This is a genomic window from Prevotella sp. AM23-5 (assembly GCF_003473645.1).
Classification (GTDB): Bacteria; Bacteroidota; Bacteroidia; order Bacteroidales; family Bacteroidaceae; genus Prevotella; species Prevotella copri_A.
On the sequence record NZ_QUCG01000027.1, the window covers coordinates 1 to 44933 of the forward strand.

A 44933-nucleotide genomic window follows, 5' to 3' on the forward strand; every position below is an offset into this window, starting at 1 on the left:
ATTGGATGATAGTTGCGGATTTTAGGAAACTAAGAAATGAATATAACAGAGCTTAAAGAAAAACTGCTTGAATCGGTTGACGTATGGGCAGACGCAAGGATTGATGATATGGTTAAGGGTAATCCGATGCTCGCCATACCATCAGCGTATATGAAACGTGCGGCGCACAACATCATATCCAAGAATAAGGATAAGTGGGATAAATCGATAGACAATGCTACCCTATTCCTTGCCGATGAGAACGGCAATATTGACGCAGATACCATCTTTACCGATGCGATGCAGATGCTTAAAGCGGTCGAAAACTACCACTTTGACTTTGGTATTATTCACGGGCATATTGACAATGGTACAATATCCATCGACCTGCCAGACAATCCGTTTATCGCTATCCTCTTTGGGAGCAAGCGAAGCATCAACTTCACAGAGGAGGACTTTGTAGAGTTGAAAGATTTGATAATAGGTTAAAATATATAAGATATGGAAACAAAAGACATTATGAGCAAGTTTGATGAGCTGTATGGGATGATGGCATCATCAGCCAACGTGAAGTATATGCGCACATTTGGAGACACAATGCGCTGCATGATGAAGGATATGGCATCAAAGCACCCAGAGTTGGCGCAAGAGTATCTTGATAAGCTCTGCGCCATCAAGTGGAAGAACTATCTCACAAAGAATGAGGCGTTGGATATTATCGGTAAGATGAATCCCGAAGCAACCTGGAATATGCAAGGATGGTTGGACGAAATGGAAAAATTGGGCTTATGTATGGAGGATAAGCCATATTACAATGATTATGCGCTGTATATAGCAATGAATCAGGTAATAAGCGACCACGGGGAAACCATAGTTGCAATAAAGGGCGAGAAATCTCTTTCTGATATAAATGAGGATGAACTTGTAAAATACGCTTACAAGTTGGCTCTTGACCTACTGAAAGATAAGGATGGCGTATATAATATAAGAGAATACTTTTTGAAGTAGATATACAGTTTGAATCACCCATAAAGAGGAGCTTTTGATAAGTTCCTCTTTATTTGTTTACACCCGATTATCTATTTTCTTCTGTCTTTCGATTTTAAAAGTTATCTTTGCATCAAAAACAAAATATGGTAGGACAAGTAGGAAATACGGGTACAAGAGCGGCAGGGATGATGCTATTCGGGGATGAGTTAAGTTGTATGTTACTCGATACCCGATGGATGCTTATTGCCATCGTTCTACTTATCATTGCTGACTATCGCTTTGGTTGTGAAGAAAGTAGCCTTCGACATAAAAATGCTTTAGAAAGCAAGAGCCCTCTCCTTGCTGATAGATATGAGTTCAGAGCATCACGGGCAAGGCGCAGAACTGCAAATAAATTTGTGGACTACCTTATCTATATAATGGTAGGTGTATCTCTTGGTAGAGCTTTATTGCCGCAGCTTGATATTGATTACATTTGGGGTGGATGGGTTGTTACTGCATTTATTGCGATAAGAATAGAAATCCCAAGCATACTAGGACATTTCTTATTTGTTCGTGGCGTATCAGTAGAGAAGAAGACAATAATGGGCTTCATCAAAGCCTTTGTCGTAGCTCTTGCAAAATCTAAGAGTGAAGGCGTTGGTGATGCCTTAGAAGAAGGATTTAAAGCAACGGAGGATAAAGGATGAAAGTAACAAGAAAACAGATGGAAATCATCATGCCGAATGCTGGAGATAGGATTGATATATATCTTCCTTATATCAACGATTACGCAGATGTTTTCAATATCAATACTCCACTTCGCATGGCACATTTCCTTGCACAAGTGGCTCACGAAACCGCAGAGTTGGTACATATACGAGAAATCGGTAATGCTGACTATTGCCATAAGTATGAGGTTGGTAAGCTCGCAAAGATGTTGGGTAACATTCAGAAGGGTGACGGCTACAGATATAAAGGTCGTGGCTTCTTGCATTTAACAGGAAGGGCGAATTATCAAGCCTACACGAACTCAAAGTACTGCAAAGGTGATGTTGTGGCAGAGCCAAAACTCTTGGAACAACCGAGAGGAGCAGTAAAAAGCGGTATGTGGTATTGGCTAACAAGAGGATTGAATGCCGTAGCTGATAAGAATGATATTAAAGCGGTTACAAAAAAAATCAATGGTGGAACAAACGGCTTGCCGAGCAGAACCAAATATTTGAAGAGAGCTCTGAAAGCCTTTAATATATTATAAGCTTATGAAATGTGTTAAAGATTTGTTTTATTGTTTATCAATTTCAATGCTTCTGTTTCTTATGACGCAGATAGTTATCGGGTGTACGGCTACCCCGAAGGTGGTTACCAGACAGACTTATATCAGCGATAAGCAGTCACATTGGGATTCGATATTTAATGCTAGACTTTCGGCGACCTTTGAACTCTATCAGAGAACTCAAAGTGAGCTAAAAGAAAATAGCAAGTCTGAAACAAACCATATTAGAGATAGCACTTCTACAATGGTTGATAAAGATGGTAATATTCTCAGACAAGCCAAATATCACTACGAGAGCCATAACTATACAGAGGTATTCGTACAGAAGCTCAGAGATAGCATTTCTTACTATAAATCATATAGGGATAGTATAAATAAGTATCGACTCAAAATCGATTCCTTAGATAAAGCTAAACAAGATTCTGTTCCATATCCCGTATATATAGAGAAGCCGATGAATAAAATAGATGCTACATACTGTCGATTAGGTAAGGTTACGGCGGTATTCGTGCTTCTCTTCATGGTAGGTATGATATTCTTGGCAATATATAAAAATAGAAAAAAGATAAGACATTTTCAATAGTTACAGATACTTATAGGTTTTAGTTTTTTTTGGTTATAAGATTGTTAGGATAACAAAGGCGGTTACTCGTGAAGAGCAGCCGCCTTATTTTTTTTAGTATTTCTTTCCTCCGTGATGATACTCACGGGTCTCATTATAGCGCATCTTTAGATTAATGTGCTGTACAAGGTCGATACCTAGTGATTCTGCCCATTCAAAGGTAGCAACGATTATATCATTAAAATAAGCTTCGATTATTTCATTAAAATAAGCTTTACTGAGCAAAGAGTTATTCGGGGTGGCAAAATTTAATATACCTCTTGAAATGAAGAATGCATTAACTGTAAAATCTCTTGTTTTACAGAGTTCTACATTTTCTTCATCGGTTGTATATTTTGTTCTACATTTTACGTTTTTTAACCCCATAAGGTCAAATAAACGAATGCAGATGTCTGCCAATTCACTCTCAACAGTTCCCTCAATATGTTCGCCGTAGAATTTTTCAACCAAACCTCCGTGGTGGTCGTTAGCGATAACGCAATCAAGCCCACTCTTATCAAGGTCATTCATCCAACGCCCCTTGCGGTCAGCTTGAACGGCTTCCGTAACCTCTGTGCTAATCATCATAACCCAGTGTGCCGTAGGCTTCTTCTCTTCGTGCCATCCGTGTTTCACGGCATTATTATAGGCACGTTCTACCCATTCTTTAACTTGTTTTCCTTTTATTACCATAATTATCTGTATTTATGTTTATTACACCATTTCCAACAGTTTATACTTTCTTCTTTATCGCAGCAAAAGCCATCACCATAAATACCTTCATTGGTAAATGAAATGCAATTACCGCAATATGGCTCTTCATTTTCTTTTTTCATGCAAATAACGTTTTATTGATTCACACAACAACTTATTTTCATCTGTAAGCTTTCTAACCTCCTCTTGTAGTTGCTCTATGATATGCAAATACGATATTTCTTCAAGAGTTTTCATTTCATCAACTCCAATGAGAATCCTTTCTTCGCAACGTAAACCGCCTTACCCGTGGCTTTTGCTACCTCAGAAGAGAATAATACGGCATCGCCATTATTTGCACTCATGTGAATAAGAATAATCGCTTTCGTTCTTTCTAGTTTATTCTCTTTCAAGCAGTTCAGACATCTTTCCAAGCTCATGTGGGTAGCTTTCGCTCTAATGCCAATCTTCTTGGGAATAATGCCCTCTCTCACACTCTTATCAACCAACGAATCCATGTGATTGCATTCGATAAGGATATAGTCAAGTGGAAAAGACAGCTTATACTTTATATGATGGCTATCCGTAAGGAAAAGCATATCTCCCATATCGTGATGATAAATAATAAAGCCGCAAGGCTCTTTGGTGTCGTGAACTGTATCGAAAGCCTTTATAACGAAGTTACCAATACGAAACTCTTCAAGCATCGGTATGGCATTATAATGAAATTCACCTTCCTTAATCTTCTTTTCTTCCAAAGTACCTTTGGTTGCAAAGATATTGAAAGGTCGTGCATACTGACGAATAAACCCTGCGTGGTCGCCGTGGCTATGAGTAATCAAGCAACCGACAACCTTTTTGAGATTTCCTCCAAGTGCTTCTACGGCATCTTTTAAGGGCATTCCACATTCTATGATAAGTGCTTCATCATCATTCTGTAGAATATACCCATTACCAGAGCTTCCACTACCTAATGTAACTAATTGCATATTCTATACCTTATTATATATAGGAGAGAGATTCCTCTCTCTCCTATCCGTTATTTTACTGCTGCTTAAATATATCAGGCATTTCCTGTTTACCCATCGGCTGAGCCTTAGGCTTGGTTTGAGCCGCATTTTCTGCGGTCTGAGCGGTTTTCTGCTCATTACTTGGGGTATTATCAGCAGCCTTATTTTCCTCCTTATTCTCGCCATTATTCATACCGAGCGACTGAGAATTGGCTTGCTGTTCCTCTTGCTGCTGAGCTTCTGCGAGTTTCTCTTCGGCTGAAAGCTGCTCAACGTTATCGGTTGTAATCTCGGTATAATCGCCATCCTCCAAATCCTCTTTAACAGCAAGCCCGCAAGTAATTTCAGGACAATAGGCGTTCTGAAATCTTGTAGCAGCACGATAACGAAGCATCTGCTCTGGGTCAGCTTGCCAGTTGCTACCTTTTTTATCATACCATCCTTTTATTTTTGCTTGGTGAATGGTGACAGTAGAGCCTTTAAGCACTTCGCCTTGCTTATCTATTGCATAAGCATAGCAGCCCCAATCGTCTTTTCCTTGCTCACCGACAAATTCATAGCGAAGAGGTGTTGCAAACAATCCACTTGCATTGATACAAGCAATAAGAAATCTAGCGGAGAAAGAAGGCATACCATATATTACCGCCATATTTTGCATAATCATAAGTGGATTTGTATGAATGCGCTGTGCTAAATCAATAGCAATCATAACATTACCTACGTTCCCTTTAAATGTATCGGGAATAATTGTGGACGCTGATAAAATCTGCGCCATTCTATAACCAGTATTAAAACTGTCTTGATTTGCGAACATATTAAGTCCGCTAACTTGTGGCTGTGAAACCACGATTCCATTTTCTTCCATAATTTCTATATTTATATTTTAAAGTGATTTTATCTCCAATGGCTGTCCGTAGATGCATTGCAAGTAGATAATCTGCTGCTCAACGGGCACGATGTGCTCTGCCGATTCTTTGCGGTCAACGAACAGAGGTACGAAGATATTTGAAGCCTTAGATATACCGCTGATAATATCAACGCCCATATCAATAACAGTTCCATCATTCGTATTATCGTAGTCAATACCATCCTTATCAATAGCGGTGCAGATTTCCTTCTCATCATCATTGGTCTTATTCTGCTCATAGAACTTCCAACGAATGAGTAAGAAGTATGAATTTACCTTCTGCTCAACAAGATTAATCTTTGCCTTCTTATAAGCTTTGATTTGGCTAATAACTTCACCACAATCAGCAATAATCTGAGATAACTCAACAGAGCGATTATTGAGCTTTTCCTTCTCAGCGTTAATACGCTTATTAGTCTCCTCGCCTGCGATTTTGTTAACTAACTCGTCACGTTGAGAAACAAGGGACTTCTTTTTCTCCTTATTCTCTTCGATTGTAGAATCAACCTTCACAACATGCTTAATTGCTTCAATATCGGCGAGGTCTTTATCAAAGCCCATCTCTTCCGCAGCAGCTTCCCAAGTTTGGTTCTGCTTCTCTGTACGCTCGTTAATTAACTTCTGATACTCAGATTGAGCATTCTTTACCTTATCCTCATCTTGTGCCTTGGTAATCTGCTCATAGGTATTGATATTACCTTTAAGGACAGTTATCTGTTGCTTAATCTGAGCAGCCTCATTCTGTATTTTCGTGAGTTCTTCAGACTTATTCTTATTGAACTCAGCAACAGCGTTATCATACTCCTTTGCCTTCATTTCGTCCGTATAAGGACGACCACAAACTGGACAAACATCTGTTTGCTTATGGTTAAATTTCTTTTCGTTAGCATTATTCCACTCTTTAATCTTGTCTTTGAAATTAATAGTGACCTCTGCCAAGGAAACCTTATTCTTCTTATTGGTCTCCATATTTGTAGTATATACAGATTTAGCGTCATTGAGTTTCGTTGAAGCCGTAGAAATCTTCTTCGTAAGCTCATCAATCGCCTTAATCTTAGCATCTTGCCAAACCTTCTGTACATTCGCAACCTTAACGTTATGCGCTTGCAATTTATTGAGGTAATCTTCCATAGCAGGGTCTTTCTCAGTCGTGCCCTCCAATGCCGCATCTATAGCAGCAATATCAGCATCAATCTTTGCTTTCTGTGCTTTGAGAGCAGTAAAATCGGCATCAACTCTTAGAGCCTCTTGTGCCTGAACCTTTGCAGGTATCAAATCCAACTCCTCTTCCGCTTTCTTCTTTGTTGCCTTCTGCTGTGTAAGCATATCGGAGAGTTTTTTCTTCTCTTTAATTAAGCCCTTATACACCATAGGATAAGGCTTCATCAATTCTTCCTCATTGATTTTGCCTGCCAGCGACATAAGCATTTTACGGCGGTCATCAACCTTATAAGACATAAAGATGTTGATATTAGACAGAACGAGCCATTTATTGAGTGGACAAAGTTCTTCGAGTTTGGCGTTGAAATCTTTCTGTGAAAGAGGAACGTCATCGATAAGTCTATCCTGTGTAGTACTTTGCAACTTCTCATCTGCTGTACCCTTATTCTTCCAATTCTCAGAAAGAATACGCTGTACCTTAATCTCTCGCTCATCATTATAGTTAAGTACTACAGTGACAGAGGTTTCAAGATGATGAATAACATCATTATTAATATCAAGAGGTTGTACGGTGGCATTCTTCTTGCTTATAACGCCGAAGATTGCCCAAAGATAGGCATCATAGATAGTTGTCTTACCTACCTTATTTGCGCCACTAATAACCATATTGTGGCTAAAGTTAATTTCTTGACCCCGAACCTTCTTGAAGTTCTGTAAGGTCATTGACTTGATTTCAATTTTCATTGTTGTATTTTTTATTAGCGTTAAACGGTTTATATTCGTGACCAGCCTTAAAACCAATGAGTGCTTTCGCAAGTTCTTTGCTTAATTTGCTACATATAGCATTAACGATACTAAGGTCAGTTCTTACATCTTTCTTTCGCTCCTTGTTGGCATCGGATTCCATCTGTGATAGCATTTGCGCTCTTTCGGTATCGAACTTCTGTAAAGCCTCCATCAGATTCTGCGGATTGATAGTATTACCTACATATATCTTTCCATATCCCCCACCTACAAGTGATTCAAAAAAGTAGGTAAGTTCGCTTGGAGATAGATAATAGTAGATATTTCTAATACGCCTTGCCATAAAGACAACTTGTAGGCTATTTACCGAATTTCCAGCACCAAGAAGTCTAAATGTATCTAATAATTGAGCTTTCACCCATTTTAGAGCGAACCCTTCTCCATAATCATTATCTAAAGATGCTAATGTATTGGTATCTTTAAGAGCAGAAGTTAGTGAAAATACTGGCTTTTTTCGCTCACTGATTAAAGGATAATTGGTTTCTACCCACTCTTCAAAATTAATCAGCGTTAAAGACCGCTGCTGCTGTCCTTGCGAAATTAAGCTCTGTTCGCTGCTGCTGTTGCTGTACTTCGTCATACTCAGAATATACTTCATCCTCCCAGGCACGGGAATTAAGATAAGTTAGAGGGTGCTTCTGATACACCTTCTTAGTGATTGATGCAACATATCGTGGCGTAGCTGCCATACAAGCGGCTCTATCCTTCTTAGTCATGTGCATCCACTTCTTTAAGCATTTCTGCTTGCCGACACACTTACCATACATCTTCCACCAACTCTCGAACTCATCATTAATGATAGAGACAGATTGCGGAGGTATTACCTCGTAACCTTGGGATTCTAATAATGTGATTGCTTCTTGTATCTCCTTTTCCATATTTACACCTTTTATATATTATATATACTCGCCACCCCAAAATCGAGTAATCTCTGACCCTGCGATAGCTACTTGACCATTCGGTCTTACAGTTCTATTAAGGAATCCACCTTTAATATAGCGGTAGATAGTCGTTACACTAACACCTAGCTTTTCAGCAGTCTCCTTGATAGAATATCTGCCTTTCGGCTTCACATCAGGCGGTTCGTTTATCATCGTTACCTCCTTTCTTTTTATTGCGTTTGAGGATTCCATAGATGCTAGCCTCACACGCATATTTGAAGTCACTCATTGTACGCCGCACAGCCTCAGACTTCTTGAAGCCCTGCTTCATGTAGTTCTCTACAGATTGAACTACCAAGCTTTCTTTCTCTTTTTGAGACTTAATAACCATATTTAACTATAAATTTATATAGAAATTAATATAAAATCACTATCTTTGCAACCGAAATATATCGGTGCTTTGTAATTACACCGCAAAATTAATAAAAAAATTCGAGAAACTATTATTTTCTATTAATATTTTAATAATAATTAATATAAAACGTATGAGTACACTATTGGAAAGAGCAAAAAAGGTAGCTGAGCACAAGGGAATGTCAATGGCTCAGTTTCAGGAGAAGATTGGTGTGAGCATCAGTCATTTCTACAATACAGATAAATTATCATTGAAAACAAAAAGAGCCGTCTCAGAGGTATTCCCAGATATTAATGCTGATTGGCTTGAAACGGGCGAAGGTTTTATGACTAACAATGATAAGCTACAAGAGGAAGGTAAATTTTATAAAGTACCCCTTCTTCCTGTTGCAGCGCAAGGTGGTACACCAAACAATTTCGAGTATCAGATAAAGCAACACGATTGCGAAATGATGATTTCTCCTATTGAGAATATTTCAATGGCAATCACAGTTACGGGCGATAGTATGTCGCCAGAGTACCCAAGCGGAAGTAAGGTTCTTGTGCAGAAGATTAACGAGAAGGCTTTCATTGAATGGGGAAACACCTATGTGCTCGATACAGTAAATGGAGCTATCATTAAGAATGTATTCCAAGCTAAGGGTGATGACACAAAGATTATCTGCCGCTCGGTGAACCCTAATTTTGCAGACTTTTCCGTTGATGTCTCTGATATTAGAGGATGGTACAGAGTGCGCTGTTGTATCACCATAAAGTAACGTTAAAAAACGTAAAACGTGCAAATTTCGTGCAAACCGATTATCACGAAAGGCGTAAGTGTTTGAATAATAAGTCGAAAGAAAGCACATACTGCATATTGTTAGAATATGCAAATAATTTCGCACTTATATGCTTTTTTTTTGTACTTTTGCAGTCGCAATGAGAAAAAAATTATATTTATACACATTATATTCGCTGTTTTTGCTTGCCAGTTGCGCTGACAAGAAACCGCAACAGGAACTCACTCCCTGGGGAACTCCCGTGGGAGAAGTGGAATCTATGGACGGTTCTGACGAAGAGGAATCTGACGAAAACGCAGCAGATGGCGATGCTGGCGCTCAGGCTCAGCAACGGGGTCTGTCGCTGTCGGATATCCAGGACAATGGCGAGCTGATCATGCTTACAGTGAATGGTCCTACCACCTATTATGATTACCACAACCACGGAATGGGTCTGCAGTACCTGCTCTGCGAGAAGTTTGCCCAGCAGATTGGTGTGTCGTTGAGAGTGGAGGAATGCAAGGATACTACCGAGATGATTCAGAAGCTCCAGAAGGGAGAAGGCGACATCATCGCCGTTCCCCTGCCCCGTCATATATTAAAAGGTGGAAAATCATCGGCAGGAAAGAATAAAACGGCTGCTAAATCGGTTTCCGGAGATAGCAAGACTATCAATCTACTTTTCTGCGGCGTAACACCTGATAAAGGCAAGACGCAGTGGGCGGTAGTTGGCGGCAACAAGAGTCTCGCCGATACACTGAACGGATGGTTCAAGCCAAAACTGATAGCCGAGGTGAAAAAGGAAGAGTCCTTCCTACTCTCTACGGCAAGCATCCGCCGACATGTCTATTCTCCTTTCCTCAACCGTTCCAAGGGAGTCATCTCCCGCTACGACCATCTCTTTATGAGATACAGCGGAACGGCACGTATGGACTGGCGCCTGATGGCTGCACAGTGTTACCAGGAGAGTTGCTTCGACCCGAATGCCAAATCATGGGCTGGCGCCTGCGGACTGATGCAGATCATGCCATCTACCGCTGCCCACCTGGGATTACCGATGAGTGCCATCCACGATGCAGAGGCGAATGTGGCAGCAGCAGCCAGATACATGGCAGAACTCCAGGGACATTTCTCGGATGTAGGCGATCCGGCACAGCGTGCGCTCTTCGCTCTGGCAGCCTATAATGGTGGTTTCCACCATATCCGTGATGCAATGGCACTGACCAGGAAACACGGTGGCAACCCACAGAACTGGGGACATGTAAGAGAATACGTGCTGCGCCTTACCCAACCCGCCTATTATGGCGACCCAGTGGTGAAATATGGTTATATGCGAGGTACAGAGACGGCAGATTATGTAGATAGAATCCGTGCCCGCTGGAGCGAGTACTGCGGTGGAGCCAGCTTCCACGAGAGCTATCGGGGCGGCAGCCGTGGACCAGGCATCGGAAGAGGCACCGACTCCTTCAATGGCGCACCGGTAAAATCAAAGAGAAACTATCAAAGGAAATACCATATATAAAATATGATATAGATTGGCCCCACACGGGCTGAAAGCCCAGAAGCACCTAGCCCAGGGCAACACCCTGGGTAAACATAGAGTATAACAGAAGCGCCCTGAAAGGGCAAAAGCATTAAATCTACTATGCTTTTGCTCTTTCAGGGCGCTTTGCTAATTGGACTTACTTACCAAGCACTTCATCGAGCAAGGTGTAGAATGCAGGATCCTCCCCCACGATGGTCTTTACGATCTTGCCGTCAGGACCCACAACAATCTTGGTTGGGAAACCCTGGATACCATACTTATCCAGAAGATCGCCGCCTTTTGGATTATATACGTGAATCCATGGCAACTGATGCTTCTCAACGGCAGCCTTCCATTTAGCCTCGGTATCGTTGCAATCAACACCCAGGATCTCGAACTTACCCTTATACTTCTCGTAGTACTCCTTCATCTTAGGCATACCCTTGATGCACCAACCGCACCATGAACCCCAGAAGTCGATGACAACATACTTGCCACGAAGACTGGAAAGAGAGAATGGCTTGCCATTGATGTCGTTCAAGGTGAAGTCAGGAGCATCTATACCGGAAGCCTGCAACTTCTTAGCCTTCTCATCAGCCTCTGCACGCTTCTTAGCCATATCAATAAAATACTGATAATAGGCCTTCATTCTTCCATTCTTCACATTCTCAGAGAGTAAGCCTAGAAGTTCCTTCATCTGGTCGTAATCATCCATCTTCTCGAAAAGTGTGGCACATGCCTCGTTATCAGGGTTCTGCTTGACGAAAGCAAAGATTTTCTCCGTTCTAGTCTTCAGCAAAGCAGGCATTTTTTTCTCATACTCATTCATGATGGTCTCACGGTCTTCACCATTCTTCGTGCGAGCATCCAGAGATTCAGAATACTCCTTCAAGTCCTTCTCGGCAGACTCCATCATCAAATCAACCTCATGATACTGCTGATAGAACTTGCTACCGGCAATATCGAAACGGGTAGCGAAATCACCCTTTATCTCAGCCTTCTCGCCTGGCACGCAAGGGAAGTTGAACATCTTTCGTTCCAAACCACGATAGGTCTTCGGTGTCAGGAAAGCACGGTTTGACACCTTGGTAAGATTATCAGAATAGGTAAACTTACCATTTTTAACCAAGATGGTATCCATCTTCACATCACGGCCTTTGAACACGATTACAGAATCGGCTGCAAAATTCTTCAAGTCTACCTTCACCTGAAAGTTGTTCTTCTGAGCCATAGCAGCAGTTGATGCCAGCACCAAGGCTGCACTCAAAATCATTTTCTTCATTGTATCTTCTTATATCTTTGTTTTTTCCATTTTGAAATTAATCCTCATACTCCGTAGTATCTTCGATACCTGCCTCAGCCAGAGCTTCCTTGCGCTCCACGCAGGTACCGCATTTTCCGCAGTGCTTCTCACCACCCTTGTAGCAGCTCCAGGTCTCGGCATAATCAATGCCCAGCTTCTTGCCGATGGCTGCAATCTCGCCCTTGGTGATGTTGGTATAAGGAGCCACCACGCGAACATCTACGAAGGTGCCAGCCTCGGCAGCCTCATCGATTGCCTTGATAAATTCTGGGCGACAGTCCGGATAGATGGTGTGGTCGCCTCCATGATTAGCTATGAGCACCTTCTTCAGATTGTTGCTCTCAGCGATACCGATGGCGATACTCAGCATGATACCATTACGGAAAGGCACCACGGTAGATTTCATATTGTCATCGGCATAATGTCCCTCAGGGATGGCATCGGCACCTTCCAGGAGAGAGCTCTTGAAATACTGATGCATGAATCCCAGATCAATGGTGATATGCTTGATGCCCAGTCGTTCGCAGTGCATCTTGGCGAAAGGAATCTCCCGCTCGTTGTGATTGCTTCCATAGTTGAAACTGATACCCAGGGCTATCTCGTCCTTCTTGTCATAGAGCAGGGTAATACTATCCATACCGCCGCTCACAATAATTACTGAATCCTTCATTTATTTTGAACTTTTTATTTTAAAGTCAGATTATACAATATTCATAAAGTCAGATTGTACACAAAAATCTGCGGAATCCGAGAAATCTGCGTGAGATCTTCACCCGAACAGGCAGCGAAACGCCTCTTCCACCTTCCTTACGGGATGAATCTCTATCTGATACTTCTTATGGTCGAAACCATGATAATTATACTTCGGAATGATGATATGCTGGAATCCGAGCTTCTCTGCCTCAGCGATGCGCTGCTCGATACGGCTCACCGGACGCACCTCGCCACTCAGTCCTACCTCGCCACACATACACCAGCCCTGCTCTATCGCTGTATCCACATTGCTGCTCAATACCGCAGCCAGTACACTCAGGTCCATCGCAGGGTCCGTCACTCGCAAGCCTCCCGCAATGTTCAGGAACACATCCTTCGCCATCAACTTGAAGCCCACTCGCTTCTCCATCACTGCAAGGAGCATATTCAGTCTTCGCTGGTCGAAACCCGTTGCCGAGCGCTGGGGAGTTCCGTATGCCGCCGTGCTCACCAGAGCCTGCGTTTCCACCAGGAACGGGCGCACACCCTCGATGGCAGCACTGATGGCAACACCCGACAATCCGTCGTGGTCTTCCGTAAGGAGCAGTTCCGACGGATTGCTCACCTGTCTCAATCCTCCCTGCAGCATCTCATAGATGCCGAGTTCCGAAGTGCTTCCGAATCGGTTCTTGATACTTCGCAGGATGCGGTACATATAATGTTGATCACCCTCAAACTGGATGACGGTATCCACAATATGCTCCAGAATCTTCGGACCAGCCAGGGTTCCCTCCTTATTAATATGTCCGATCAGGATAACAGGGATACCGCTGGTCTTGGCAAATCTCAGGAGCGATGCTGCGCATTCACGCACCTGGGATACAGAACCAGGAGAACTATCCACACTCTCTGTAGCAATTGTTTGGATAGAATCGATAACTATCAGTTCTGGAGCCACTTGCTGAATATGGGAAAAGATTTTCTCTAACTGTGTTTCACAGAGAATCGTAATATGATCGAAGGCATTCTCCGGTGGGGTTCCTGCCAACGAAGCAACGTCTTCTGCCGATGTTCCCTTCAGCATAGCCTGTCCCTTCGCCAGTCTGTCAGCTCTCAGCTTAATCTGATGGGCACTCTCCTCACCGCTCACATACAGCACCCTTCTATGTTTCATATTCAGGATGGTCTGCAGCGTAAGGGTACTCTTTCCGATGCCCGGTTCACCGCCCAGCAGGGTAATGCTTCCCGGCACCATACCGCCACCCAGTACGCGGTTCAGCTCCTCGTCCATCATATCGATACGCGGCTCATCCACAGCCGAAATATCCTTCAGATTCATCGGCTTGGCATCCGCGTCGGAGTGTTGCCCACCAAACATGGTAGCAGCCCCGCCATGCCTCATGGTCATGCCAGCGCTTTTAGCCGCCTGCGATCCCGAATCAGCCGCAATGCGTATCTCCTTAAAAGTATTCCATTGTCCGCAGCTAGGGCATTTACCCATCCACTTGGCACTTTCCTGCCCGCAGTTGCTGCAAACGTATGCTATCTTATCTTTTGCCATAACGATTGAATTTGTCGGCAAAGGTACAGTTTTTTTTCTTTAAACACTAAAAAAGTAACCATTTTTACATTTTATAACCATCGTTTTGCAAAGTAGATATGGCAAAAAAGCTTATCTACCACAAAAAATCTTTAAATCGTAGCAGAAAGATTTGGTAGTACCGATTATTTTTGTTACTTTTGCCTACGGAAAGAGTTTGTTACGACCCGACACCACTCCTATTTTTATATAGTATGCACATAGGAGCCTGATAAGCTCACTAGTCGTAGGGCAAAGGTCGTTTCAGCAGTAAACAGGGTTAATAACATAATACTAATATAAAAATTTAGGTAAAATGAAAATTGAGAATTTTAACTTTGCTGGTCACAAGGCAATCGTACGCGTTGATTTCAACGTGCCATTGGATGAGAATGGTAATGTAACAGACGACACTCGTATCCGCGGTGCCCTCCCTACTTTGAAGAAGGTACTCGCAGACGGTGGTGCGCTCATCATGATGAGCCACATGGGTAAGCCAAAGGGCAAGGTTAAGCCAGAGCTTTCACTCTCTCAGATTGTTAAGAACGTATCAGACGCTCTCGGTGTAGAGGTTAAGTTTGCCAAGGACTGCGGTAACGCTGAGGCTGAGGCTGCTGCCTTGAAGCCAGGTGAGGCTCTCTTGCTCGAGAACCTTCGTTTCTATCCTGAAGAGGAAGGCAAGCCAGTAGGTGTAGAGAAGGGTACTCCTGAGTTCGACGCTGCTAAGGCTGAGATGAAGGAGCGTCAGAAGAAGTTCGCTGCTAAGTTGGCTTCTTACGCTGATGTATATGTAATGGACGCATTCGGTACAGCTCACCGCAAGCACGCTTCTACAGCTGTCATCGCAGATTCTTTCGACAAGGATCACAAGATGCTCGGTTTCCTGATGGAGAAAGAGGTAAAGGCTGTTGACGCAGTACTCGGCAACATCAAGCGCCCATTCACAGCTATCATGGGTGGTTCTAAGGTTTCTACCAAGATCGGTATCATCGAGAACTTGTTGACTAAGGTTGACAACCTGATTCTCTGCGGTGGTATGACTTATACATTCTCTAAGGCTCTCGGCGGCAAGATCGGTATGTCTATCTGCGAGGATGACAAGCTCGATGTAGCTCTCGACGTAATCAAGAAGGCTAAGGAGAACGGTGTAAACCTCGTACTCGGCACAGACTCTATCTGCGGTGACGACTTCAAGAACGACTGCAATACCCAGGTTTGCCCATCTAACAACATCCCTGACGGCTGGGAGGGTATGGACGCAGGTCCTGAGACTCGCAAGGCTTTCGCTGCAGCTATCAAGGGTGCTAAGACAATCCTCTGGAACGGTCCTGCAGGTGTATTCGAGTTCGACAACTTCGCTGGTGGTTCTAAGGCTATCGCTGACGCAATCGCTGAGGCTACTAAGGAGGGTGCATTCTCACTCATCGGTGGTGGCGACTCTGTAGCTTGTATCAACAAGTTCGGTTTGGCTGATCAGGTATCTTATATCTCTACAGGTGGTGGTGCTCTCCTTGAGGCTATCGAGGGTAAGGTATTGCCAGGTGTAGCAGCTATTGAGAAGTAATCAATAGGTATCTATATAAATTGAGTTCGGGGGCATCCCATCCGTGGATGTCCTCGAATTTTTCAGTATAAGATACCCCACCTTAATAATCACGATACAGTATTCCCTTTATTCAATATATTTATTAAAACCGAAAATTTAAAAGAAATTAATGGATTGGATTATTAATCTTTTCACCAACACAGAGTCGGTGGCTCACATCGCCCTACTCTACGCAATCGTGATTGCGGTTGGTGTGTATCTGGGAAAGATCAAGATCGGTGGCATCTCGCTGGGTGTTACCTTCGTGCTCTTCGCAGGTATCCTGGCCGGCCACGTGGGCTTCACGGGCCCTAAGGAAATCCTTACCTTCGTGCAAGACTTCGGACTGATACTCTTTGTCTTCATGATTGGTATGCAGGTGGGTCCTGGCTTCTTCGAGAGTTTCAAGAAAGGTGGTGTGACGCTGAACTTGCTTTCTGCCACAGCTATCCTGCTCAACATCCTCGTGATGTTCGGATGCTATTACCTCTTCTTCGACACCAGCAACCCACAGAACCTGCCTATGATGGTGGGTACCCTCTATGGTGCGGTTACCAACACCCCAGGTCTTGGTGCTGCCAACGAGGCATTGCTCAGTGTTTTCCCTAACGGTGCTCCTAGCATCGCCAACGGTTATGCCTGTGCCTATCCTCTGGGTGTGGTTGGTATCATTGGTGCTACCATCCTCATCAAATACATCACCCGCGTGGATATGGCTGCAGAAGAAGAGCAGCTCAACGAGGAGGAGGCTGCCAACCCTCATGCAAAACCTCACAATATGCACCTGCGCGTGGAGAATGCCTACATCGCAGGTAGAACGCTGAGAGAGGTTTCAGAGTTCTTGAACCGTGACATCGTCTGCTCAAGACTCCTCCACAACGGAGAGGTGAGCATCCCTAACAGCAAGACAACCTTCGAGGTAGGCGACGAGCTGCTCGTGGTTTGTGCTGAGGCTGATGCAGAGGCCATCAAGGCTTTCATCGGTCCTGAGATTGATGCAGAGTGGGACCGCGAGAAGGATGAGGTTCAGCATTTCGTATCCAGAAGAATCATCGTTACCCGTCCTGAGATGAACGGCAAGACCCTGGGTAAGATGCACTTCTCCAGTGTATATGGTGTGAACGTGACCCGTATTTCCCGTCAGGGTATGGATCTCTTCGCAAGCCGTAACCACCACTTCCACGTGGGCGACCGCGTGATGGTAGTAGGTCCTGAGGAGAATGTAAACCGTGTGGCTGAAATCATGGGTAACTCTGTAAAGCGCCTCGATGCGCCTAACATTGCTACCATCTTCATCGGTATCATGGTGGGTATCATCTTCGGTTCTCTCCCATTCGCTATCCCAGGCATGCCAGTACCATTGAAGCTGGGTATCGCAGGTGGTCCGCTCATCATCGCCATCCTCATCGGCCGTTTCGGTTATCGCATGAAGCTGGTTACCTATACCACTACCTCCGCCAATATGATGCTGCGAGAGATAGGACTGGTACTCTTCCTGGCGAGTGTAGGAATCAAGGCTGGTGCCGGATTCTGGGACACTGTAGTTCAGGGCGACGGATTGAAGTATGTGGGATGCGGTTTCCTCATCACCATTATTCCTATCCTCATCGTGGGTACCATCGCCAGATTGAAGTTCAAGTTCAATTACTTCACCATCATGGGTATGCTTGCCGGTACTTATACTGATCCTCCAGCATTGGCCTATGCCAACGCATCCTGCTCTAAGGAGGCTCCAGCCGTAGGTTACTCTACCGTATATCCATTGAGTATGTTCCTCCGTATCTTTACAGCCCAGATCGTGGTGCTGTTCTTCTGCGGAGCATAAACGCTTACAAAAGTTAATAAAACAACTAGTAATAGTTATAAATTATAAAAGAGGTGCACAAAGATAAAAATTTGTGCACCTTTTTTGTTGCCTTTTCACAAATTATTCGTAACTTTGACGCATTAAAACAACAGACAAGAAAACCTAATGTGATTTTCTTAAAAATGAAAACTTCTAAAACGTTGATATGCGTATGAAGAAATTGGGATTTTTGATAACCATGCTAGCCATCGCATCCTTGCCCGCTTGGAGCCAGGGAGCCAAGAGCATCCGTATTACGGAGGTGATGACTCACAACCGTACCAACCTCGTAGATGAGTACGGTCAGCACAAACCATGGGTGGAATTGAGCAATTCCTCCTTTACCACGTATAACGTACGTGGTATGTTCCTAACCACCGACCGACGGGTTCTCAACAAGAATCTTTCGCCCGAAGCACGCCGACAACTGATGTGCCCCTTGCCGAACAACGAGCCCCGAACCACACTGGGCGGCAAGAAGAGTATCGTCATCTTCGACAGCAGTTCCTGGAACAAAGACGACTGGAACGGACAGCTTTGGAAGGCAAAGGATTCTTCCAACACTGGTCCTTTCCATCTCAATCTGATCCTACAGGAAAAGAAGCCCAACTGGATAGCCCTCTATGACGGAAATGCCGTGGATCTGATAGACTCCGTAAGCGTACCAGTATTGGCTGCCGACGAGAGCTACGAACTGAGCCAGGATTTCAAGATATGGGAGAAAGCCATAGCTGGAGCCATCACCCCAGGCTATCTGCCACAACACGTAGGTCTGAGCAAGGCACAGCTCCTGAAGAAGCAGGATCCACACGGAATCGGCATTTCCGTGCTTTCAATGGGCATCGTATTCTCATGTCTCGCCCTCCTCTTCGTCGTATTCTGGGCATTCGGAGCCTACATGAAACACAAGCAGCGCATCGCCCGTGCCACCGAAAAGCATGCCACCTTATTATATAAGACCGGCAAGAAGACCATCGAGGTAACGCAAGACCTGAGTCATAAGACCAATATCCTGCTGAAGGATGGTCTGAAGACCAAGGGTATCGACAAGGAAATCTACATGGCGGTCATCTCGCTCGCCCTCAAGGAATACCTGGAGGATGTACATGATGTGGAATCAGGCATCATCACCATCAAGCCTAAACAGACAAGATGGAATGCTCCGAAATTCAATAATATCAATAATTCTAAATAACAGAAACTATGGCTAAGTATCAATATACAGTGAAAGGAGTCGATTACGAAGTCGAGATCCAGGATATAGAAGGCAACATCGCCAACGTAACCGTGAATGGCATCCCATTCGAAGTGGAAATGAAGCAGCCTGTGAAGGCTAGCAAGCAGAAAGTGAAGTTGGGAGGAGAACAAACTGTAAAAAGCGAGAATAACAACAGTTCTTCCACTTCTACAGCAAATGCTACAGCTGCGCCAACCGCCAAACCGACTGCAGCAGCTACCGGCAAGCCAGTGGTAGCCCCTCTGCCTGGCACCATCAACGAAATCAAGGTGAAGGTGGGCGACAAGGTTAATGCAGGCGATACCGTCGTGATTCTCGAAGCCATGAAGATGCAGAACAACATCGAGGCAGAGACTTCCGGAACCATCACCAGCATCAACGTGAATAAAGGCGATGCCGTGATGGAAGGAGACACGTTAGTAACCATTAAATAGATAGCTTATGGATTTCATCATACAAAACTTCAATGAGTTCCTGACCTATACGGGCTTTGCAAACGCCACGGCAGGAAACCTCGCCATGATTGTGATAGGAGTTATCTGCATCTGGCTTGCCATCAAGAAGGATTTCGAACCACTTCTCCTGGTGCCCATCGGACTGGGCATCATCCTGGGCAACATCCCCTTCCGTGCTGATGCCGGACTCGAAATAGGCCTATACGAAGATAATTCCGTTCTGAACATCTTCTATCAGGGAGTAAGACAGGGATGGTATCCCCCACTTGTCTTCCTGGGCATCGGAGCGATGACCGACTTCTCGGCATTGATTTCCAATCCGAAGCTGATTCTGATAGGAGCCGCCGCACAGTTTGGCATCTTCGGTGCCTATATGATAGCCCTGGCTCTGGGATTCGAACCGAACCAGGCAGCCGGTATTGCCATCATAGGTGGTGCCGACGGACCTACCGCCATCTTTCTGAGCAGCAAGTTAAGCCCTAACCTGATGGGAGCCATCGCCGTTTGTGCCTACTCCTATATGGCATTGGTACCAGTAATCCAGCCCCCATTGATGCGTCTGCTCACCACCAAGGAAGAGCGCATCATCAAGATGAAGCCAGCACGTCAGGTATCACAGACAGAGAAGATTCTCTTCCCTATCGTCGGTTTGCTGCTCACCACCTTCATCGTACCATCAGGTCTGCCATTGCTCGGTATGCTTTTCTTCGGAAATCTCCTGAAAGAAAGTGGAAAGACGACTAGACTTGCCAAGACAGCAGGCAGCAGTCTGAATGACATCGTGGTAATGCTGCTCGGCTTGACCGTAGGCTGTTCTACCCAGGCATCTGAGTTCCTCACCGTGAACACCATCAAGATCTTTGCCCTCGGTGCCCTGGCATTCATCATCGCTTCAGCCAGCGGTATCCTCTTTGTGAAACTGATGAACCTCTTCCTGCCAAAGGGCAAGAAGCTGAACCCACTGATTGGAAATGCCGGTGTGAGTGCCGTGCCTATGAGTGCCCGCATCAGTAACAACCTCGGTTTGGAGTACGACCGTCACAACTTCCTGCTCATGCACGCCATGGGACCGAATGTTGCAGGTGTCATCGGTTCCGCCGTAGCCGCCGGCGCCCTGCTGGGATTCTTTAATTAAAATAGAGTTTTAAACGTGGCTTAAGGACGCCCTGAAAGGGCAAAAGCCCCTAGCCCAGGGCAACACCCTGGGTTAGCTATCCAACAAAGAAAACGCCCTGAAAGGGCAAAAGCTTCAAACATCCAAAGCTTTTGCCCTTTCAGGGCGAACTTTTATATTCATCCGAATACCCAGGGCGTTGCCCTGGGCTAGGAGCTTCTGCCCTTTCAGGGCGTGCATCCTAGCTCTTCTTGATTTTCATTTTTCCTTCGAGCGAGATGATGATTTCCACCTGATAACTCATACTGCTGTCCGGCATAGCCAAAACCACTCTATAATGAAGACCATCGGTATCCACCTTTTTCAGTACGATATCACTCAAAATCGCCTGCTTGAGGAACTCATGAGGAACCTGCCCCTCGAAATCCTCCTTGCGGAAGTCACGGCCGAAAATCTTGCCAGCTCCCCGGTAGATATTCACATTCACGATGTTGTCGTAATAGACATTATCTACTTCTACACCATCATCATTGTATGAAGTCTTGAAAACCTTATAGGTAGTAGGGTTCACCTGCACATAGAGATGCAACTTCTCATCACCTGCATACACCACAGAATCCCTCTTGATAAGCGTATTCTGGTTGAGAACCACCGGCTGATTATGCAGGAACTGCTGCAGATAAGAAGTGTCATCAGTCTTGACGAGTTTCATGATATCGCCATTCAGCACCTTGAACTGGAAGATATGAGCAGCCTGCTTGATAATCGGATATTTGGCCGTATTGGCACCCTTCATCACCAGCGTATCGCCAGCAATATAGAAATATACCGGCTGGCTGGTAGAATCAGGATAGTAGATGGTGTCACCCTTCACGCGAAAGACAACATCATCCTCATCATCGCCATCCAACCAGATACCCTGGAGCATTTTCTTGGCTGCAGTATCCTCCTTTACTCCGGCAGGATCCTTACCCGCAGACTTCTGTCCGCAGCTGGCCATCGCCGCCAGGAGGCTTGCACACAACAATATGTTAATAACTTGTTTCATCTTTTCACGATATCTTACTCAAAATACTCAGCCTCCTCAAAAGACAGCGCCTTATTGAGGTCTTTTTCTGAGAGCAATACATTTTCGCCCTCAACAGGCCACTTGATACCAATGGTTTCATCATTCCAGCGGATACTTGCCTCAGCTTGAGGAGCATAAGGGTTATCTACTTTATAGGTAAAGATTGCCTCGTCGCTGAGAACGAGGAAACCATGCGCAAAGCCACGAGGAATGAAGAACTGCAACTTGTTCTCCTCGCTCAGTTCCACCATTACATACTTACCGAAGGTCTTGCTGTCTTTACGCAAATCTACCGCAACATCCAGGACCTTACCCTTGATGACACGCACCAGTTTAGCCTGCGAACTTTCGCCCTTCTGATAATGAAGGCCTCGAAGCACGCCTCTACTCGACATAGACTCATTGTCTTGCACAAACTCAACATGATAACCAATGTGGGCATCGAACTCAGCCTGTTTCCAAGCCTCGAAAAAGTAGCCTCTAGCATCATCAAACACTTTTGGCTGTATGACCCACACTCCTTCTATTTCGGTCTCTGTATATTCCATTGCTATATACTTGTTCTATTTTTTAGTGGCAAAGATAATACTTTTTGGTGATATGACAAAACAAATTAAACTTTTTATCACTCCTTTCGAAAATTTCCCTTAAAATAGTTGTCCATTTCCCAAAAAAGCCGTACCTTTGCAAAAGATATTCAGAAAAAGAAGATAAACATTTAGACGTGATAGAAATTAACCGACATATAGAAATTCTACTCTTGAGCAACGATTGTGTAATCGTACCAGGTTTTGGTGGATTTATGGCTCATCATGTAGATGCACGTTACGATGGCAGAGACAATATGTTTTTGCCACCGCTGAGAACTGTGGGATTCAATCCACAGCTCACGATGAACGATTCCCTCCTCGCACTCTCGTACGTGGAGACTTACGATATCAGCTACCCAGAGGCATTGCGCCGTATTGAGGATGAGGTAGTTGAAATCAGACAATCATTGGAAAACGAAGGTAAATTCGAAATAGAAAATATCGGTATGCTCTTCCTCAACGAGGATGGCAACATCAGTTTCGAGCCATGCGAGGCAGGCATTCTTACTCCAGACTTCTATGGTTTGGGCGGTTTCGACATGCTTCCTATCGCACAGATTGACAACGGTGAACAGCAGAACGAGAATCAAAACGTGGCAATGAAAGTAAATCTTGCCAAAGAGGAACAGCCAGTTAAAAACGAGACAGAAGTTCCTGCAGCTCCAGCCAACAATTCGGTATTCATCGCAGAAGAAGAGGAAGAAGAGGAAAAGGCTGAATTCATCAGCATCAAGAAGAGCTGGCTGCGCAACATGGCAGCTGCCTGCATCGCCCTCATCGCCTTCTTCACCATCTCTACTCCACTCGGAAGTCCTACTATCGAAAAAAGTCAGATTGATACCGGAATGCTCACCCGCATCATGCCTAAGGAGATAGCTCCGGTAAAAAGCAACGAGCTGCTGCTCCCTACTGATGAACCGAAGCTGATGGAGACCACTCCTACCGACAAGGCTGAAAAGGCTCCGGCTATAGCACAGGATAGAGAGATTGCCACTCCATCTACCTCTTATTACAGCATCGTATTGGCAAGCCGCGTGACCAAACGCAATGCAGCCAGTTATGTGGAACACTTGCAGGGCAAGGGCTTCAAAGAGGCAAGAGTTCTGATTACCGACAACAACGTAAAGGTGATTTATGGAAACTACCGCTCTGAGAGCGAGGCATATAACACCCTCAACCGACTCCATACCAACGAGGCTTTCACTGATGGCTGGATTACAAAGGTAAAGGAGTAGTATACATTATTATATATAGAAAGAAATCAAGGAAAGAAAAAATAGATATGAAAAGAGTACGTTGCCCTAAATGCGATAATTTCATCACGTTCGACGAAACCAAATACGAGGCAGGCCAGAGTCTGGTCTTCGTTTGTCCTAATTGCAACAAGCAGTTTGGCATCCGTATGGGTGTTTCCAAACTCCGCGAAACCCGCAAGGAAGAACAGATTGATGAAAATGCCAATGAGAATGGCGTAGGCTCCATCGTAGTCATCGAAAACGTATTCGCCTACAAGCAGGTCATCCCTTTGCAGATGGGCGACAACGTCATCGGAAGATATATGAAGAACAGTGGCATCAACTGCCCTATCGAGACCGTAGATCCGAGTGTAGATATGAACCACTGCGTAATCAATGTAAGCCGCGACAAGAAAGGAAAATTGAAATATGTGCTGCGCGATGGTCCTAGCTACACCGGCACCTTCGTAGATAACGAAATTCTGGGCGACCGTGAGCGCCGTGTCATCGAAGACGGCACCCTCTTCACTATCGGAGCCACCAGCATCATCCTCCGCACAGCAGACAGCGAGGAGGAATAATGGGAAAATAACAAGTTGAAATAAAACCAAGGGTTAGAGTAGGAAAAATCTTACTCTAACCCTTTTTTTACTGATAAACACGTATAAATATACCAATAATTCTTACTTTCTGCAAGAAATCATAGCGATATAGTAATCTTTTTGCTAATATTTTCGTTAGATTGAAAGAAAATGTGTACCTTTGCAACAGAAATTAGCAATACGTGGGACCAATACTCCCGATACGTACAAAAAACAGAAGAATTACGTTAGGTTATGGATGTAGCAATCGTAAAATACAATGCCGGAAATATCTATTCCGTAGTCAACGCCATGAAGCGTTTGGGCATAGAACCAGTACTCACTGATGATGCCGAAATGCTCCAAAAGGCAGACCGTGTGCTGTTTCCAGGTCAGGGGCAGGCAAGGGAAGCCATGGAATATCTCAAGGCTCACCAGCTGGATCAGGTGATCAAGAATCTCAAGCAACCCGTATTGGGCATTTGCGTGGGACAGCAGCTCCTGTGCCGACATTCGGAGGAAGGCGACGTAGATTGCATCGGCATCTTCGATGTGGATGTGAAGCGATTCCAGCCGCAAAAGCACGAAGACAAGGTACCAGCTATGGGATGGAACGAGATATACGATCTGAAGACGGAGCTTTACAAGGGATTCGGAAACAGAGCCGATGCAGCAGATGCAGCTATGGGAGAAGCCCTGCAGCATCCCTACTCTTATTTCGTACACAGCTACTATGTGCCACTCTGCGAGGAGACCATCGCCAAGGCTGATTACATTCTGCCTTACAGCGCATCGCTCCACAAAGACAACTTCTATACCTGCCAGTTCCATCCGGAAAAGAGCGGAAAGGTAGGAGAACAGATTTTAAAGAATTTCCTGGAAATATAACAGGGACATTCTGACTGTCAGATTTCCCAATGATATAGAATAGGATTAAACGCAATAAAAGAAATATGATAGAGTTAATTCCTGCCATCGACTTGATAAATGGCCAGTGCGTTCGCCTGACAAAAGGCGATTACGACCAGAAGAAGGTCTATAACGACAATCCGGCTGAAGTAGCCAAAGACTTCGAGAAGCTGGGATTCAAGCGACTCCACGTAGTGGATCTGGACGGAGCCAAGTCGAAACACATCGTAAATGATGCTGTACTGAAGGCGATTACAACCGAAACGAATCTGACTGTAGATTTCGGAGGCGGTATCAAGACCGGGGAAGACATCGAGAAGGCATTTGCTGCAGGAGCCAGTATGGTAACCATAGGCAGCATCGCCGTTACCAATCCTGATCTCTTCATGGAGTGGATAGATAAATATGGTGCCGACAAACTCATCCTCGGAGCCGATGTAAGAAACGGCAAGATTTCTATCAATGGATGGAAAGAGGATTCATCAGAAGACCTCCTCCCCTTCCTCAAGAAATACATCGACAAGGGTGTACGCTATGTGCTCTGCACGGAAATCAGCAAGGATGGCACTCTGCAGGGTCCTGCCATCGAGCTATATCAAGAGATCATGGCAGCCTATCCTCAGCTTCACCTCATCGCCTCGGGCGGAGTGAGCTGCAATGAAGACATTGAGGCTCTGCAAGCTGCCGGCATCCCAGCTGTAGTCTTCGGCAAGGCATTTTACGAGGGTAAGATTGCTGTAGAAAAGTTAGGAGTTAAGTAATCATAAAGTTCAAAGTTCAATGGTCAAAGTTCAAAGTAACAAAGGTTTGGCAAAGCGAATCGTCCCTTGTCTTGACGTGAAAAACGGAGAGACCGTAAAGGGAACGAACTTCGTGAACCTGAGAAGCGCAGGCGACCCGGTAGAACTGGGCAAGGCCTATAGCGATGCAGGTGCCGATGAACTCGTATTCCTTGACATCACAGCTAGCTTCGAAGAGCGCAAGACCTTTACAGATATGGTAACTCGCGTAGCTGCCGAAATCAATATCCCGTTTACCGTGGGTGGCGGCATCAACGAGCTGAAGGATGTAGATCGACTCCTCAATGCAGGCGCCGACAAGGTTAGTATCAACAGTGCAGCCATCCGACATCCGGAGCTCATCAACGAGATAGCCAACCATTACGGCTCACAGGTCTGCGTCTGCGCCATCGATGCCCGTCTCGATCCCGACGGCTGGCATTGCTACGTCAAGGGCGGAAGAGAGCGAGTAGAACTCGGTCTGTTTGATTGGGCTAGAGAAGTTGCCGACCGTGGAGCCGGTGAGATTCTCTTCACCAGTATGGACCACGACGGTGTGAAGCAAGGCTTTGCCAATGAAGCCCTCGCCCACCTTGCAGAGGAAGTAAGCATTCCTATCATTGCATCGGGAGGAGCCGGCAAGATGGAGCATTTCCGTGATGCCTTCACCCTGGGAAAGGCAGATGCAGCACTGGCAGCCAGTGTCTTCCACTTCGGTGAAATCGCCATACCTGACCTGAAAAATTACCTCCGAAAAGAAGGCATCAACGTCAGGCTGTAAACCGGAGCCTTAAGGCTAGATATTTTTTCCCTTAAGGGAAAATAATAATACCCTTAAGGGAAGATATATTTTTCCTTAAGGATAGATAAATCCCCTATGATAGGGCGGAATTGACAATGGAGTAAGCAAACAATAAAATTGTAAAGATAAAATGGAAATAGATTTTGAAAAAATGGGCGGACTTGTTCCTGCCATCATCCAGGACGCCGTAACCAAGAATGTCCTGATGCTGGGATTCATGAACAAGGAAGCATACGATAAAACCATCGAAACCAAGAAGGTTACTTTCTGGAGCCGTTCTCGCAACTGTCTTTGGACCAAGGGCGAGACCTCAGGAAACTTCCTCAATCTGGTAAGCATTCAGATAGACTGCGACAACGATACCTTCCTGGTAAAGGTTCATCCAGATGGTCCTACCTGCCACAAAGGCACCGATACCTGCTGGGCTGAGGAGAATACGCTGAACCCTATCCTCTTCCTCACTGAGTTGCAGGACTTCATCGACAAGCGCCACGAGGAAATGCCTGAGGGCAGCTACACTACCAGTCTCTTCAAGAAAGGCGTGAACAAGATGGCGCAAAAGGTTGGAGAAGAAGCTATTGAGACGGTTATCGAAGCTACCAACGGCACCGACGACAAGCTCATCTACGAGAGTTCCGACCTGCTCTACCACCTCATCGTACTGCTCACCAGCAAGGGCTTGCGAATCGAGGATGTAATAAAGGAGCTCCAGATGCGACACGACCCAGAATGGGACAAGAAGCGCCGCATAGCAAAGAGCAAGGGCGAAATGAAATAATATATCTAGCTCAAGGCTATCTTGCAGCAGCTCGCCCTGAAAGGGCAGAAGCCCCTAGCCCAGGGCAACACCCTGGGTATAAAAAGATATTGGCAATACGCCCTGAAAGGGCAAAAGCTTTCAAATACATTAAATAAAGGAGAAAAAATTAGGATGTTAATAGATTATCAAAACGTCAGCATATACCAAGCCGACAAGTGCGTGCTCAAGGGCATCAACTTCCACGTGGATGAAGGAGAGTTCGCTTATCTTATCGGAAAAGTGGGCTCGGGAAAGAGTTCACTCTTGAAGACCCTCTACTGCGAACTTGACCTCGTGGAGGGTGAGACCGACAAGGCAGAAATCCTCGGCAGAGACCTCAAGACCATCCGACGCAAGGACATTCCAGCCCTGCGCAAGGAACTGGGCATCATCTTCCAGGACTTCCAGCTGCTCCACGACCGCAGCGTGCGCAAGAACTTCGAGTTCGTGCTCAAGGCTACCAAATGGAAGAACAAGAAGGACAGAGAAAAGCGCATTGAGGAAGTACTCAACGAGGTAGGCATGATTGAGAAAATCGACAAGATGCCTCACGAGCTCTCCGGTGGAGAACAGCAGCGTGTGGCCATCGCCCGTGCCCTGCTCAACAATCCGAAGATCATCATCGCCGATGAGCCAACGGGAAATCTCGACCCGGAGACCGCCAGCAACATCGTGGGACTGCTCAAGGATATCACCAAGCAGGGTACAGCTGTAGTGATGACAACCCATAACATCCCGATGCTCGACAAGTTCCCAGGCATCGTATATCGCTGCAAGGATGGTTTACTCCACGACGTGACCAACGAGTACAACCACATCGACCTGACAGAAGATGGCGAGGAGAATTAAACGGGGAAAATACAACAAAAGAACAATAAAAATTAAACATTAATATAATATTACGACTATGAAGGTAATGAAATTCGGAGGTACTTCTGTAGGCTCACCAGAGCGTATGAAGGGAGTAGCCTCTTTGGTTACAGAATCAGGTGAACCAACTTTCATCGTATTGTCTGCGATGAGCGGTACAACAAACTCTCTCGTTGAGATCTCTGACTATCTCTACAAGAAGAACCCAGAGGGCGCCAACGAGGTAATCAACAATTTGGAGAAGAAATACATGCAGCACGTGGAGGATCTCTACTCTACTGATGAGATGAAGAAGACTACACGCGAGTTCCTGCAGGGCGAGTTCAACTATCTCCGTTCATTTACCAAGGATCTCTTTACTTCTTTCGAGGAGAAGAGCATCGTGGCTCAGGGCGAGATTATGAGCACTAACATGGTTGTAAACTACTTGAAGGAACAGGGTGTAAAGGCTGTATTGCTCAGCGCATTAGACTTTATGCGCACCGACAAGAATGCAGAGCCAGACCCACAGTACATCAAGGAGAAGCTCTCTGCCATTATGGAAGAAAACCAGGGTTATCAGATCTACATCACCCAGGGCTTTATCTGCCGCAACGCTTACGGCGAGGTAGATAACCTGCAGCGTGGTGGTAGCGACTACACCGCATCACTCATCGGTGCAGCTCTCCCTGCAGACGAGATTCAGATCTGGACAGATATCGACGGTATGCACAATAACGACCCTCGTGTAGTAGAGCACACAGAGGCTGTTCGCCAGTTGAACTTCGAGGAGGCTGCTGAGTTGGCTTACTTCGGTGCCAAGATTCTCCACCCTACCTGTGTTCAGCCAGCCAAGTATGCCGGCATCCCAGTTCGTCTGAAGAACACCATGGATCCTAAGGCTGATGGTACCATCATCGACAACGTCATCGTACGTGGCAAAATCAAGGCTGTAGCTGCCAAGGACAACATCACTGCTATCAAGATCAAGAGTAGCCGCATGTTGCTCGCTACAGGTTTCCTCCGCAAGGTATTCGAAATCTTCGAGAGCTACCAAACTCCTATCGATATGATTGCTACCTCAGAGGTAGGTGTGAGCATGAGTATCGATAACGATGCTCACCTCAACGACATCGTCAACGAGTTGAAGAAATATGGTACTGTAACTGTAGATTCAGACATGTGCATCATCTGCGTGGTAGGTGATCTGGACTGGAGCAACGTAGGCTTCGAGACCATCGCTACCGATGCTATGAAGAACATCCCGGTACGTATGATTTCTTATGGTGGCAGCAACTACAACATCTCATTCCTCATCAGAGAGAGAGACAAGAAGCAGGCTCTGCAGAACTTGAGCAACGTATTGTTCGAGAAGTAATCACATATTCAAGATCTCCGCCCCCGATGGGGCGGAGATATATTCTGATTTAACTATAATAAGATATTAAATAATAAGTATAAGCGAAATGAAAGGTACATTTCCGATAGATAAGTTTCAGGAGATACAGACTCCGTTCTACTACTACGACACCAACGTGTTGCGCCAAACCTTGAAGACCATCAATGCAGAGGCTGGCAAGCACGAGGGCTTTGAGGTACACTATGCCGTAAAGGCAAATGCCAACCCTAAAGTGCTCAATATCATCTGCCAGGCTGGTTTGGGTGCCGACTGTGTGAGCGGAGGAGAAATTCAGGCTGCCATCAATGCAGGTTTCCCTGCCAATAAGATTGTGTATGCCGGTGTAGGCAAGAGTGATTGGGAAATCAACCTTGGTTTGGACAAGGGCATCTTCTGCTTCAATGTAGAGAGCATCCCGGAATTGGAAATCATCAACGAACTTGCCGAGAAGAAGAATAAGATTGCACAGGTTTGCTTCCGCATCAACCCAGACGTTGGTGCTCATACCCATGCCAACATTACAACAGGTTTGGCTGAAAACAAGTTTGGTATCGCCATGCGCGATATGGAGAGCGTGATTGAGGAGGCTTCCAAGATGAAGAACATCAAGTTCCTGGGTCTTCACTTCCATATTGGTAGTCAGATACTTGACATGGGAGACTTCGAGGCTCTCTGTAACCGCATCAACGAGTTGCAAAACCAGTTGGAGGCTCATCACATCGTAGTAAAGAACATCAATGTAGGCGGTGGATTGGGTATCGATTACAACCATCCAAACCGTGTGCCTATCCCAGACTTCAAGGATTACTTCGATACATACGCCAAGAAGTTGAAGTTGCGCGATGGACAGAAGTTACACTTCGAGTTGGGCCGTGCCGTAGTGGGTCAGATGGGTTCGCTCATCACCAAGACTCTTTATATCAAGCAGGGCACAGCCAAGCAGTTTGCCATCGTAGATGCAGGTATGACCGATCTGATCCGCCCTGCCCTTTATCAGGCATATCATAAGATAGAGAACATCTCCAGCGATGAACCTGTAGAGACATACGACGTAGTAGGTCCGATCTGCGAGTCGAGCGATGTATTCGCCAAGGCTATAGATCTGAACAAGACCCATCGTGGCGACCTCATTGCCCTCCGTTCAGCCGGAGCCTATGGTGAGATCATGGCGAGCCAGTATAACTGCCGCCAGTTGCCAAAGGGATATATCACAGAAGACTTTTAATTCAGTTAAGAGTTAAGAGTTTACAGTTAAGAGTTAGGAGTAAGGAGTCATTCCTTTCTCCAACTTTCTTTATTACGAGAAAAAAAAGAAATGATGACAATTAGTTTAACAACTATCATAGCAGGCGCAGTAGTGGTATTATTGGCAATCCTCGGATCGCTGATAAATCCATTTCTGCGCTCGTTGCGTTTTACTGACGAGGAGGAATCCTTGGAATCTAGAGAACCTATCTCGGTGATTATCACCGCTCACGACAATCTCTATGAACTGGAGCATAATCTACAGATGTTCCTGCAGCAGAAATATCCTGCCGATTATCAGGTAATCGTGGTTTGTCAGAGCACCGATGGTGAGACCCAGGATTATCTGAAGCGCATGGCAGCCGAGAATTCTCACCTATATTATACATATATCCCTGAGAGCTCCCGCTATATGAGCAGAAAGAAGCTGCAGATTACACTGGGCGTGAAGGCTGCCAAGTATGAGTGGATCATCCTCACCGAACCTACCTGCACCCCATCCAACGACAAGTGGCTCTATACGATGACCCGCAACTGCCAGGAGCCTAACCATCTGGTTCTGGGCTATGTAGCTTTAGACGAAGCAACCAAGGGTGTTCGCCGATTCGACAGCATCCGCAAGGCATTCTATCTGCTCCGACGTGCACAGCATAGCTACGGCTACCGCACCCACATGCCAAACGTAGCCTTCCGCAAGAGCGATTTCATGCGCGAGCAGGGCTATCAGGGCAACCTGGAGTATGTGCGCGGAGAATACGACTTCCTGGTCAACAAGTATGCTGCCTACGGAGATACTGCCGTAGAACTCGACTGCGATGCATGGCTCATCCATGATGAACCAACCGACAAGGCATGGCACAATGCCCACCTTTACCTCCAGGCATCCCGCAAGAGTCTGACCAGATCCAAGTCGATGATGTCACTGATGGCAATGGATCATCTCTTCCCTCACCTCAGCCTCATCGCCTCGCTGGCCACCCTGGCATACGCCATCCTGATGCAAGACTGGATCCTGACTGGCATTGCAGGTTTCGCCCTGCTTCTGCTCCTGATTCTCCGCACCGTCATAGCCCACAAGGCCATCAAGCATTTCGACGATGACATCTCGCTCCTGAAGCTGCCATTCTATGAGTATGGCATCATCTGGAGAAATCTTGCCAACAAGATAAGATACTGGCGTGCAGACAAGAACGACTTCACCAGTCATAAACTGTAGGATTTTAGAATCAACAAGCAAACTTAAAATAACGATGAAAGTATATTTGTTCATTTCCAAACATAAGAAGACGCTGAAGATGTATCTTCCTTACATCGAAGCGCTGCAGCAGAAGTTCGACACCACCAGTAACCTGGTAGATGCCGATATCGTGATGATACTGGGAGCATGGACAAGACAAGGTGCCCAGCTCGCCAGAATGTCTCGCAAGATGGGCATCCCCTACATCGTTTGCCCACTCGGCGACCTCTCAGAGCGCAACTGCCGGAATCCGCATTTCAAGCGCAGTCTGCAGACCCTGATGTACCAGAAGGCGATGTACAGGCACTCAGACCTCATCATCGCCACCACCCCATTGGAGAAAGCCTATCTGGAGAAACTCGGATGGAACAAGCACATCACCCTCATCAGATACTTCGGCTACAGTCATCTCATCACCGAAGAAGGTACGATGGAAGACTGGCAGGAGACGGATGCCTCTACCCTCGCCGACTTCGAGCGCAGAAAGGCAGAAGCCATCGCCCAGCAGACCCAGCATGCCATCATCGCCCAGATTATGCAGATTCAGAGCAGAATGCCGCATAAGAACATCCCACAGAAGTATCTCGACGACCTGCATACCTTATTATATGCAGACGATTATGATGAGGATGCTATCAACGAGGAACTGAAGAAGCTGAAACTCGACAGCTATGCCGCCTCCGTATTCCAGGCGATGACCGACAAAACGGGACTTACCGAGGGATTTATGCCACTTCCTGCCAAAAAAGGCAGAAAAAGCAAGGAGATTCTGAAGTATGTAAAGTAAGAGACTGACAGTAGTTGACCTGCGTCAAGAGGCTGACTGCCAGTATTTGACTTGTATCAAAAAATCGCTTTCTTTCATCATTTTGTCACCCATTTGTTACCCGAATTCAAAAAAAAGGCATTACCTTTGCACCCGTAAAGATGAAACAAGAGATCTTGAGTATGCGAGATGAGAAGTCTTATATATATAAAAAAGATGAGAAATCTCAAGTACAGGAGATGGAAGGTTTCAGGTAAGAGAGATTGTAAAAGGATAACATGTAGAACAGGAGACCGAAAATGCGACGGCTCCACAAAGATTGAGAAAGGAAACAAATTATGATGACAACAGTAATGGCACTCGCAGTAGTAGCAATTATGATTGCTAAGGCAATCAATGTAAACAACCACATCGAGATGGGTAAGTAATTACTCCATCCCCTTGTAGGAAAGAGAATGAAAGAAGAGCCCGGCGAGGCTCAAGTATTAACGAAAAAGAAAGAAAGGATAACGATTATGAAAACAATGTTGAAAGAAATCAAGAAGGTTATGAAGTCATTTATTGCAAACTATCTGAATGCAATGTCACTTTATGGCGAAGCTATTTGCAATGGTCGTGGTTGTGCTTGCGCATAATCACTTGAAATATAAAGGAAGCGTGCTGGTATTTACTTACCGGCACGCTTTTTTCGTTGTTGGCCTACAGAGACTTCCAGCAGGGATAGATTATACCTCTTGTGTTAATACAACCTACCTTCTGCGTTAATATAGATTAAATAATCCGCCTTTTCTACGATAATTCGGAAATTATCTATACTTTTGCATCTATAATTATCACGGGGGTGCTGAGCAATCGGCTGAGATTATACCCATTGAACCTGAAACAGGTAATGCTGGCGCAGGAAATATGATAGATCGTTTTACACCCAGGCAGAGACAAATGCAACCTGCTCTTGCTTCTCTACAACCCCTTTGCTTTCATCAGGCATACCCCCGTGTTGACAATTGTAAATTTATAAATGTAAACATAGGAACAGATTATGAAAGTTATCATCAACAGCAAAGAAACTGAGATTCAGGCAAAGACCGTCAAGGAACTTGCCCAGGAACTCGATCTTCCAGCTACAGGTTGCGCTGTAGCCATCAGTAACGAGATGGTGCCTCGTGACGAGTGGGAAAGCCACGTGATCCAGGAGGGTGCCGACATCGTGATTGTAAAGGCATTCTGCGGAGGATAAGCTATAGTAATTTATAATTTATAGTTTATAGGGCTATGGCAAAAATATCTTTAGACAATTTTCAACTGCAGTTCATCTCTCATCAGAATGAGAAGATGAGCTATCTCGATGGCATTCACGAGGCGATAACGGGACTCTGCAAATGGGTTCAGCTCCGCATGAAGGATGCCTCTGATGATGAAGTGCGCCCCATCGCCTACAAGGTGAAGGAATGGTGCAAGATCATGAATGTTACCTTCATCATCGACGACCGTGTGGAACTGGTGAAAGAGGTGGGCGCCGATGGCGTGCATCTGGGCAAGAACGATATGCCGATTGCCGAGGCTCGCAAGATTCTGGGCGATGACTTCATCATAGGCGGTACAGCAAATACCTTCGAGGATGTGAAGGCTCACTATGAGGCTGGTGCCGATTACATCGGTTGCGGTCCGTTCCGCTTCACCACTACCAAGGAGAAGCTCTCCCCTATCCTCGGCCTTGAAGGATATAAGGAAATCATCCAGAAGATGAAGGCTGAAAATATCGATATCCCTATCGTTGCCATCGGAGGCATCACCAAGGAGGATATCCCCGAAATCATGAAGACGGGAGTTAACGGCATCGCACTCAGCGGCTGCATCCTCAATGCCAAGGATCCGGCATCAGAAACCCATGACATCATGGAAATGATGAAGGTATTCAGATAAGCAAACATTTAAAAATAAGAATAACAGAAAAATGGAAAAATTAGTAATTGCAGGACGAGAGTTCAACTCCCGCCTCTTCCTCGGAACAGGAAAGTTCAACAACAACCAGCTCATGGCAGAAGCCATCAAGGCTTCTGAAACAGAAATGGTAACCGTTGCCATGAAGCGTATCGAACTCGAAGACAAGCAGGACGACCTGCTCTCTCATATCGTGCAGAACCCAAATATCCAGCTCCTTCCTAACACCAGTGGTGTGCGCAACGCTGAGGAGGCTGTATTCGCAGCACAGATGGCTCGCGAGGCTTTCGGAACCAACTGGCTCAAGCTCGAAATCCACCCAGACCCTCGCTATCTTCTTCCAGACTCTATCGAGACGCTGAAGGCTACCGAGAAACTGGTAAAGCTCGGTTTCGTGGTATTGCCATATTGCCAGGCAGACCCAACCCTCTGCAAGCACCTCGAAGAGGCTGGTGCTGCTACCGTAATGCCACTCGCTGCACCTATCGGTACCAACAAGGGTTTGAGAATGAAGGACTTCCTGCAGATCATCATCGAGCAGGCTACTGTTCCTGTGGTAGTAGATGCAGGTATCGGTGCGCCTAGCCACGCTGCCGAGGCTATGGAGATGGGTGCCAGCGCTTGTCTGGTTAACACAGCCATCGCCGTTGCCGGAGACCCTGTAGAAATGGCTAAGGCATTCAAGGAGGCAGTGGTATGCGGTCGCCGTGCTTACGAGGCTGGTCTCGGAGCCATCAGCGATTGTGCCGAGGCAAGTTCTCCACTCACCGCATTCCTCAATGACTAATTATAATAATGACTAATTATAATATAGATAAACCTTTAGAAAACATTATGCCAAACGATAAGAAAGCTTACGCCCAGAGAGAAAAGGCGTATATGCAGGGAAAACTTTTCCCACAGATCAAGGTTGGAATGACCAAGGTAAACCTCACTCCTACTGTTGTGAAGGATGAGCGCGGCATTCCACATACAGAGCCAAACGCTCCGGTTTACATCTACGATACCAGCGGTCCTTACAGCGACCCTAACTATCAGGTAGATTTGAAGAAAGGCTTGCCAAGAATGCGCGAGCAGTGGATTATCGACCGCAACGATACCGAGCAGCTCAAGGAGGTTACCAGCGAGTATGGCAAGCAGCGTCTTGCTGACCATAGCCTCGACCACCTCCGCTTCGAGCACATCCAGTTGCCTCGCCGTGCACAGGCTGGCAAGCACATCACACAGATGGCTTACGCCAAGGCGGGCATCGTGACTCCAGAGATGGAGTATGTGGCCATCCGTGAGAACATGAACTGCCAGGAGTTGGGCATCGATACCCATATCACCCCTGAGTATGTGCGTGATGAGATTGCACGCGGACGTGCCGTTCTTCCTGCCAACATCAACCACCCGGAGAGCGAACCGATGATCATCGGCCGCAACTTCCTCGTGAAGATCAATACCAACATCGGTAACTCTGCCACTACTTCCAGCATCGAGGAAGAGGTGGATAAGGCAGTATGGTCTTGCAAGTGGGGAGGCGATACCTTGATGGACCTCTCTACCGGCGACAACATCCACGAAACCCGTGAATGGATTGTGCGCAACTGCCCTGTACCAGTAGGAACCGTGCCTATCTACCAGGCTTTGGAGAAGGTGAACGGCAAGGTAGAGGATTTGAACTGGGAGGTATTCCGTGATACCCTCATCGAGCAGTGCGAGCAGGGTGTTGACTACTTCACCATCCATGCCGGCATCCGTCGCCACAACGTGCATCTCGCTGATAGCCGTCTCTGCGGTATCGTGAGCCGTGGCGGTAGTATCATGAGCAAGTGGTGTCTCTACCACGACCAGGAAAGCTTCCTCTATGAGCACTTCGACGATATCTGCGACATCGTGGCACAGTATGACGTTGCCCTCTCTTTGGGTGATGGTCTGCGTCCAGGCTGTATTGCCGATGCCAACGATGCAGCCCAGTTTGCCGAGTTGGATACCATGGGCGAGCTTGTTACCCGTGCCTGGGACAAGAACGTGCAGGCATTCATCGAGGGTCCTGGTCACGTGCCATTGCAGAAGATCAAGGAGAACATGGAGCGACAGCTCGACCACTGTCACGAGGCACCATTCTACACCCTCGGCCCATTGGTTACCGATATTGCTCCAGGTTACGACCACATCACTTCAGCCATCGGTGGCGCCCAGATAGCATGGCTCGGCACCGCCATGCTCTGCTATGTAACACCAAAGGAGCACCTCGCCTTGCCTAACAAGGAAGATGTGCGCACAGGTGTGGTAACCTATAAGATTGCCGCTCATGCAGCCGACTTGGCAAAGGGTCATCCAGGTGCAACCATCCGCGACAACGCCCTCTCCAAGGCCCGTTTCGAGTTCCGCTGGAGAGACCAGTTCCACCTCTCACTCGACCCAGAGCTCGCCTTGAAGTATTTCGAGGAGGCAGGTCATACAGACGGTGAGTACTGCACCATGTGTGGTCCAAACTTCTGCGCAGCCAAGTTGACACACGATTTGAGAAAGTTTAAAAAGTAAGAAAATGTTTTCAGACGAATTAAAGAATATCAGTTGGGAGGAGACCACGGAGCGCATTGCTCGAATGACCGATAACGATGTGCGTCGTGCCCTTGCCAAGGACCATTGCGATGTGAACGACTTCATGGCGCTGCTTTCACCGGCAGCCGAGCCATACCTGGAGGTAATGGCGCGTCTTTCCCGCAAATATACCGAGGAGCGCTTCGGCAAGACCATGTCGATGTTCATTCCTCTCTACATCACCAATTCATGCTCTAACTCCTGCGTGTATTGCGGTTTCCATCGTGAGAATCCGATGGCCCGCACCATCCTCACCCCAGAGCAGATTGAGAACGAGTACAAGGCAATCAAGCAGTTGGCTCCATTCGAGAACATCCTTCTCGTTACGGGCGAGAACCCGGCAAAGGCTGGTACCCCTTATCTTGCCAAGGCCATCGACATCGCCAAGAAGTATTTCTCTAACGTGAAGATTGAGGTGATGCCGCTCTCTACTGAGGATTACAAGACCCTCGCCGACCATGGTATGAACGGCGTCATCTGTTTCCAGGAAACCTACAACCACGAGCACTACAAGCTCTACCACCCACGTGGCATGAAGAGCAAGTTTGAGTGGCGCTGCGACGGTTTCGACCGCATGGGTATGGCAGGCGTTCATTCCATCGGTATGGGTGTGCTCATCGGACTGGAGAAGGAGTGGCGCACGGATGTAGTGATGATGGCTCATCACCTGCGCTACCTGCAGAAGCACTACTGGAAGACCAAGTACAGCGTGAACTTCCCTCGTATGCGCCCTGCACAGAACGAAGGTTTCCAGCCAAACTGCTTCATGACTGATAAGCAGTTGGCACAGGCTACTTTCGCCATGCGTATCTTCGATCACGATGTAGATATCTCCTACTCTACCCGTGAGCCTGCCTACATCCGTGACAACATGGCAACACTGGGTGTCACCACCATGTCGGCAGAATCAAAGGTAAATCCTGGTGGTTATCATACTTATCCTCAGGCATTGGAGCAGTTCACCGTGAGCGATGAGCGTACCGCCAAGGTAATCAATGCGAGATTGAAGGAATTGGGCAGAGAGCCAGTATGGAAGGATTGGGATGCCTCATTCGATTTCTTCGGAAATATCGCAAACGGATAATTTTACAGAGCAGCACGCCCTGAAAGGGCAGAAGCTCCTAGCCCAGGGCATCGCCCTGGGTTTAGAATGTGATATAACAAAGTCGCCCTTTAAGGGCAAAAGCTTTAAATATAAGAAGCTTTTGCCCTTCCAGGGCGACTTTCTTGCTTATGCGTAACCCAGGGTGTTACCCTGGGCTAGGAGCTTCTGCCCTTTCAGGGCGTATGGAGATAAACTATACATACCATCCAAAGCGTATGGATGTAATCCAAAGGCTTATTCCTTCAGCCATCCCCCAATCAAGTCGATGATTTCCTGTCTGGTAGGCTCAGGGAACGACAGGATACGGGTGAGATGCGAACCGCCATGACACATATAGACATGCAGGTTCTTCTTGTTCTTGGTGAAAGGCAAACCATAGATGCCCGATGCACCCCATGGGTCGATGTCACCATAAATATACACCATTTTCGGATCGTTCCTGGTCAGGAAATCCACGGTATAATTGTAAAGCTTTGGCGAGAACTCCACGTTCTCGGCACCCTTCGGCACCATCAGTTTCTTCAGATAACCCTTTGGCGACTTGATGCTCAGGTATCTCTTGAATGGCTTGGTGTAATATCCGTAATATCCCAACTCTTTGGCAGCCTGCACATCGAAAGATGCAGTGGCATTGTAGTTGGTGAAATACTCCGGCTCACACATGTTGATCCAGTATTTGAACACCTGGTCGTCGGTGGCATCATTCGTAGGAATCTTCTTGATATCCTCACCCCACTGCCAGAAGGCGAAGGCATACTCAAACACCGAGTAATCGAAGATCTCGGCGATAGGCGCATTGAAGCGATACTGCTTCTCGCTGCAATACTTCTCGAACATCGGCAGCAGCGCAGCCTTGCGCTTGAAGAGCAGCAGCTGGAAGTTGAGCACCTTCTGTCGGTTCTCCTTGGTAGAAACCTCCTCCTGCAGGAACTTCTCGTGTCTGCCATCCTCCACGCCCTTATTCAGCGGCGCCACGTATGGCACGGAGATGTCCACATCATTCGGGAAGTAAGCACGGTAGAACATCGTGGTCTGTCCGCCCTTGCTGATACCCGTGGCAATCCACTTGCCCTTATACATCGCATGCAGGGTCTGGTTTACGTGGTGCAGATCGTAGAGCGAGTTCTCCACGGTGAGGTAATCCCAGTTGCAAGGCTTCGGCATCGACTTGTCGAAATAGCGGTACTCCACGGTGATGATGTTGGTATCGAAGAGCTTGGAAAGTTCCTCGATGTATCCCTCGCGCAATGCATACTTGGCGTTGTAGCCTTCAGTTACGAGCACGGTAGGACGGTCGAATCCTCTGTGGCAGAGCACCACACGCTGCTCAAAGCTACCCTTGGAAGCATCCTTGGCATCCAGTTGCTGCTTGATGAAGAACACATATTTTTCCGGGAAATGCGTACTTTTCAGCGTTTCCACGTCACTCACTCCAGGCAGCGTCGCCAACAGCTTGCCCGCCTCTCCCAGTTCTGCCGCCAGCATCTGCAAAGGCAGGATGAAGAGCAGCAGCAGCAATTTCAAGAATCTCAATTTCAATTTCATTTTCTTCTCTCTTTTATATTTTCTCTTTTTAAACTTTCGTCGGTAATCTCCACATGCTTTAAAAGCTATGCAAAGGTAAGGAAATATTCTTGTCCAGCAAAGAGAAGAGCCACCTTTTTATTATTATTGCAGCATTTTTCTTTTTTTTACGGCAAGAATAAAAGTAAAACGAAAAATATTTTGTATATTTGCAGTTGAAATCAAAATATAGGAAATAAGAAATCAAATAAATCATCATCATAATAATAATATTAACAATCATAATTTATGACTAACTTACAACAATCAGCAACTCATTTTGCAGATACCAAACCCCATTATGCCCTGCTCGACGGATTGCGAGGCGTAGCAGCATTGCTCGTGGTGTGGTATCATATGTTCGAAGGCTACCAGTTTGCATCCGGCTCAGCCATCATCCAGGAAATCAACCACGGCTATCTGGCGGTTGACTTCTTCTTCATCCTTTCCGGTTTCGTCATCGGCTACGCATACGATAACCGTTGGGGAAAGACATTGACGCTGGGAAAATTCTTCAAGCGCCGCCTCATCCGCCTGCATCCGATGGTAGTGATGGGTGCCTTGATAGGACTCGTAATGTTCATCCTTCAGGGGGCAGTGACCTGGAACGGCACACCGGCTTCGGTACCGGCGATGCTGATAGCCCTGCTCTGCGCCATGCTGATGATTCCCGCCCTTCCGGGTTGCGGCTACGAGGTAAGAGGCAACGGCGAAATGTTTCCGCTCAACGGCCCCGCCTGGTCGCTCTTCTTCGAGTACATCGGCAACATCCTCTATGCCCTTTTCATCCGGCGACTCTCCACCAGGGCATTGGCTATTCTCGCCGGAATCCTATCCATCCTTCTGCTTTGGTTCACAGCTACGGATGTTTGCGGCTACGGCATGTTTGGTGTGGGCTGGACGCTCGATGGTCTCAACTTCTGGGGTGGACTTCTGCGCATGCTCTGCCCGTTTACGATAGGAATGCTGCTATCCCGTGTTTTCCATCGCATCCAGTTCAAGGTAAAGGGTGCGTTCTGGATCAGTTCCATCATTCTTCTCCTGCTCTTCCACGTACCTTATATAGAGAGTACGGTTGGCGGCAGTAGTGTGGGCAGCGCTGATGGCATCATGCTGAATGGTGTTTTCGAAGCAGTGTGCATCATTCTGATTTTCCCGGCGATAGTATGGCTGGGAGCGAGCGGAACAACAACTGACCGTTTCAGTACCCGCGTCTGCACGTTCCTGGGCGACATCTCCTTCCCGCTCTACATCGTGCACTATCCGTTTATGTATTACTTCTATTCGTGGCTCATCGAGAAGCAGCTCTTCACGCTTGGTGAAACCTGGGCCGAGGCGCTCATCACCTGTGCGGTTTCGATAGCAGCCGCCTGGCTCTGTCTGAAGTTCTACGACCTGCCAGTGCGCAGATGGCTGGCGAAGAAATAAAGATTCGCCACCTTTTTTTATATTATCCCCCATTTTTTCTTGCGAAATCAAAATATTCGTCGTATCTTTGCAGAAAGAATGTGTAGAAAGATGGATGGCTCGCAAAAAGCTATCCTGAAAACATAGGAGACCAGATTATGACAGATACAGAAATGAACGATAGAAGATTGCCGGTAGGTATCCAGTCTTTTGAGGTTATCAGAAAGGATGGTTATCTTTATGTTGACAAGACTGATATGATATGGAGACTTGCCAACAGGGGGAAAAAGTATAATTACCTGAGCCGCCCACGCCGCTTCGGTAAGTCGATTCTCGTGGATACACTTCGGGCTTACTTCGAAGGAAAAAAGGAACTCTTCGAAGGATTGAAGGTGATGGAGCTGGAGAAAGAATGGACCTGCTATCCCGTCATTCGACTCGATATGAGTTGCGGAGGAGCTACACCCGAAGAACTCAACTCCTATCTAGATGACGCCTTCTATAAACTTGAACAGAAGTATGAGGTAGCCGTGCGCCCAGAGGCTTCCCTTGCCGTCCGCTTCCAGAACATCATCGAAACGATGTTTCAAAAGACAGGAAAACAGGCGGTTATCCTCATCGATGAGTATGATTCTCCATTGCAGCATTCTTGGAAGACTCCTCAGCATGATGCCTGCACAGCCATCTACAAGTCCGTGTTTGCCGTCTTGAAAAAAGAGGACGAGCACGAGCGTTTCGTCTTTATCACGGGCATCACCAAGTTCACTCAGATTTCTCTCTTCTCTGTTCTCAATAATCTGAGCAACATCAGTTTTGATGCACCATACGCCACCATCTGCGGTATTTCGAAACAGGAAGTTGCCGACAACTTCATGCCGGAAATTGAGGCAATGGGAGAAGAAAACGGATGGACTCCTGAGGAGACGCTGAAGCAGCTCACGACCTATTACGACGGATATCATTTCTGTCATGAAAATATGATTGACATCTTCAATCCGTTCAGCCTCATCAATGCCCTGGAGGATAGGAAATTGAGAAATTACTGGGCCTCATCTGGAGCAACCTCGTTGCTTCCTAAGTTTGTAGATGATATGGAAATACGCTTGAATGATTTTGATCATTGTGCCTTGTTAAGCTCTATAATAGAGTCGTCAGATGTAACAGGTGGTGGACCAGAACTGTTTCTTTATCAGTCTGGCTATCTCACAATAAAGGGCTACATGAACGGAACTTACCTCCTTGGTATTCCAAACTTCGAGGTAAGACAGGCTCTGAATGAAATAGTTTTGCCAACCCTTTCCATGCGTAAGGGTAATGACATTCAGTCACCACAAGCATTTCTGAATCTTTACCTGAACATGGGAAATCTACCAGAAGCAATGAAGTGTCTGAAAGCCCTTGTTGCGGATGTGCCATACAGCAACAAGAAGCTTGCAAGCATGGATATGGAAGAACGTTACCGTCTGATTCTGAGTACAATTTTCAATGCCATTGGCTGTAGAGTGGAAGTAGAAAGAATGCTTGCCACTGGCAGGATAGACATGATTGTGGAGGTTCCATCCTTCATCTACGTCCTGGAGCTGAAGCTATCTAACAATGGCGGCATTTCTGCTGCCGAGAGCCAGATAAAGGAAAAGAGCTACACCGAACCATTCAAGGCCGATAAACGCAAAGTTATCGCCCTGGCCGTGGAACTCGATGAAACAGGCAGGGGATTGATAGATTGGAAAGAAGTGGATGAGTCTTTGTAAAATACAACTCCAAACAAACATCCCGCCAGGTGTCCTACCGGATTCAAAATCCGTTGGGACACCTGGCGGGTTCTTTTGTTTATCATAAAGACTAATGATAATCCTTTCTTTCTATCCTCCTGGCTCGCAAGTTCAGCTTACGAGGATCTTGGCGCAAATCCCAGAGATCCACCAGCCAGAGGATATCTTCCTTTTCATTATAAAAATAGATAATCTTGAAGTTCTTCATGATGATGGCACCACGAAACACCATTGTTTCATTACGGAAATGAGCTACTATAGGATAACGCTTAGGCATAAATTCTAATAAACGCTTAATTTCCTTATATTGTGTTTGCCACTTACGAGCAGTTTTTAATCCAAACTCTTGTAAGGCATACTCAATACTCTTTTTAATTTCCTTCTTGAAAAGGGCATCAGTTTTTATTTCCATTCTGCAATCATCTTTTCTATCTCAGCATCCAAAACGGAAATAGGCTCTCCATAATTAGGATCATCCAATTTATCCAGAATGCTCTCGCAATGCTCCATCACCTGCTCCAGCGAGCGCCCCATAGGATAGGAATCAGTGTCGTAAGCCTCATCCCATGATACTAATGATGCAGATGATGCTGCCGAACGATAGGCTGGCGATGGCTCGCAGACCTTATCCCCTGCAATCTTCGATTCCTCGATATGATATTTCTTTTCCTCCATATTTTCTTTCGTTTTTAAAGTTCCACGTTACTTATTGGTGCAAAAATACGAAGAAAGATTGGAACTCGCAAGAAAATCTACAAGAAAATAGCTTTTTCTGCATCAAAAAAGAAGCATTTCTCAGGAATATTTTATATCTTTGCACACATAGAAGAAAAGAAAATGTCGTTCTGATTAAAACCGATCGTTATGAAAGTATATTGGGATAAGACTGCTGTAATAGGTTTGGTGGGGTTTACGATCTCACTCTTGCTGATACTGTGCTTTATGGACAGTCTCAGCCACCCATTGGTGGGGATATTCCTCTGCCTGGTGGTCAGCATTTTCTGTCTTGTTATCGGACTCATCCTAGCCTTTATCGGCAACGGAGAAGCCAGCTATATCTGTGCAGCCATCTTTGGGGTATCATTCGCAGCCTTCCTTCTCGGTTCGTGGTGGAAAACCACCAGCATAGCCTCCAAAGCCGATTGGAGCGACTGGGGGTGGTTATAGAGAAACGTTTAAAAGTTACGATTATGGCAACACAAGTATTAAAATTCAATCAGGCCCAGCAGGCGGTGCTCAATGTTATCTCTTGTTTGCAGTCAGAACAGGACTTGGCTGACTTGAAACGAACATTAGTAAAGTTCATGAATGATCACTTGCAGCGAGAAATGGATAAGCTTTGGGAATCTGGCGAAATGAGCAATGAAAAGTTGCAGAAAATGCAGTCAGAACATTTGCGCACGGCTTATAAATTAACTGACAAATGATCAATCTCCATTACCATTAAAATGCTATTTTTTCAAGCATAAATCAACCTTTGTACTTCCCTGAAAAAGGTTGTCACTT

The 44933-nt window shown here is 46.1% G+C and carries 49 protein-coding genes and 1 riboswitch; of the genes, 33 read left to right on the forward strand and 16 right to left on the reverse strand.

Annotation, left to right across the window (positions count from 1 at the left end; translation table 11 throughout):
* The first annotated feature begins 36 nt into the window (after positions 1 to 36).
* The 5 genes from DW657_RS08260 to DW657_RS08280 all read left to right on the forward strand — a co-directional run bounded on the left by DW657_RS08260 (position 37) and on the right by DW657_RS08280 (position 2807).
* Positions 37 to 468, forward strand: a complete 432-nt coding sequence (locus DW657_RS08260; RefSeq protein WP_118312141.1) for a hypothetical protein — start codon at positions 37 to 39, stop codon at positions 466 to 468.
* A 12-nt stretch (positions 469 to 480) separates the two neighbouring features.
* A complete protein-coding gene (locus DW657_RS08265) occupies positions 481 to 987 on the forward strand; it encodes a hypothetical protein (RefSeq protein WP_118312142.1) in 507 nt (168 codons plus the stop codon).
* A gap of 125 nt (positions 988 to 1112) precedes the next feature.
* On the forward strand, positions 1113 to 1658 hold the full coding sequence (locus DW657_RS08270; RefSeq protein WP_118312143.1) for a hypothetical protein: 546 nt from the start codon (positions 1113 to 1115) through the stop codon (positions 1656 to 1658).
* Entirely contained in the window at positions 1655 to 2206 is a 552-nt protein-coding gene (locus DW657_RS08275) for a glycoside hydrolase family 19 protein (RefSeq protein ID WP_118312144.1), read from the forward strand. Before DW657_RS08270 ends, DW657_RS08275 begins: the two co-directional genes overlap by 4 nt.
* A gap of 4 nt (positions 2207 to 2210) precedes the next feature.
* The gene (locus tag DW657_RS08280) at positions 2211 to 2807 is read left to right on the forward strand and encodes a hypothetical protein (protein ID WP_147381914.1); all 597 of its coding nucleotides are present in this window, start codon (positions 2211 to 2213) and stop codon (positions 2805 to 2807) included.
* A gap of 93 nt (positions 2808 to 2900) precedes the next feature.
* Here the strand turns inward: DW657_RS08280 and DW657_RS08285 are convergent, their stop codons facing one another.
* The 8 genes from DW657_RS08285 to DW657_RS17745 all read right to left on the reverse strand — a co-directional run bounded on the left by DW657_RS08285 (position 2901) and on the right by DW657_RS17745 (position 8639).
* On the reverse strand, positions 2901 to 3518 hold the full coding sequence (locus DW657_RS08285) for a hypothetical protein (protein ID WP_118312146.1): 618 nt from the start codon (positions 3516 to 3518) through the stop codon (positions 2901 to 2903).
* Positions 3519 to 3772: 254 nt separating this feature from the next.
* The gene (locus DW657_RS08290; protein WP_118312147.1) at positions 3773 to 4507 is read right to left on the reverse strand and encodes an MBL fold metallo-hydrolase; all 735 of its coding nucleotides are present in this window, start codon (positions 4505 to 4507) and stop codon (positions 3773 to 3775) included.
* Positions 4508 to 4562: 55 nt separating this feature from the next.
* Positions 4563 to 5393: a hypothetical protein gene (locus tag DW657_RS08295; protein ID WP_118312148.1), complete on the reverse strand. Its 831-nt coding sequence runs from the start codon at positions 5391 to 5393 to the stop codon at positions 4563 to 4565.
* A gap of 18 nt (positions 5394 to 5411) precedes the next feature.
* Positions 5412 to 7340: an AAA family ATPase gene (locus DW657_RS08300; RefSeq protein WP_118312149.1), complete on the reverse strand. Its 1929-nt coding sequence runs from the start codon at positions 7338 to 7340 to the stop codon at positions 5412 to 5414.
* Positions 7330 to 7980, reverse strand: a complete 651-nt coding sequence (locus DW657_RS17570) for a hypothetical protein (protein ID WP_147381915.1) — start codon at positions 7978 to 7980, stop codon at positions 7330 to 7332. Before DW657_RS17570 ends, DW657_RS08300 begins: the two co-directional genes overlap by 11 nt.
* A complete protein-coding gene (locus DW657_RS08310) occupies positions 7901 to 8278 on the reverse strand; it encodes a hypothetical protein (RefSeq protein ID WP_118312151.1) in 378 nt (125 codons plus the stop codon). The genes DW657_RS17570 and DW657_RS08310 overlap by 80 nt, the downstream gene beginning before the upstream one ends.
* 18 nt (positions 8279 to 8296) lie before the next feature.
* The gene (locus DW657_RS08315; protein WP_158577334.1) at positions 8297 to 8494 is read right to left on the reverse strand and encodes a helix-turn-helix domain-containing protein; all 198 of its coding nucleotides are present in this window, start codon (positions 8492 to 8494) and stop codon (positions 8297 to 8299) included.
* Positions 8475 to 8639 carry a hypothetical protein gene (locus tag DW657_RS17745; protein ID WP_158577335.1) on the reverse strand — a complete coding sequence of 55 codons (165 nt, stop codon included), beginning with the start codon at positions 8637 to 8639 and terminating at the stop codon, positions 8475 to 8477. Before DW657_RS17745 ends, DW657_RS08315 begins: the two co-directional genes overlap by 20 nt.
* Positions 8640 to 8826: 187 nt before the next feature.
* Here DW657_RS17745 and DW657_RS08320 point away from each other — a divergent pair, with 187 nt between their 5' ends.
* The gene (locus DW657_RS08320; protein ID WP_147381916.1) at positions 8827 to 9453 is read left to right on the forward strand and encodes a helix-turn-helix transcriptional regulator; all 627 of its coding nucleotides are present in this window, start codon (positions 8827 to 8829) and stop codon (positions 9451 to 9453) included.
* 160 nt (positions 9454 to 9613) lie between these two features.
* Positions 9614 to 10975 (forward strand): transglycosylase SLT domain-containing protein, encoded by a 1362-nt coding sequence (locus DW657_RS08325; protein WP_118312154.1) that lies wholly within the window; start codon positions 9614 to 9616, stop codon positions 10973 to 10975.
* A gap of 160 nt (positions 10976 to 11135) precedes the next feature.
* Here the strand turns inward: DW657_RS08325 and DW657_RS08330 are convergent, their stop codons facing one another.
* The 3 genes from DW657_RS08330 to radA all read right to left on the reverse strand — a co-directional run bounded on the left by DW657_RS08330 (position 11136) and on the right by radA (position 14535).
* A complete protein-coding gene (locus tag DW657_RS08330; RefSeq protein ID WP_118312155.1) occupies positions 11136 to 12260 on the reverse strand; it encodes a TlpA disulfide reductase family protein in 1125 nt (374 codons plus the stop codon).
* A gap of 37 nt (positions 12261 to 12297) precedes the next feature.
* Complete coding sequence (gene queC / locus DW657_RS08335; RefSeq protein WP_118312156.1) at positions 12298 to 12951, reverse strand: 7-cyano-7-deazaguanine synthase QueC; 654 nt, start codon at positions 12949 to 12951, stop codon at positions 12298 to 12300.
* Positions 12952 to 13050: 99 nt separating this feature from the next.
* Positions 13051 to 14535, reverse strand: coding sequence for a DNA repair protein RadA (gene radA / locus DW657_RS08340; protein ID WP_118312157.1), 1485 nt, complete (start codon positions 14533 to 14535; stop codon positions 13051 to 13053).
* Positions 14536 to 14869: 334 nt separating this feature from the next.
* On the opposite strand from radA, the gene pgk reads away from it, so the two are divergent.
* From pgk to DW657_RS08365, 5 genes are all read left to right on the forward strand, one after another.
* Positions 14870 to 16117 carry a phosphoglycerate kinase gene (gene pgk, locus DW657_RS08345; protein ID WP_118312158.1) on the forward strand — a complete coding sequence of 416 codons (1248 nt, stop codon included), beginning with the start codon at positions 14870 to 14872 and terminating at the stop codon, positions 16115 to 16117.
* A 151-nt stretch (positions 16118 to 16268) separates the two neighbouring features.
* Positions 16269 to 17963: a putative transporter gene (locus DW657_RS08350; RefSeq protein ID WP_118312159.1), complete on the forward strand. Its 1695-nt coding sequence runs from the start codon at positions 16269 to 16271 to the stop codon at positions 17961 to 17963.
* 193 nt (positions 17964 to 18156) lie between these two features.
* A complete protein-coding gene (locus DW657_RS08355; RefSeq protein WP_158577336.1) occupies positions 18157 to 19179 on the forward strand; it encodes an OadG family protein in 1023 nt (340 codons plus the stop codon).
* Positions 19180 to 19187: 8 nt separating this feature from the next.
* On the forward strand, positions 19188 to 19655 hold the full coding sequence (locus DW657_RS08360) for a biotin/lipoyl-containing protein (RefSeq protein ID WP_118312161.1): 468 nt from the start codon (positions 19188 to 19190) through the stop codon (positions 19653 to 19655).
* A 7-nt stretch (positions 19656 to 19662) separates the two neighbouring features.
* Positions 19663 to 20811: a sodium ion-translocating decarboxylase subunit beta gene (locus DW657_RS08365; protein ID WP_118312162.1), complete on the forward strand. Its 1149-nt coding sequence runs from the start codon at positions 19663 to 19665 to the stop codon at positions 20809 to 20811.
* A gap of 220 nt (positions 20812 to 21031) precedes the next feature.
* Here DW657_RS08365 and DW657_RS08370 read toward each other — a convergent pair whose 3' ends face one another.
* Positions 21032 to 21838, reverse strand: coding sequence for a DUF4738 domain-containing protein (locus DW657_RS08370; RefSeq protein WP_118312163.1), 807 nt, complete (start codon positions 21836 to 21838; stop codon positions 21032 to 21034).
* 14 nt (positions 21839 to 21852) lie between these two features.
* Positions 21853 to 22407 (reverse strand): dTDP-4-dehydrorhamnose 3,5-epimerase, encoded by a 555-nt coding sequence (gene rfbC / locus DW657_RS08375; protein ID WP_118312164.1) that lies wholly within the window; start codon positions 22405 to 22407, stop codon positions 21853 to 21855.
* A 176-nt stretch (positions 22408 to 22583) separates the two neighbouring features.
* Here rfbC and DW657_RS08380 point away from each other — a divergent pair, with 176 nt between their 5' ends.
* The 17 genes from DW657_RS08380 (at position 22584) to thiH (ending at position 38664) form a co-directional block, all read left to right on the forward strand.
* Positions 22584 to 23684 (forward strand): SPOR domain-containing protein, encoded by a 1101-nt coding sequence (locus DW657_RS08380; protein WP_158577337.1) that lies wholly within the window; start codon positions 22584 to 22586, stop codon positions 23682 to 23684.
* A 47-nt stretch (positions 23685 to 23731) separates the two neighbouring features.
* Positions 23732 to 24265, forward strand: coding sequence for an FHA domain-containing protein (locus tag DW657_RS08385; protein WP_089542767.1), 534 nt, complete (start codon positions 23732 to 23734; stop codon positions 24263 to 24265).
* Between the two features lie 255 nt (positions 24266 to 24520).
* Positions 24521 to 25153 (forward strand): imidazole glycerol phosphate synthase subunit HisH, encoded by a 633-nt coding sequence (gene hisH, locus DW657_RS08390; RefSeq protein ID WP_118312165.1) that lies wholly within the window; start codon positions 24521 to 24523, stop codon positions 25151 to 25153.
* 65 nt (positions 25154 to 25218) lie between these two features.
* A complete protein-coding gene (hisA, locus tag DW657_RS08395; protein WP_118312166.1) occupies positions 25219 to 25935 on the forward strand; it encodes a 1-(5-phosphoribosyl)-5-[(5-phosphoribosylamino)methylideneamino]imidazole-4-carboxamide isomerase in 717 nt (238 codons plus the stop codon).
* Positions 25936 to 25954: 19 nt separating this feature from the next.
* Positions 25955 to 26734 (forward strand): imidazole glycerol phosphate synthase subunit HisF, encoded by a 780-nt coding sequence (gene hisF, locus DW657_RS08400; RefSeq protein WP_089542770.1) that lies wholly within the window; start codon positions 25955 to 25957, stop codon positions 26732 to 26734.
* Positions 26735 to 26885: 151 nt separating this feature from the next.
* Positions 26886 to 27533, forward strand: coding sequence for a bifunctional phosphoribosyl-AMP cyclohydrolase/phosphoribosyl-ATP diphosphatase HisIE (gene hisIE / locus DW657_RS08405; protein WP_118312167.1), 648 nt, complete (start codon positions 26886 to 26888; stop codon positions 27531 to 27533).
* Between the two features lie 153 nt (positions 27534 to 27686).
* Complete coding sequence (locus DW657_RS08410) at positions 27687 to 28403, forward strand: cell division ATP-binding protein FtsE (RefSeq protein WP_118312168.1); 717 nt, start codon at positions 27687 to 27689, stop codon at positions 28401 to 28403.
* Positions 28404 to 28461: 58 nt separating this feature from the next.
* A complete protein-coding gene (locus DW657_RS08415) occupies positions 28462 to 29781 on the forward strand; it encodes an aspartate kinase (protein WP_118312169.1) in 1320 nt (439 codons plus the stop codon).
* A gap of 88 nt (positions 29782 to 29869) precedes the next feature.
* Positions 29870 to 31027 (forward strand): diaminopimelate decarboxylase, encoded by a 1158-nt coding sequence (gene lysA / locus DW657_RS08420; RefSeq protein ID WP_118312170.1) that lies wholly within the window; start codon positions 29870 to 29872, stop codon positions 31025 to 31027.
* Between the two features lie 90 nt (positions 31028 to 31117).
* Positions 31118 to 32263: a glycosyl transferase family 2 gene (locus DW657_RS08425; RefSeq protein ID WP_118312171.1), complete on the forward strand. Its 1146-nt coding sequence runs from the start codon at positions 31118 to 31120 to the stop codon at positions 32261 to 32263.
* A gap of 34 nt (positions 32264 to 32297) precedes the next feature.
* Positions 32298 to 33071, forward strand: coding sequence for a glycosyltransferase (locus tag DW657_RS08430; RefSeq protein ID WP_118312172.1), 774 nt, complete (start codon positions 32298 to 32300; stop codon positions 33069 to 33071).
* Between the two features lie 434 nt (positions 33072 to 33505).
* Entirely contained in the window at positions 33506 to 33685 is a 180-nt protein-coding gene (locus DW657_RS08435; RefSeq protein WP_118312173.1) for a hypothetical protein, read from the forward strand.
* Positions 33686 to 33877: 192 nt separating this feature from the next.
* Positions 33878 to 33971: riboswitch (TPP riboswitch) on the forward strand.
* Positions 33972 to 34089: 118 nt separating this feature from the next.
* Positions 34090 to 34287, forward strand: a complete 198-nt coding sequence (gene thiS / locus DW657_RS08440) for a sulfur carrier protein ThiS (RefSeq protein ID WP_089542778.1) — start codon at positions 34090 to 34092, stop codon at positions 34285 to 34287.
* Between the two features lie 35 nt (positions 34288 to 34322).
* The gene (locus DW657_RS08445; protein WP_118312174.1) at positions 34323 to 34973 is read left to right on the forward strand and encodes a thiamine phosphate synthase; all 651 of its coding nucleotides are present in this window, start codon (positions 34323 to 34325) and stop codon (positions 34971 to 34973) included.
* Positions 34974 to 35004: 31 nt separating this feature from the next.
* On the forward strand, positions 35005 to 35778 hold the full coding sequence (locus tag DW657_RS08450; RefSeq protein WP_089542780.1) for a thiazole synthase: 774 nt from the start codon (positions 35005 to 35007) through the stop codon (positions 35776 to 35778).
* A 47-nt stretch (positions 35779 to 35825) separates the two neighbouring features.
* Positions 35826 to 37520, forward strand: coding sequence for a phosphomethylpyrimidine synthase ThiC (gene thiC, locus DW657_RS08455; RefSeq protein WP_118312175.1), 1695 nt, complete (start codon positions 35826 to 35828; stop codon positions 37518 to 37520).
* A 4-nt stretch (positions 37521 to 37524) separates the two neighbouring features.
* Positions 37525 to 38664, forward strand: a complete 1140-nt coding sequence (gene thiH, locus DW657_RS08460) for a 2-iminoacetate synthase ThiH (protein WP_118312176.1) — start codon at positions 37525 to 37527, stop codon at positions 38662 to 38664.
* Positions 38665 to 38919: 255 nt separating this feature from the next.
* Here the strand turns inward: thiH and DW657_RS08470 are convergent, their stop codons facing one another.
* On the reverse strand, positions 38920 to 40230 hold the full coding sequence (locus DW657_RS08470) for a S28 family serine protease (RefSeq protein ID WP_118312178.1): 1311 nt from the start codon (positions 40228 to 40230) through the stop codon (positions 38920 to 38922).
* A 267-nt stretch (positions 40231 to 40497) separates the two neighbouring features.
* Between DW657_RS08470 and DW657_RS08475 the strand changes: the two genes are divergently transcribed.
* Both DW657_RS08475 and DW657_RS08480 read left to right on the forward strand, forming a co-directional pair.
* Positions 40498 to 41676 carry an acyltransferase gene (locus tag DW657_RS08475; protein WP_118312179.1) on the forward strand — a complete coding sequence of 393 codons (1179 nt, stop codon included), beginning with the start codon at positions 40498 to 40500 and terminating at the stop codon, positions 41674 to 41676.
* A gap of 137 nt (positions 41677 to 41813) precedes the next feature.
* A complete protein-coding gene (locus tag DW657_RS08480; RefSeq protein ID WP_118312180.1) occupies positions 41814 to 43406 on the forward strand; it encodes an ATP-binding protein in 1593 nt (530 codons plus the stop codon).
* 91 nt (positions 43407 to 43497) lie between these two features.
* On the opposite strand, the gene DW657_RS08485 is transcribed toward DW657_RS08480, so the two are convergent.
* On the reverse strand, positions 43498 to 43839 hold the full coding sequence (locus DW657_RS08485; RefSeq protein ID WP_118312181.1) for a hypothetical protein: 342 nt from the start codon (positions 43837 to 43839) through the stop codon (positions 43498 to 43500).
* Positions 43830 to 44102 (reverse strand): hypothetical protein, encoded by a 273-nt coding sequence (locus DW657_RS08490; protein WP_118312182.1) that lies wholly within the window; start codon positions 44100 to 44102, stop codon positions 43830 to 43832. The genes DW657_RS08485 and DW657_RS08490 overlap by 10 nt, the downstream gene beginning before the upstream one ends.
* A 189-nt stretch (positions 44103 to 44291) precedes the next feature.
* Here DW657_RS08490 and DW657_RS08495 point away from each other — a divergent pair, with 189 nt between their 5' ends.
* Positions 44292 to 44594 carry a hypothetical protein gene (locus DW657_RS08495; RefSeq protein ID WP_118312183.1) on the forward strand — a complete coding sequence of 101 codons (303 nt, stop codon included), beginning with the start codon at positions 44292 to 44294 and terminating at the stop codon, positions 44592 to 44594.
* 23 nt (positions 44595 to 44617) lie between these two features.
* Positions 44618 to 44854, forward strand: coding sequence for a dephospho-CoA kinase (locus DW657_RS08500; protein WP_118312184.1), 237 nt, complete (start codon positions 44618 to 44620; stop codon positions 44852 to 44854).
* The last annotated feature ends 79 nt before the right edge of the window (positions 44855 to 44933 follow it).

Coding starts and splice junctions, on each gene's coding strand:
- DW657_RS08260 (WP_118312141.1), top strand. CDS start 37: ATGAATATAACAGAGCTTAAAGAAAAACTGCTTGAATCGGTTGACGTA.
- DW657_RS08265 (WP_118312142.1), top strand. CDS start 481: ATGGAAACAAAAGACATTATGAGCAAGTTTGATGAGCTGTATGGGATG.
- DW657_RS08270 (WP_118312143.1), top strand. CDS start 1,113: ATGGTAGGACAAGTAGGAAATACGGGTACAAGAGCGGCAGGGATGATG.
- DW657_RS08275 (WP_118312144.1), top strand. CDS start 1,655: ATGAAAGTAACAAGAAAACAGATGGAAATCATCATGCCGAATGCTGGA.
- DW657_RS08280 (WP_147381914.1), top strand. CDS start 2,211: ATGAAATGTGTTAAAGATTTGTTTTATTGTTTATCAATTTCAATGCTT.
- DW657_RS08285 (WP_118312146.1), bottom strand. CDS start 3,518: ATGGTAATAAAAGGAAAACAAGTTAAAGAATGGGTAGAACGTGCCTAT.
- DW657_RS08290 (WP_118312147.1), bottom strand. CDS start 4,507: ATGCAATTAGTTACATTAGGTAGTGGAAGCTCTGGTAATGGGTATATT.
- DW657_RS08295 (WP_118312148.1), bottom strand. CDS start 5,393: ATGGAAGAAAATGGAATCGTGGTTTCACAGCCACAAGTTAGCGGACTT.
- DW657_RS08300 (WP_118312149.1), bottom strand. CDS start 7,340: ATGAAAATTGAAATCAAGTCAATGACCTTACAGAACTTCAAGAAGGTT.
- DW657_RS17570 (WP_147381915.1), bottom strand. CDS start 7,980: ATGACGAAGTACAGCAACAGCAGCAGCGAACAGAGCTTAATTTCGCAA.
- DW657_RS08310 (WP_118312151.1), bottom strand. CDS start 8,278: ATGGAAAAGGAGATACAAGAAGCAATCACATTATTAGAATCCCAAGGT.
- DW657_RS08315 (WP_158577334.1), bottom strand. CDS start 8,494: ATGATAAACGAACCGCCTGATGTGAAGCCGAAAGGCAGATATTCTATC.
- DW657_RS08320 (WP_147381916.1), top strand. CDS start 8,827: ATGAGTACACTATTGGAAAGAGCAAAAAAGGTAGCTGAGCACAAGGGA.
- DW657_RS08325 (WP_118312154.1), top strand. CDS start 9,614: ATGAGAAAAAAATTATATTTATACACATTATATTCGCTGTTTTTGCTT.
- DW657_RS08330 (WP_118312155.1), bottom strand. CDS start 12,260: ATGAAGAAAATGATTTTGAGTGCAGCCTTGGTGCTGGCATCAACTGCT.
- queC (WP_118312156.1), bottom strand. CDS start 12,951: ATGAAGGATTCAGTAATTATTGTGAGCGGCGGTATGGATAGTATTACC.
- radA (WP_118312157.1), bottom strand. CDS start 14,535: ATGGCAAAAGATAAGATAGCATACGTTTGCAGCAACTGCGGGCAGGAA.
- pgk (WP_118312158.1), top strand. CDS start 14,870: ATGAAAATTGAGAATTTTAACTTTGCTGGTCACAAGGCAATCGTACGC.
- DW657_RS08350 (WP_118312159.1), top strand. CDS start 16,269: ATGGATTGGATTATTAATCTTTTCACCAACACAGAGTCGGTGGCTCAC.
- DW657_RS08355 (WP_158577336.1), top strand. CDS start 18,157: ATGAAGAAATTGGGATTTTTGATAACCATGCTAGCCATCGCATCCTTG.
- DW657_RS08360 (WP_118312161.1), top strand. CDS start 19,188: ATGGCTAAGTATCAATATACAGTGAAAGGAGTCGATTACGAAGTCGAG.
- DW657_RS08365 (WP_118312162.1), top strand. CDS start 19,663: ATGGATTTCATCATACAAAACTTCAATGAGTTCCTGACCTATACGGGC.
- DW657_RS08370 (WP_118312163.1), bottom strand. CDS start 21,838: ATGAAACAAGTTATTAACATATTGTTGTGTGCAAGCCTCCTGGCGGCG.
- rfbC (WP_118312164.1), bottom strand. CDS start 22,407: ATGGAATATACAGAGACCGAAATAGAAGGAGTGTGGGTCATACAGCCA.
- DW657_RS08385 (WP_089542767.1), top strand. CDS start 23,732: ATGAAAAGAGTACGTTGCCCTAAATGCGATAATTTCATCACGTTCGAC.
- hisH (WP_118312165.1), top strand. CDS start 24,521: ATGGATGTAGCAATCGTAAAATACAATGCCGGAAATATCTATTCCGTA.
- hisA (WP_118312166.1), top strand. CDS start 25,219: ATGATAGAGTTAATTCCTGCCATCGACTTGATAAATGGCCAGTGCGTT.
- hisF (WP_089542770.1), top strand. CDS start 25,955: ATGGTCAAAGTTCAAAGTAACAAAGGTTTGGCAAAGCGAATCGTCCCT.
- hisIE (WP_118312167.1), top strand. CDS start 26,886: ATGGAAATAGATTTTGAAAAAATGGGCGGACTTGTTCCTGCCATCATC.
- DW657_RS08410 (WP_118312168.1), top strand. CDS start 27,687: ATGTTAATAGATTATCAAAACGTCAGCATATACCAAGCCGACAAGTGC.
- DW657_RS08415 (WP_118312169.1), top strand. CDS start 28,462: ATGAAGGTAATGAAATTCGGAGGTACTTCTGTAGGCTCACCAGAGCGT.
- lysA (WP_118312170.1), top strand. CDS start 29,870: ATGAAAGGTACATTTCCGATAGATAAGTTTCAGGAGATACAGACTCCG.
- DW657_RS08425 (WP_118312171.1), top strand. CDS start 31,118: ATGATGACAATTAGTTTAACAACTATCATAGCAGGCGCAGTAGTGGTA.
- DW657_RS08430 (WP_118312172.1), top strand. CDS start 32,298: ATGAAAGTATATTTGTTCATTTCCAAACATAAGAAGACGCTGAAGATG.
- DW657_RS08435 (WP_118312173.1), top strand. CDS start 33,506: ATGAAAGAAGAGCCCGGCGAGGCTCAAGTATTAACGAAAAAGAAAGAA.
- thiS (WP_089542778.1), top strand. CDS start 34,090: ATGAAAGTTATCATCAACAGCAAAGAAACTGAGATTCAGGCAAAGACC.
- DW657_RS08445 (WP_118312174.1), top strand. CDS start 34,323: ATGGCAAAAATATCTTTAGACAATTTTCAACTGCAGTTCATCTCTCAT.
- DW657_RS08450 (WP_089542780.1), top strand. CDS start 35,005: ATGGAAAAATTAGTAATTGCAGGACGAGAGTTCAACTCCCGCCTCTTC.
- thiC (WP_118312175.1), top strand. CDS start 35,826: ATGCCAAACGATAAGAAAGCTTACGCCCAGAGAGAAAAGGCGTATATG.
- thiH (WP_118312176.1), top strand. CDS start 37,525: ATGTTTTCAGACGAATTAAAGAATATCAGTTGGGAGGAGACCACGGAG.
- DW657_RS08470 (WP_118312178.1), bottom strand. CDS start 40,230: ATGAAATTGAAATTGAGATTCTTGAAATTGCTGCTGCTGCTCTTCATC.
- DW657_RS08475 (WP_118312179.1), top strand. CDS start 40,498: ATGACTAACTTACAACAATCAGCAACTCATTTTGCAGATACCAAACCC.
- DW657_RS08480 (WP_118312180.1), top strand. CDS start 41,814: ATGACAGATACAGAAATGAACGATAGAAGATTGCCGGTAGGTATCCAG.
- DW657_RS08485 (WP_118312181.1), bottom strand. CDS start 43,839: ATGGAAATAAAAACTGATGCCCTTTTCAAGAAGGAAATTAAAAAGAGT.
- DW657_RS08490 (WP_118312182.1), bottom strand. CDS start 44,102: ATGGAGGAAAAGAAATATCATATCGAGGAATCGAAGATTGCAGGGGAT.
- DW657_RS08495 (WP_118312183.1), top strand. CDS start 44,292: ATGAAAGTATATTGGGATAAGACTGCTGTAATAGGTTTGGTGGGGTTT.
- DW657_RS08500 (WP_118312184.1), top strand. CDS start 44,618: ATGGCAACACAAGTATTAAAATTCAATCAGGCCCAGCAGGCGGTGCTC.